The following is a 56,565-nucleotide window of genomic DNA, read 5'->3' on the forward strand; positions in this document are numbered from 1 at the left end:
CCGGCGGCGGTGCCAGCGGCGGCGCCCGCGCGGCCTGCGGCACGCCCGGATATACCGACGACGAGATCCGGCTGGGCTTCGTCTACCCCGACAGCGGCGCGGTCGCCGCCCCGCTCGCCGCGTCCATGAGCGGCTTCATCGCGCGGATCGGGCAGGCGAACGCAGCCGGCGGGATACACGGCCGCAAGCTGGTCTATTCCTGGCGCGACGACGCGAGCGAGAGCGGCCAGAACCTGGAGGCCGCGCGCGATCTCGTCGAGAGGCAGAAGGTCTTCGGGCTCGTCGAGGCGTCCGTGAGCGCCTCCGGCGGGGCGGACTACCTACGCGAGCACGGCATCCCGGTGGCGGGGATAGCCGCCGAGTCCTTCTGGGCGGACCCTCGCTACCGCAACATGTTCGCCTACACGTACCTGTTCACCAACGGCCCGTCCGTCTCCACCTTCGGCGACTACGCGAAGACCCAGGGCGGTACCCGGGCGGCCGTGATCCAGAGCGACGTCACCTCGACCGGAGGTGACATCGGGTCGCGGATGAGCGTCAGCCTGGCGGCCGCGGGCATCCCGACCGTGCCCGGCCGCTTCGTCTACAACCCCAGCGTCACCAACCTCGCGCAACTGGGCCAGCAGCTGAAGCAGGCCGGGGCCGACGTGGTGATCGCCGTCCTGGCCGGCAGCAACCTGGCCGATGTCATGCGCGGCATCCGGGAGGCCGGCGCGCCGGTGAAGGTCGTCCTCGCGCCCAGCGGCTACGACAAGGCGCTGATCGACCAGTACGGCCAGACGCTCAGCGGCCTGACCGCGGCGGTCACCTACGCCCCCGCCGAGGTCGGTGGCCAGGCCCACCAGGTCTACCTGGACGCGATGGCCGAGTACGCCCCCGAGTTGCGGCCTCCGGACCAGGAGCTCGCCTTCGTCACCTACATCATCACCGACCTGTTCCTCACCGGGCTGGAGAAGGCCGGCGACTGCCCGACCCGCGCCCAGTTCATCGACGCCCTGCGCGCCACCAAGTACGACGCCGATGGCCTGCTGCCCGGTCCCGTCGACATGACCAAGGACTTCGGCCAGATGGCCCTCTGCTACACCTTCATGCGGGTCAACGCGACTGGCACCGGCTACGACCCTGTCCCCGACCCGAACGCCGACCCCGCCACCCCCAACCGGTGGTGCGGCCACCGACTGGAGCAGTAGCCCCCGATGTGGGGTCTACACGCGACGTGTCCGAGCGCCTACTTTACGTTTGGACGTCGCTGACACACAGTCGCTCCATGCGCCGTACCAGATGCTCACGCGCCGCGACCGGAATGATCATCGGACTCGTCCCGCTGGCGCTCGCCGCCTGCGGCTCCTCGACGAGCCCGCCGGCCGCCGCCGCGCAGACCTCGATGTCCCCCACGGCCTCCGCCTCGGGCGCGACGGCCTCCCCGTCGTCGCTGCCCGCCCTGTCCGCCCCGCCCACCGTGGTGCTCGCCGAGTTCACGAAGTACAGCCCGGACACCAGGGCCATCACCTACGATCCAGCGCGCGTCCCGGTCGGCTCGGACGTCGCCGTCGTGTCGGTGCAGGCCAACGGCCAGACCCTGACCCTGCTCGCGGTCCGCGGGCTGCCCCCGAACCAGCACTTCGGCGCGCACGTGCACATGAACGCGTGCGGTGAGAACCCGGAGGCGGCCGGCTCGCACTACCAGAACCGGGTCGACCCCACGCAGCCGTCGGTGAACCCCGATTACGCCAACCCACAGAACGAGATCTGGCTGGACTTCACCACGGACGCGGCCGGGTCGGCCCACGTGGAGTCGAACGTCGGCTGGACGTTCGGCGCCCGGCCGCACAAGTCGATCGTGATCCACGCGGAGCACACGTCCACCGAACCGGGCCACGCGGGCACGGCCGGCGCCCGCCTGGCCTGCGTGAACGTCTGACCGGAGCTGCCGGGCCGGGTCACGTCGTCGGTTGACGTTGTCGGTTGACGTTGTCCGGACCGCGGTCGCGTCGGCGACTGCCGGCGCGACCGCGGTCCGTCAAACTGCCCGTATGACCAACTTGATCAGCAACCTGATGCGGCTGTGGTCCCAGCCCTTGCCAACCGACGACGACGCGGCGGAAGCAGCCTTCCGCCAGCTGTACACCGACCCGGTGACGATCAACGGGGCGAAGACCACGGCCGTCGATCTCGTCGTCCGGGCCCGGGCCCTGCAGGGCGCCTTCGAAGGCCTGGCCCACGAGCTCGTCGACCGGGTCGAGGCACCCGGAAAGATCGTCATCGGTTTCTACCTGCGTGGACGGCACACCGGCCCCTACCCCACACCGCTGGGCATCGTGGCGCCGACCGGCCTGCCGATCGAGGTCCGAACGACCGACATCCTCACCGTCACCGACGGTCTCGTCAGCGATGTCTGGGTGGTGAGCGAGGAGCTCGGGCTGCTGACCCAGCTCGGCGCCGTCGCCCTGGCGAGTGCCGTCGGCTGACGTCCACCCCGGCGCCAGGATGTCACCCTCGGAGTCCCCAGGCCGCGGCGGCGTCACGGACGCGGACCTTCTCCGCACAGCCCCGCCTCGACCAGGCTGCACGCACGGACGGGTGAGGTAGGCCCGTCGGGCCCCGCCCCACCCCTGCGCAGGCATCACCGACCCGCGCCCGTGACCAGCCTCTGGCGCAGCCCGCTCCTAGGAGCAGACCGTGCCAGGCCTGGGCGGGACGAGGTCGAGAAGGTAGTGGTCGACGGCGGTATAGATGCAGCTGCTCGGTCCGGTGTACGCGCCGTGGGTGTAGGAGCGCCAGGTCAGCAGGACGGCGCTGGCCATCTGGCTGGCGAGGGACCGTGCCTCCGAGTACGGGGTCGCCGGGTCACCGATCGTGCCGACGAGCAGGATGGGTGGGGCGCCCTGGGCACGAAACGGCCCGGTGTAACGAGAGGCCGAGTGAACCGGCCAGCGGGCACAGGCCATCTCGCCATACGCCATTGTCGGGCCGAGGCGCGGGGCCTCACGGCGGAGCCGGTCGGCGAAACGCTGGTAGGCCGCGAGGTCGGTCGGGTAGGTCCCGTCGGCGCAGCGAATGGCGATGTAGGCGTCATTGGAGTTGTCGGAGCTCTCGCCAGGGCGCCGGCCCGAGCTCAGGTCGTCGCCCAGGTAGACGCTCAGGTCGTCGCCCTCACTGGCCAGTGACAGCAGCATCGCGCCGTTGTTGTCCTCGTCGGCCTGCTGCAACGCCTGCGCCAGTATTTTCCAGTTCTGCTGGCTGTACAGCGCCTCGATGACGCCCCAACGAGCAATGTCCGCGGTGATCGGCTGCGACTTGTCGACGTCCTTTCCTTCGGCTCGGATCGGGCGGCGCTCGAGCCGTGCCATCAGGCGATCGTAGGCGCCAGCCGGGTCGCCGCCGCCGAAATGGCACGCGGGGTCGTGCGCGCAGTCGGCGAGGAAGGCGTCGAGCGCCGCCTCGAATCCCTCGGTGTGCACCCGCAGCCTTTCCAGCGGTTGGTTGATCGACAGTGCCGCGTCGACGACCGCGTCGAGGACCAGTGCGCGGATGTGAGTGGGGAACAGGGCGGCGTAGGTGGCGCCGAGCTGGGTGCCGTACGAGCTGCCAAAGGCGGTCAGCTTCTTGTCGCCCAGCGCGGCGCGCAGCAGGTCGACGTCCCGGGCAGCCGCCTCGGTGGACAGGTAGGGCAGCAGCGTCGGGGTGTACTCCTTGCACTGCTGCGCGGTCTCGCTGGCGAGCTTGGCCGCGTATCGGAAATCGGCCAGCGGGTCGGTGGAGTCCAAGGACGAGTGGCCTTCCCCGTCCGCCCGGGAACCAGAGACGGACGGGCGCACCGGTGCCCCCTTGGCGTCAGAGGACTGGGTGGTGGCGTTCTCCTGGTCGGACGAGCAGCTGACGGCCGGCCTGCTACCACCGACGCCTCGCTGGTCGAAGCCGACGATGTCGAACCGATCGCGCACAGGGGGGTCAAACCATTCCGAAGACGATTTCATGACGTCCACTCCGGACTGCCCCGGCCCGCCCGCCAGAAAAACGAGCGAGCCGATGCGCCGAGCGGTGTCTCGCGCCGGGCGGCGGGTCACCGCCAGAGTGATCGTTCCGGCGGCGGGCCGCGCATAGTCCAGTGGGACAGGCAGCGTCGCGCACTGCGCCCCATCGCCACACGCGGTCCACGGCGAGAGCCGGCCCACTCCGACCAACGTCGGTGACACCGCGACCGCCGGCTGCGCCGGGGCGGCAAGGCCGGCCACCGACAGCGAAAGCAACGCCAAGGTGCCGGTAAGGCGGCCCCGGACTGGACCGGTTCGCGCCGTTCGGCGGGCCGCCCTGCCCGGATCGCCGCGCTCGAGCCGCCAAGACTGGTTCATGAAACCTCGCCTTCGGCCGGATGGTGCCGGATCTGGAATGAAAATCCGCACGCCCATCGCCAGCACGGTCACTCTCCGTAACCGTCATCGGCTCAGTCCCCACCCGGCGGGAAGCGGTAACCGTCGGGAACCAGCGACGGCGGGAGCCACCCACGCCAGGCGACCCACACCCAGACCGCGGCCTTTTAGTCAGATACTTCTGCCGTTCCTCGGCATGCCGGGAAACCCGATTGCGAGACTCGTGCTCGCCGTCTGGCCACAGGGCCAGTTCGGCGGGTGCATGCCCCACCGGCGGCGGTCCCATTGCGTCCGGGGGGCCGTCCGCACATGCTTGGGGCACATGGACTACCGCGTACTCGGCCGCACCGGCGTGCGGGTCTCCCCGCTCTGCCTGGGTGCGATGATGTTCGGAGCCTGGGGCAACCCGGACCACGACGACTCAATAAAGATCATTCACCGGGCGCTGGACGCCGGCGTCAACTTCATCGACACGGCGGACGTCTACTCCGCCGGTGAGTCCGAGGAAATCGTCGGCAGGGCGCTCGCCGGCCGCCGCGACGACATCGTGCTCGCCACCAAGCTGTACATGCCGATGGGGCCCGGCCCCAACCAGCGTGGGCTGTCCCGCCGCTGGATCGTGGCCGAGGTGGAGAACAGCCTGCGCCGCCTCGGTACCGACTGGATCGACCTCTACCAGGTGCACCGGCCCGACCCGTCGGCCGACATCGACGAGACGCTCGGCGCGCTCACCGACCTCGTCCGGGCCGGCAAGATCCGCTACTTCGGCAGCTCGACGTTCCCGGCGCACGAGGTGGTCGAGGCACAGTGGGCGGCCGAGCGCCGCGGCCGCGAGCGGTTCGTCACCGAGCAGCCGCCGTACTCGCTGCTCGTCCGGGGCATCGAGGCCGACCTGCTGCCGGTGGCCCAGAAGTACGGCCTCGGGGTGCTGCCGTGGAGCCCACTCGCCGGCGGCTACCTGTCCGGGCGCCACACCCGCGACGGCGGCGAGGTCACCAGCACCCGGATGGCCCGCATACCCCACCGGTTCGACCTGTCCGTGCCGGAGAACCAGCGCAAGGTCGACGCGGCGATCGCGTTCGGGGACCTCGCCGCCGAGGCGGGCATCACGCTGATCGAGCTGGCCCTGGCGTTCGTGCTGCGTCACCCGGCGGTGACGTCGGCGATCATCGGCCCGCGCACCATGGAACACTTGGAAAGCCAGCTCACCGGTGCCGACGTCACCCTGGACGAGGCGACCCTGGACCGGATCGACGAGATCGTCCCGCCGGGTGTCAACCTCAACCCGCAGGACGCCGGGTGGATCCCGCTGTCGCTCACCAAGCCGGCGCTGCGCCGCCGCTGACGCCACGCCCGGTCGCGGCATATCGCGGGATGTCCCGGTATCTCGAAGTCGATGTCGACATCGAAGGTTCCGTCCGTCTATCGTGAGCACGTCCGGCCGGCGACGCCGTCGGCGGGACGTGCCGGCAGGACCCTGAGCCTGGCCGCGGCGGGTTCACGGCCGTGACCGCGGGCGCCGAGCGGTCGGAGCGCCGGTGCTGGCGTCGCCTTCGGAGGAAGAAGACCACGTGGACCTCGCTGTCACCCAGGAGCAGACCGAGCTGCGCCGGACCGTGCGTGACTTCCTCGACAAGACCTCGCCGGAGTCCGAGGTCCGTCGGCTCATGGAGACGGCTGACGGCTATGACCCCGACAGCTGGCGGCAGCTGGCCGGAGAGCTCGGCATCGCCGGCCTGACGCTGCCGGAGGAGTACGGCGGCGCCGGATGCGGGCTCGTCGAGCTCGGGATCGTGCTCGAGGAGGCCGGGCGTTCGCTGCTGTGCGCACCCCTGCTCTCGACCGTCGTGCTGGCCGCCTCGACGCTGCTCGCCCTGGACGACGAGCAGGCCCGCGCCGACTACCTCCCCGGCATCGCCGCCGGGACGACGGTCGCCACGCTCGCCCTGTCCGAGGCCGCCGACGCCGGCGGCGACCCCGACACCATCACCACCACGGCCGCCCGCGACGCGCACGGCTGGACGGTCACCGGGACGAAGACGCACGTGCTCGACGGGCACACCGCGGCGCTGCTTCTCGTCGCCGCCCGCACCGGCACCGGTGCCGGTGCCGGTGCCGGTGCCGGGATCAGCGTGTTCGCCGTCGACGGCGACGACCCGGGCGTGCGCCGGCAGCCTCGGGCCACGCTCGACCAGACCCGCCGGCAGGCCGACGTCACCTTCACCGCCGCGCGGGCCCGGCTGCTCGGCGGCGAGGGCGCGGCCTGGCCGGTGCTTGCGCACGTGCTCGACCTGGCCGCGGTCGCCGTCGCCGCCGAGCAGGTCGGCGGCGCGGCGCGGGTGCTCGACATGGCCGTCGGCTACGCGAAGACCAGGGTGCAGTTCGGCCGGCCGATCGGCTCGTTCCAGGCCGTCAAGCACAAGCTCGCGAACCTGCACCTCGACGTGGAGTCGGCGCGTTCGGCCGCCTGCTACGCCCTGTGGGCGGCGGCCGAGAGCCCGTCCGACCTGCCGCTGGCGGCGAGCCTGGCGAAGGCGTGCTGCGGGGACGCGTTCGTCACGGCGGCCACCGAGAACATCCAGGTGCACGGCGGCATCGGGTTCACCTGGGAGCACCCGGCGCACCTCTACCTGAAGCGGGCGCACAGCTCGCGCCAGCTCTTCGGCAACGCCGCCGACCACCGGCAGCGCCTCGCTCGGCACGTCCTCGCCGAACGGGCCGAGTGACGCCAGGTGACGCCGAACAGCCCGAATGGCCCGGGTGACCCGGGCATCCCCGCCAAGAACGCGCGTGGAGGCGAACACCTGATGCCGACCCCATCCGCACCGGCTCCCGAGGGCGCGGCTGAAGCGCCCGCCGAGGCGCCTGCCGAAACGCTCGCCGAGTTCCAGGGCCGGGTCCGCGCCTGGTTCACCGCCAACGCGCCGCGCAAGGGATCACGGGAGGACTTCTCCGCCGTCCACGTCGTCAGCGCGCGCACGGCCGAGGAATACCGCGAGCAGGAGCAGCACGCGATCGACGTGACCCGTGGCTGGCAGCTCAGGCTGTTCGACGCGGGACTGGCCGGCCGGTCCTGGCCGGCCGAGTGCGGCGGCCACGGCGCACCGGCCTGGCAGGACGAGGCCGTCGCCGAGGAGCAGGCCCGGTGGGGCGTGTCGACGAAGATGTTCGCCGTCGGGCTCGAGATGGTCCCCGCGGTGCTGTTCGCCCACGGAACCCACGAGCAGCGCGTCACCTACCTCCCGCCGATCCTGCGCGGCGAGCACAGCTGGTGCCAGCTGCTGTCCGAGCCGGGCGCCGGCTCCGACCTCGCCAGCGTCCAGACGAGGGCGACGCCCCGGGACGGCGGCGGCTGGACCGTCACCGGCCAGAAGGTGTGGACCTCCAATGCCGGCTGCAGCGAGTACGCCCTGCTCGTCGCCCGCACGGGCAGCAGGGAGGAGGGCCGCGCCGGCCTGTCCTGCTTCGCGCTCGACATGACCCAGCCCGGCGTCGACATCCGCCCGCTGCGCCAGATGTCCGGCGCCTACCACTTCAACGAGGTCTTCCTCGACGACGCGGTCGTCCCCGAGGGGGGACTCATCGGCGGCCTGGGCGACGGGTGGGCCGTGCTGCGCACGATGCTCGCCAGCGAGCGGGCCGCGATCGGCGGCGGCACCAGCGCCCGCTCCGCCACCCAGCTCGTCGCGCTAGCCAGGCACCTCGGCCACGCCGACGACCCCGGCGTGCGGGACCTGCTGGCCCAGGCGGTCATCCGGGAGCGGACCCTGGACCTGCTGCGGGCCAGGATCGCGGCCGGCCATCCCGTCCCCGCCGCCGGGCCGACGACGAAGCTGCTCTACTCCGAGCACGCCCGGCTCAGCGCCGACGCGGCCACCACCATCCTCGGGATGGCGGCGACGGTCGTCGACGACCCGGTCTCCGCGCCCTGGATCGAGCGGCTGCTGTTCGCCCCCGGCCTGCGCCTCGGCGGCGGCACGGACGAGATCCAGCGCAACGCGATCGCCGAACGCGGGCTCGGCCTCCCCCGCTGAGCCTGCCGGCTGACCCGACCGGCTCACCGCTCATCACTCTCCGGTCGAAGGTTCGAGCCCCACCCGGCCCACCAACCGAGCCTTGGGTGGGTGTCGCACACCGCCTGACCTGGATATTGGCGGTTTTCACGCCAGAATTGCCGATCTTCGTACCGGTGACGTTACGTTCGCGAGGCGCTGACCAGCGCTGATTCAAGATCGATGGCGGGCGCTCTCGTCGTCGATGGACCGGTGGTTGGCTGTTGACAGCGACACGGTTCCGTCGCGGCGCGCGGCTTGGATCGGTATGCAGGCGCGGACATCCGGTCGACGCAACACGCCGCCGCCAGCGGGCGGGCGAGCAGCCCGCGCAAGCCCATCGCGACGGGCTGCGTCATTGTTGCAGCGATGGCGCGCGGCGAGACGCCGCCCTCGGCCAGCAGGGATCGAGCGATGATGGCGGCAGCGCTCGGCGAAAACCGTAGATCGCCGATTACGGGTGGTCACCGATTCGCTTCGACGACGCCGCCGCCATTAAAGCGGGTCTGACAATAGGCCGACGTTGATCACTGGCTACGGCCTACCGCCCCGGAGTACCCCTCGTCCCTGCCCCTCGGTTTCGAGGGGCGAAGCACATTCCGCCTGTAGGGGCCGGACGGCGTTTGGCCGACACGGACGGTGTTCTTCTCCGTGTCGGCCAAACCTGTCCTCATGTGCGCGAAGACGCGCTCCGCCGTTCGGCTACATGCTGTTCTCTGGCTGGTGGTAGACGTGTCCGTCGACGATGGTGATCATCGTTCCGGTAGCCTGGAAGTCGTTGACCATCAGGTCGATGGTGAGGTGGAAGCCGTCCGGGCTGGTCTTCTTCGTGCTTAGGGTGATTCCGGTCTGGGTGAGATCGGAATACCAGTCGAGTTTGGAGACGGTGATGCTCGGCGCCGCGGCGGTGACCTTCTCGGTGCCGTTGAGGGTGCGCAGGCCGTCGTCGGAGAAGTTGGTGTAGCGGACGGCGACGGTGTCGATGGCGGTCTTGGCCGCATTCTCGGTGATCGTGATCGCGGCCGATCCGGTCTTCGCCCCGGCGAGCGTGTACGAGCCTGCGGGCGGGTAGGGCCGTGTCGGGATCGGGCTGCCGGGCACGTATGGGGTGCCCCAGGGGACGGTGTCGGAGATCGGGGCGACGGTACGCGCTGGTTGCGGCTTGCGGCTGGTGAACCTGGCGATCATCATCCGCGCGGTACGGCCACCAAGTTCGGTGGAGGTCTCGCACTTCAGCGGGTTCGCGCCGCCGCAGGCAGGTGCGACCGCGAGTGCCTGCCAGTAGACGACGGCGGTGCCGTCCGGTGACCAGCGCGGGTCGGCCATCCCGTTCCAGTTCGGGTCGTTGATCGCGCCAGGACTGCCGTCGCCGGCGGCGTTGATCTGCTGCCCCTGGTAGGTGCCACGGTCTCCGTACCGGTCGATCAGGATCGGCTGGAAGAACCGTCGCGGCCCGTTGTTGCGGATTGAGGAGATTGCGCCGGGAGTGACCAGGTCTGTGATCGGTGGGACGCCGCGCATGCCGGCGACGAACTCCTGGCGGTCGGAGCCTCTTGTGTCCATGGCGACTGTCCAGTTGCCGTCCGGCGACAGGTCCATCGGGTCGGTGTACTCAGGGTTGGCGGTCAGTCGGCGCACCTTGCCGGTGGTCAGGTCGGCCGCGAAGACGTCGATGTTGGATGACTCTTCCGGGTAGCCGATGTAGGCGACCTCTTTGCCGTCCTTGCTGAAGCCGCGCAGCTCACCGACGGAGACGGCCTTCGGGTTGATCTTCAGCTGGTCGAGGTGGGCTGGGTCGACGTAGACGTTCTGCCTGTCCGCCGCGGTGTCGAACAGCCGGGTGACCGACGTGATGTCGTAGCGGGGCGCCAGCGGGGTGCCGGTCGTGGGATTCGGGTTGAATGTCAGCCGGCCGAGGTAACCAAACTGTCCGATCGCGTCGTTGGAGAAGGTGAAGCTGTTGAAACCGAGATGGACATCGTCCGGGTTCAGCCGCAGCTCACGAATGTTCCCGCCCTTGCCGGACCCGTCGGCCGTGTCGTTGAACCGGATCGGATACATGTGAACCTGGTCTGGCGTGCAACCAGGTTCGGCGATCTTGGCGGACCCGCAGTCGATGATGTTTGTGCCGGCCAGGATTCGTTTGCCGTCGTTGAACGGCTGCGGATAGTCGAGGGCTTCGTTGCGGCCGATCTGGTTTCCGACCGGGAGACCGCAGGTCACGCATTTCCACGCGTCACCGTTGGGGAAGGTGCTGCCGTCGGTCTTCACGATGATGATCTGCGAGCCCGAGTAGATGCTCGTAGGGTCGGGGGCCGCTGGCGCCCCGGCGAAGCTGACCGTCGCGGAGACGGTGCGCCCGTCCGGCAGGTAGCCACCCGACTGCAGACCGACTGACTGGCCGATGCAGCCCGTGCCACGCGGGTTGATCGCCGTGGTGCAGCCGCCCGGCGCGATGTTCGCTGTGACCGGGGGCAACGGCAGTTCGCTGACCGAGATCGGCTCCGGCTTGGGAGCAGGCGGATTGTCCTTCACCTCGGGAAGCGCGTTGACCCCGGTCGCCGGCGCGGGAGACGTCTCGGCACCGCCGGGCGAGCCCGCCGACGAGCACGCCACCACCGCGACCACCAGCGCCACGACCAATCCGACGACCGACCATCGCCTCCGGGCAGCCTCCCGCGGCAGTCGGAGCCTGGCCGGGACCCCTTTACGGAAGGTGTGCGCTACCCGTGGGGCGCCACGAGAACTCGTCGAGCGTAAAGGCATTCTGTCCTCTTCTTCCTGTGGAGCGATGGTCATAGCCGCGCTCACCTCGTAGGAAATCTCGCCACATTCAGGGCGCCGGAATTCCGAGGCATCGTCAGCACCAGAGGCCCTCGGCCAACATGGGACCTGTGGTCGACCGAACGGGACCGGTTCCGCATCGTCCCTTAACGACGATGGAGCTTTCTAGAAATCCCCCGTGGCATCGAAGTTCGGCATCCACGCGGGTCGCCGCTCGGGGCGATTGATCATCCAATGCCAACGGTGGCGCGTCGCGCGAGACATGACAAAGTCCTACTGGCCGCGAGAAGGGCCAGTCGTTTACGACCAGCTTTGGCCTCCGCGGGTCAGCTCCAGCCGCCGGCTCCAGTACGGAAGGCGGTGATGCTGGCCGCCGCCGGAACGGCGTCGATCGGTGTGGCGAGCTGTTCGGCGCTGGGAGCGCTGATGTCGCTCGCGATGGCCTGGAGGGCGGTGCGGTCGAGGCCGTAGACGCCGATCGCGTTCTCACCGACCATCCGGCGGGTGTCCGCCGGCGCTACGGCGTTGAAGGTGTTGCGCAGCGCGAGGCGGGTGACCGACGGCGTGTCCTGGCCGTCGGGATAGACGAAGGTGCCTTCGAGGTGGGGGTAGTCGGATCCCCACAGCAGCTGCGACTGCAGCCCGTGACTGACCACCTGCTCGACCTCGTAGGGGGACGCGAAGCTCGCGCCGACGAATACGTTGGTGGCTAGGTACTCGCTGGGCCGTCGGGGCACCTGTTCGAGCAGTGCCTGGTTGAGCGGCTCGTTGCGCTTCGAGTCGTAGAAGGCGTGCAGCGCGTCAAGTTCGATCGCCTTCGCGGGAAGCCAGCTACCAGGTGTCTCGGTAATCACGAGCTTGAGGCCCGGGTGGCGCTCGAACACACCGGCGAAGATCAGCCACCAGACCGCCCGCTGGGAGAGAAATCCGGCCGACTCCAGCTGGATCAGCGCGACGGATTCGAGTCCGGTGTAGCGGGCGGTCATGCCGCCGCCGACGTGGGTGACCAGCGGCATCCCGAGTTCTTCGCAGACCGACCACAGTGGTTCCCAGAGACGTCGGTTGTACTCCGGCAGTTCGCCGTCGCGCATCGCCGGGAAGTTCACCCCCCGCAGACCGGCGTCCCGAGCCCAGGCCACCTCCGTGACGGCGGCGTCGATGTCCCACATCGGCAGGTAGGCGAGGCCGATGTGGCGATGCGGCGCGCGCGAGACGAAGTCGGCGAGCCATCGATTGTAGATCCGCTGCCCGACGCCGATGAGCTCCCGGTCTCCGTCGGGCCTGGGCTTGCCCAGCGGCGAGGAGATGAACGGGATCGGTTCCAGGTTCATGGAACCGTGGAAGATCACCCCGGCAGCGATGCCGTCGTGGTCGTAGTCGGCGAGACGCGCGGCCGAGTCGTGGTGCCCGGCAGTACGGAAGTTCGGGTGATCGAGATAGCCGCTGCCGGCGAGCATCGCCGCCGCGGCCTCCTTGTTCTGGCGCTCGCTCGCGGCGAAGCGGTCGAAGTCGTCGAGATATCTGGCCGGGCAGTAGGCGCGCAGGTCGTCGATCAGCCGCGGCCCGATGTGGGTGTCGTTCGAGACCACGATGACTGGGTCGGTCGGTAAGGCCATGAGGTCACCTCTTGTTGATCGGGCCGGCGCCAACGCGGACCACGATGCCGGTCATTCAAACGGGACTCGCTACTCGGGTGGTTTGGCAAGATCGCCGGCAAGGACCCGCGACCAGGCGGCGCTCCCGGGCATCGCGATCAACCGAGCTGCAAGATCTCTACCTGGTTTCCCCATGGGTCGAGAAGGTCGATGGATCGCCCGGTCTGGTTGTTCGGGGTTCCGGTGAACTCGCCCTGCACCGTGGCGCCGTTCGCGACCGCCCGCGCCTGTGCCGCGGTCAGGTTCGGAACCTGGATTACGAAGGCTCCTGCCTTCTTGTCGTCGGACTGTCCTGGGAGCAGGATCAATCCGGGGCCACCGTTGGGAAACGTCACGACGCCCACGTTGCCCTGGACCTTGAGAGCGAGTTTCGCGCCGAAGACCGCGCCGTAGAACTTCTCGCCGGCGTCGAGACTGCCGACGTGTAGTTTGATCATGAGTATGGTCCCGTTCGGCGCGGCCGGATCCTTCGAAGCCGAGGCCGTCGCCGACGGAATACTCTCGATGGAGAAGGTGGTCGCAGCGGCGGCCGGCGTCGAGCTAGTTTCGAGTCGGGCGCTGGGAGCAGCGGCGGAATGGCTGCCGGTCGAACCGCACCCGGCCGCCAGCACCAGAGGCGCAACAAGCAGGAGCGCGCGTCGGCGCATGAAAAGGTCTCTCAATTCTCTCGGACACCAGATCATCTGGCGCATCTCTCTGCCATGGAGCCACGAATGGCCCGGCTATCCCCGCGCGACTCGGCCTGGCTATCTATCGCCCAGCCCGTTCCGAGGCGGCTCGCTGCTCGGCTGTCTCCGCCGTGGACCCGCCTGGCTCGCCGAGGCGGCCCGTGACGGAAGGCCGCGCGCACCACGGTCATCACCGGCCCGAACGTTGACCGTTCAGCCTGCCCCTCCTCGGACCAGGCAGCTGACTCCGACCGCGACAGTGAGAGGAAACCAGAATTCTCGACATCTGTCGAGTGAAGAGGTGTCGCCGCTACTCGGACCTCGGCGTCGTCGATCAAGCGGCGAAGATGATCGTGCGCTCCGGGCGCCTGCCCGGCCGGCGAGGGTGACGCCGCTCCGTCGCTCCGGTGGCGGCCCGACGGACCGGAGCGCTGTCTCAGCCCGTTGGCAAGGCGCCGAGCCGCACTCCGCTCCGGTCCGCGATCCCACGCAGCGCACAGTCGAGGTCGTACTCGAACTGCGCGTCCGGTGAGGTCTTGGCAGCCGCCGCAACCACCTCACGAAGCGTCATGAGATCGTCGACCTCGACCGCCTCAAGCTCGGTCATGAGCGCCCGGTGCATCCCCGTCACCGGCGCGTCACCGGACCCGATGCTCGCCAGGACGACCTGGAAGAGGAACGCATAGGCACGGGTCGCGTCATCGATCGAGAAGCCGCAGGCGCGAAGCCGCCCGACCAGACCGTCCATGGCACGCAACTGCACCCGCCCAAGCACGAGCCGAGGCGTCGCGAACCGGATCCACCCCCCGGCCGCCATGAGCCCAGCACGCGTCGCGCGGGCGTAGGACTCCATCACCGCGTTCCAGCTGCCATCTGGCTGCGGAGACCACCGCGCCGATTCGCCCTCATCGATGATCGCGCCGAGGACGAGCTCGCCGATGTCGCCGCGGTCGCGGACATGCCAGTAGATGCTTGTCCGGGCAACACCCAGCTCGGCCGCGAGCGCGGCCGGGTTCACGGCATCGGGACCGAGCCGCCGGGCCGCCACGATCAGCTCCTCGCGGCTGAAGGTCGGCACACGCCCGCGACCACGACGCTCCACCACCCGACGGTACCCACCCGCCGGGACCGGAACTGCAGGGCAGCCACGCTCCCAGCGCCGACGATGGATGCCGCCACGCGTCGCTGGCGCCGCATGCCCTGCCGCCGCGGCCGAGCAAGGATCGACCCCCGGTAGGGCGACAGCCACCAGGCCGCGCCTACCCTGGCGCCGTCTGCACGGCTGGTGAGCAGCATCTGTGTCGGGCGCCGTCTCAATATTTGAGCAGATGTTCAAACTTTCGGGCTGCCGATCCTGGCGTCAGAGGCGGCGGGCCCGTTGCTGTTCAAGGCGCGTGACCAGGCGGCTCATCGCGGCGCGGGCCTGCTTGTGCGCGGTCTCGTAGCCGGCAACCTCGTCGGCGACGAGGCCGAGGGCCAGACCCTGCACGGTCGCGGCGATCAGGGCAGGCGGGTAGTCAAGCGGGTCGAGATCGTACTCGGGGAGAATCTTGTCGAGGACCGCCATCTGCAGGCGCCGTACCTCGCGTGCGACCTCGCCCATCGATGCCTTCAGCGCCGGCCGGTGGTTCGCCGCGGCGAGGAACTCGATGAACAGTGCGGTGCCACGGGGGTCGGAGGCGAGGTCCCACCAGGCTTGCAGGGGTCGCGGTGAGGCCAGCGCCGCCTCCATGCGTTCGACAACGCGCTCGGAACGCCTGCGCAGCAGCGCGACGAACAAGTCGTCCATCGTCGCAAAGTAGTAGTGCAGCAGCGGTGCCTTCAGGCCTATCCGCTCGGCGACGTTGCGTGAGGTGACGGCGGCGTAGCCCTCCAGGAGCATGATCTCCTCCGCCGCGTTGAGCACGCGGTTCACCTTCTCTTCGGTCGCCGCGCGCCGGCGACGGGGCTCGGCCATCCAACTCCTCCCAGCTCCTCCTTCGATCAAGTCGTCCCATCCTGCCGGACAGTCGAGCGTCTTGACAGCGTGTCCCCGCGAAGTTTGAATGACCGCTCAAAGTAGACGTGGTGGAGAGTCGAGCCCGGAGGTGTCGGAGTGAGCAACACGAGGCCGGTGTACTGGGACCCGTTCGACGGTGAGTTAGCGCGCGATCCGTACCCGATCTACCGGCGGCTGCGGACCGAGGCTCCGCTCTGGTACAACGGGCGCCACGATTTCTGGGTCCTCAGCCGTTGGGACGACATCAACAGCGGGCTGGTCGACTGGGCAACCTACTCCTCGTCGAGGGGTCCGATCCTTGAGCTCATCAAGGCGAACATCGAGATCCCACCGGGCACGCTGCTCATGGAGGACCCGCCGATCCACGACATCCACCGGCGCCTGCTCGCGCGGGTGTTCACCCCCCGTCGGGTGCTGTCGCTGGAGGCCGCGATCCGGGAGTACTGCGTCCGCTGCCTCGACCGCCTCGATGGGGTCGACCGGTTCGATCTCATGGCCGCGTTCGCCAACGAGGTCCCGATGCGCGTCATCGGGATGCTGCTCGGCATCCCCGAGGACGACCAGCTCACGGTCCGGGAACGGGCCGACGCGAAGCTGCGGACCGAACCCGGCCAGCAGATGAAGGTCTCCAGCAGCGCCCTCATGGACACCGATCTGTTCGCGAACTACATCGACTGGCGCGCCGAGCATCCCTCCGACGACCTGATGACCGAACTCATGAACGCCGAGTTCGAGGACGAGCGGGGCATCACGCGCACACTCACCCGCGAGGAGATCCTCACCTACGTGACCGTGTTGGCAGGCGCGGGCAATGAGACTACCGCACGCCTGATCGGCTGGCTCGTCGCGCTGCTCGCCCGCTACCCCGACCAGCGTGCCGATCTTCTCGCGCACCGTGAGTTGATCCCGAACACCGTCGAGGAGACGCTGCGCTTCGAGCCAACAGGTCATGCCATCGCGCGCTACGTCACCCGAGACGTCGAACTGCACGGCCAAACGGTCCCGGCCGGCAGCGCGATGATGCTGCTCGTCGCCTCGGCGAACCGCGACGAGAAGCGATGGGACGACGGCGAGACCTACGACATCCGCCGCAAGATCGACCAGCACATCACCTTCGGAATCGGGACCCACTACTGCCTGGGCGCCGCGCTGGCCAGGATCGAAGGTCGGATCGCGCTCGACGAGTTCCTCACCCGGTTTCCGACCTGGGACATCGACTGGGACAACACCGCACTGTCGTCGACCTCGACCATGCGCGGCTGGGAAACCCTTCCCCTCAGCGTCGCCTGAGGTCGGCTCGCTCCCTCACCGACTGATGGCTCGCGCGTCGTCGACGATGCCGTACGCGCCCGCCATCGCCACTCAGATTGGCGTTCGCCGTCGGTGAGCTGGCCATTTGCATCGATGCGCTCGCCGCCGGGTAGGCCTCACCGCGTTCCGTTCCGGTGCCGACGCTGGCGGCTGGACCTTGACCGCTCCGCGCGAGCGTGTCTCCGCTCCGGTCGTTAGCACTGGCCGTCGGGCTCGTCGCCACTGCGGGTGGGCGTCACCGCCCGCGGTTCGACGGCGGCACCAGCCAGCGTGCGTGGGTCCCGCCGTCGAACCGCGGAAGAAACCATGGGCGGGATCAGCGCTTCGGTGGCTGGCTGGGGGTCATCTCGGCGGAGAGGCGTGCTGCGCCGTCGAGCCGAATGACCTCCCCGTTGAGGTAGGGATTGCGGATGATTGCCTCCGCGAGCAGGGCGTATTCCTCAGGCCTGCCCAGCCGTTTCGGGAACAGGACGTCGCGTACGAGCAGCTCCTGGACCACGGGGTTCGACAGTCGTGGTGTGGCGAACGCGCCGGGCGCGATAGCGCATACCCGGACGCCGATCGCGGCGAGGTCGCGCGCCATGGGCAGCAGCATCGCGACGATCGCCCCCTTGGCCGCGGCGTAGGGAACCATGGTCGCCTGGGCGTCGAACGCACTGATCGACGCCGTCTGCACGACGACTCCACGCTGCCCGTCCTCGTCCGGCGCGTTGGCGCTGAACGCCGATGCCGCGAGCCGGGTGAGGTTGAACGGGCCACACACGTGCAGGTCGAGATTCGCGCGCAGCACCTCTGTTGACATGACCGACCCGTCACTTGCGACGAGTCGTGGGCTGGGGATGACGACACCCGTCGCGCTGACGGCGATGGAGAAGACGCCGAGAGCCTGCGCCGCCGAGATCGCGGCGGCCACGGCCTCGTCGTCGTTGCTGTCGCCGGTCACCGCCATGACCGTGGGACCTAGTTCGGCGCCGAGTGCCGCCGCGCGGTCTGCATCGGGATCGAGCACGACGACACCGACTCCCAGCGCGGCCAGGCGCCGCACCGTCGCTCCTCCGAGACCACCCGCGCCTCCGGCGACCACTGCGGCCTTACCCACGAGCTCCATGGACTTCCTTCCCACGAGTGCGATCGCCGAGCTCATCGCGCATCTCCTGCGGCCGGTGCGCGAGCGCGCGGCAGGGTCGCGAGCTGACCACCATTTCTTCTGCCTGTCGCCTAGCCCCGCGGCCGCCGGAAGATCGGATACGCGGGAGGGAAATCAGAGGAGACGCCACGAGGTGGGCCGACAGCCTCCGCTGGCCGTCGGCACGGTTACCCGTCGACGACGGTGATCGCTCTCTTTGGGCAGGCCGCCGCAGCTGCCTGCACATCGGCCCGCAGATCCTCTTCTGGGCGCTCGTCGAGCACGGCGAGTGTGTCGTCCTCGTCAAGCTCGAATACCGAGGGCGCGAGGCCCACACACAGGGCGTTGCTCTCGCAGAGCACGGGGTCGATGACCACCCGCATAGCGACCTCCATCGATACGACTCGCGACATCAGGCCGACGCCCTTCGCCGTCGCGGCGACCAACGACATGAAAGCGTCAAGATCATGAAGAAGATCCGCACCCCGGAAAGGCGTCCGGGGTGACCCAGCGACATTCGTGCGGGTATCGCCAACACCCCGCGCGTTACCGCCCCACGTCAGATGTACATGCCGCCGTTGACGCCGATGATCTGGCCGGTGATGTAGGCCGCGTCGTCGGAGACGAGGAACGACACGGCGTTGCCGATGTCGGCGGGCGTGCCGGCCCGGCCGAGCGGCACCATCGCGCTGACCGCTTCGAGGAACTGCTCCGCGCCGCCGGCCTGGCCTGCCTCGTGGTGGGCCATCGGGGTGTCGACGACCGTCGGCGGGATCGTGTTGACGGTGATGCGGTGCTCGGCGAGCTCGCGGGCCAGCGCCTTGGTCAGGCCGATGACGCCGCCCTTGCTGGAGACGTAGTGCGCCATCGCCGGCGCGCCCGACTGCGCGCTGGACGACGAGATGGTGACGATCCGGCCGTATGTGGCCTCGATCATGTCTCCGACGGCGGCCTGGATCGTGTGGAAGACGCCGGTGAGGTTCACCGCGATCATCCGGTCCCAGGTCTCCTGGTCGAGCTGCACGAACGGGACCATGTTCGAGATGCCGGCGTTCGCGACGACGATGTGGATCGGCCCGAACGTCTCGCGCACCGTCGCGTAGGCGGTCTCGATCGAGGCGCGGTCGGAGACGTCGACGGTGAGCGGCAGAACGGTGCCACCGGCGGCGGCGAGCTCGGCGGCGAGCTTCTCGACCTTGTCTCCCTGCCAGTCGAGCATCGCGACCTGGTGGCCGTCGTTCGCCAGCCGCGTGGCGATCCCGGAACCGATGCCCTCGGCAGCACCCGTGACGACTGCGACGCGACCCATGCATTGCTCCCTACTAGACACGAAGTTTTGACGGGTGTAAAAGTACTGCCATGGGTGGGCCAGAGCAAGAGGTTCGTTCGCGGGGTTCCCGAGCGCCCGAGACGCGCGCGAGGATCGTCGACGCGACGATCCAGCTCCTGGCCCGAGAGGGCTATGGCAACATCACGACGCGGCGTATCGGAGAGGTCGCCGGTGTGAAGTACCAGCTCGTCCACTACTACTTCGCCTCGATGGAGGACCTCTTCATCGAGGCCTTCCGGCGCGGCGCCGAGGAGAACCTCGCGCGTCTCGCCGAGATCGCGAAGGGTGAGGCCTCGCTCCGCAGGTTCTGGAAGATCCACTCTGACGCCGGCGCCAGCAAACTCATGGTCGAGTTCGCGGCTCTCGCCCAGCGTCACCCCGCGCTGCGGCTGGAGATCGCGGCCTACGCGCGACGTTTCCGCACTGCGCAGCTCGACTTCGCGCGGGCGGCCCTCGACCGCGAGTCGATCGCATCCGACCACATACCACCGATGGTCGTTCTCCTGCTCACCACCGGCCTGGCGCAGCTAGAAGCGAACGATCGCCTGCTCGGTTTCACCGACGGACACGACGAAACCCGCACCTGGATCGAGAACTGGCTCGCCGCCAACACCACCCCAGTAAAGGAATGAGAGACGACGCATGACCGCCACCGACCTCTACTGGGACCCGTTCCGCCACGACATCTGGGTGGACCCGTACCCCATCTACAAGCGCATGCGCGCCGAGGCCCCGGTCTACTACAACGAAGAGCACGACTTCTACGCCTTCGCCCGGTGGGACGACGTGGACCGCGGCCTCCCGGACATCGAGCACTTCAGCAACGCCCGCGGCAACATCTACGAGTTCATCAAGTCCGGCATCGAGATGCCGCCGGGCAGCGTGATCTTCGAGGACCCGCCGAGCCACGACATCCACCGCCGCCTGGTCTCCCGCCTGTTCTCCCCGGGCGGCATCAGGGCGCTGGAGCCGAAGATCCGCGACTACGTCGCCCGCCAGCTCGACCCGGTGCGCGACGGCGAGAGCTTCGATGTCATCGACATCCTCTCCGACAAGGTGCCGATGCGCGTCATCGGGATGCTCGTCGGCATCCCCGAACAGATGCAGCAGTCGGTCCGGGACCGGACCGTCGCCAACCTCAAGACCGAGGAGGGCGGCAAGATAGACGCCGAGGCCTCACAGATCGCCACCGACATCTTCGAGAGCTACATCGACTGGCGCATCGCCAACCCCTCCGACGACATCATGACCAAGCTGCTCAACGTCGAGTTCGAGGACCACGACGGCACCACCCGCAAACTCACCCGCGAGGAGATCCTGGTCTACTGCGCTGTCATCGCGGGAGCGGGAAACGAGACCACTGGCCAGCTCATGGGGTGGATCGGGAAGATCTTCGGCGAGGAGAACAACCAGGCGCAGTACCAGGAGGTCGTCGCCGACCCGTCGCTGTCGGCCAGGGCGGTGGAGGAGATCCTGCGCCTGGAGCCCGTCGGCCAGGCGGTGGGGCGGTACGTCACGAAGGACGTGGAGTTCCACGGCCAGACCATCCCCGAAGGAAGCACCGCGCTGTTCATCGTCGGCTCCGCCGGCCGTGACGAGTCCAAGTTCGCCAACCCCGACGACCTCGACATCCACCGCGACATCACGGCGCAACGCAGCTTCGGCTACGGCCTGCACTACTGCCTCGGCGCGAACCTCGCCCGCATGGAGGGACGCATCGTCCTCGAAGAACTGGCGAAGCGCTTCCCGAAGGGATGGGACGTCGAATGGAACGACGCCAAGCTTGCGAGTACCTCGACAGTACGTGGCTGGGAGAAGCTTCCCATCGTCCTGCGGAAGTAGATCCGCCTCGCCACGGGTGAAGGACAGTTAGCGGACGTCGCCGCTGGCGTTGGCGGACTCGGCATCGCCAGCGCGCGACAGCACCATGTGTCTCGACGTGGTCGCCGCATCGCTGTGACGTCGGCGGCATCGGTGGGGGAAATGACCTCCTGCTGTTCTGGCCCCGAACCCTGGCCGGCCTGTGCGCCGTCGATGCCCCGTCCGCTGGTTGAGCGATCGCTCACATAGTGGAGGGTTTTGTCGCGACCTGTGCGACGCGACGTTGGAAGACGCGTGTCGCCGCCCGGTGCCAGTGGAAAGCGTCGAGCTGAAATCAGAGTGCTGGCAGTGACATGGCCGGGGGTGTCTGGTCGGTGGTGGTGAGGAATCGTCGAGTCTCCTGCGACACCGGAGCCGCGAGGTGGCCGGTGAAACCGTCGATCAAGGTGCTGACGAACAGGCCGAAGGGGACGATCTGTTCGCCGGCCGCGATCGCTCGCTCCCGCCGGGCCGCGGCGTGCACGCTGAGCTCCTGGACCTCACGGATGCGCATCGTGCGTACCGGCTCCTCGACGTGGGGCACCAGGCGGCGCATGTCGTGGAGGAACTCGCCCTGGGAGCGCTGGATCTCTTCCGACTGGACGAGGGTGCCGGTGGCTTCGGCGCTGCGTTGGAGCTGCTCGACGAACGACACGTAGAAGTTGTCCGGTGACTCCGCCAGTTCCAGCACCGGCAGCAGGTGCGCCTCGAATCGCGCTCGCAGGTCGCCCGGGTCGATGCGGGCGAGCAGGAGCGCGCGCCGCTGCACCAGTTGCGGCATCCGGTGAGCGAAGATCGCTTCGATCAGCTGTCGTTTCGAGCCGAAGTAGTAGTGCACAGCCGAGTTGTTGCCCGACCCGGCCTGGGTGGCGATCTGCCGCAGGGACACCCCGTCGATGCCGTGCTCGGCGAAGAGCCGCTCGGCGGTCAGCAGGAGTTGCAGTGCCATCGCACCGGACGGGGTGCCCTGCGGCTGGCTCACGGCTGGCCCGCTCGCCAGTGGCGCGCGGCCTCGTGCAGCGCCTCGCCCTTCGCGAATCCGTAGTAGGCGCTGAAGTGCAGGATGATCTCCTGCATCTCCTCGTAGGTCACGTCGCCTGACTCTAGTGCCGACCCGACGTGCGAGAAGATCGGTCCGACCGCGTCCGAGGCCCCGACGCAGGGAATCGTGACGAGCCGTCGCTCGCGGCGGCTGAGCCCTTCCCGGCGCCAGACGTGGCCGAAGACGAAGTTGAGGATGCCGGCGTAGAAGTAGGGCGAGTCGGACGGCGGAGCGGGGATGACGTTGACGGTCCTGAACTCCTCCTGCCCGCCGTGGATCCGCTCCTCACGGTCCGCCGGCCCGAGGTTCTCGACGGTGAGCGTCGGCCAGGCCGGCGCCTCCTGTCCCTGTTCGGCATGGAGTCGGTGCCATTGCTTGCGGACGGCCTGCTCCAGTGCTGAGGCTTTCGGCCAGCCGCAGTAGACGGCGAAGTGCAAGGTGACCTCGTTCATCTGCTCGATCGTGAGGTCGCCGCTGTGAAGCGCCGCGTAGACGTGGTCGTCGATCGGTGTCGCTGCGTCCGCGGCGGCCACACACGCGAGCGACACGAGGCGGCGGTCGCGGATGCCCAGACCGGGCCTGCTCCAGATCTCTCCGAACAGGTACTGGCGTGTGGCCGCGTCGAAGGGCGTCTGTGGCGTCGGCGGGTCGACGGTCATCACGGCGCGGTAGACGTCGTCCGCGGTGGTCGGCGAGGTCATGGGTGGTCCTCTCGTGCGGTGCGGGCGAGGCCCATGGCGGCCAGCGCCGTGTCGGCCATGTCGATCAGCGGTGAGCTCGCGGGTGCGAGCAGGTCGGCGAGGATCCCGACGTCCTTGGCGAGCAGTGGCCCGGCGCCGCCCGCGAGCGGGGCCAGGTGGTAGCCGTTCCTGGCGACGACGTCGGCTGCGAAGCTGTGGCCGCTGCCGCCGTGCAGCACGGTCGCCATGGCCGCGGGGTCGAGCCCGCGGCGTTGCGCGGCCGCGTGGAGCTCGGCGGCGAGGGCGAGTTGCGCGGTGAACAGGGCGTTGTTGAACACCTTCGCTTCTTGGGCGCTGCCCAGGGGCCCTAGGTGCACGATCGGGTCCGCGAAGGCGGTCAGGATCGGCCGGCAGCGTTCCAGGATCTCCGCCTCGCCGCCGACCATGACCAGCAGCCTGCGTTCGGCCGCGGCTGCCCCGCCACCGCTGACGGGCGCGTCCAGGACGTGCAGGTGCGGATGGTCCTCCTGCAGGCGGCGACAGGTGTCCGGACGGGTGGTGCTGTGCACCACGACGATCCCGCCCGGCGCCATGCCGGCGAGCGCCCCGTCCGGTCCGCGTAGCACCTCGTCCACGTCGGCGTCGCCCACGACGCACACACCGAGCACGTCGCTGGCCGCGCCGAGCTCGACCCTGCCCGCGGCGAACCGAGCGGGCGTGTCGGCGAAGAGCTGCTGGGCCTCGGGGCGGCGCGCCCACAGCGTTGTCGGGAAGCCGGCGTCGATGATCCTTCGGGCCATCGGGGCGCCCTGGGAGCCGAGCCCGACGAAACCGACCCGTACGCAGCCGTCCCCGCGGGCCCCGCTCACGGCGCCTGCTCGGTGATCCGGGCCTGCAGGTACGCCTCCAGGTCGCCGGCCCGGACCGCCAGCTCGTCATGGATCGCGGGGGCCGTCAGGACGAGGAACCGTCCCTGTGCCACGGCGTCGGCCGCCAGCTCGCCCACTGTGTCCGCGGGCACCACGGGATGATCGGGAGCGCGCGGCGAGGAGGCGACCTCGCCGTAGACGGTCACCTGCTCAAGAATGTTCGTGATCACTCCGGACGGGCACAGGCAGGTGACTCCGACGCCGCGGGGACCCAGGTACAGCGCGAGCGCCTCCGACAGTCCGACGACCGCGTGTTTGCTCGCGACGTAGGGCAGCCGGTCGAAGCCGTACGCGAGCAGCCCCGACGCGGACGCGGTGTTCACCACGTGGCCCCGGCCCTGGGCGAGCAGCAGGGGCAGAAACACCCGGTTACTGCGCGCGATGCTCATCAGGTTGAGGTCGAACACCCGCAGCCAGGCCTCGTCCGGCAGCGATTCGGGCGCACCCAGGGCCAGGACGCCGACGTTGTTCATGACGAGGTCGACCTGGCCGAACCGGTCGAGAGCGGCGTCACGCCAGGCGGCGAAGTCGGCCTCGCGGGTGACATCAACCCGGGTGGCGAACGCCTCGCCGCCGCCCGCGGCGATCTCGGCGGCGACGGCGAGCGCCCGGTCGAGATCGAGGTCGCTCACGGCGACCCGGGCACCCCGGCGGGCAAACGCGAGCGCGGCGGCCCGGCCGATCCCGCTGCCGCCGCCCGTGACGGCGGCGACAGCACCGGTAAGCATCAGTGGCCGGGTCATGCGATCGCCACGGCCTTCGTGCGGACGAACTCCAGCAGGCCCTCCTGGCCGCCTTCCCGGCCGTATCCCGAGATGCCCACACCCCCGAAGGGCAGCTCATAGCCGACCACCGGCGGAGCGCCGTTGACGTAGACCCCTCCGGCGCGCAGCTGGGCCGTCAACCGGTTGACCCGGCCGATGTCGCGGGTGTTCACGTAGGAAGCCAGGCCGTAGGACGTGCTGTTCGCGATCGCGACCGCCTCCTCCTCGGAGGAGAACCGCAGGAGCGACAGGACCGGGCCGAACACCTCCACCTGGGCGATCTCGCTGTCCGGCGCGACGTCACCGAAGACCGTCGGCTCGACGTAGTAGCCGCCCGCCGGCGGCCCGTCAGGCACGCCGCCGCCGGCAAGCAGGGTGCCCGCGCCCTGCGACCGCGCCGTGTCGATCATCCCGAGGATCCGGTCACGTGCCGCACGCGTGACCACCGGGCTGACATTGGTCGACGGGTCGAACGGATCCCCGAACCGCAGTGAGCGCACCCGCGCGACGACCTTCTCGGCGACCTCGTCGTAGACCGACTCGTGCACGAGCAGCCGCGACGGGATCGCACAGCCCTGGCCCGCCAGCGTCTCGAACACCGACGAGGTGTTGATCAGGGTGACACGGTCAAGGTCGGCGTCCGGGAAGACGAGGTTGGCTGACTTGCCTCCAAGCTCAAGCACCGCGGGCTTGAGCGACTCCGCGCACGACGCGAGGATCTTGCGGGCCGTCGTTGGGCCGCCTGTGAAGCTGACCTTCTGCACGAGCGGATGGCGCACGAGCGCCTCACCCGCGTCCGGGCCGCCGAGCACCAGGTTGACCACGCCATCCGGGATCCCCGCCGCACGGACGAGACGCATCAGGTGCTCGGTGGCGTAGGGCGTCAGCTCGGACGGCTTGACGACAACGGTATTGCCCGCCGCGAGCGCCGGGATGACCTTCATCCCGACCGAGACCAGCGGGCCGTTCCAGGTCAGGATGATCCCGACGACGCCGTAGGGCTCGGGGACCGTGTACGCGAGTTCCCGGCGCTGTGCCGGCACCGTGGTGACCCGGCCCTCGATCTTGTCCGCCCAGCCCGCGTAGTACTCGGTGTAGCCGGCCATCGAGCTCGCCAGATGCAGACCGATGCGGTGCGTCATCCCGTTGTCCAGCACCGACAGCCGGCCCAACTCCGCAACGTCAGCCTTGATCATCTCCGCGAGCCGCACGAGTACGCCGCGGCGCTCCGCCGGGGTCCAGGCTCGCCAGGCCGGAAACGCGGCATGTGCCGCCTCGACAGCCTCCGCGACGTCGGCCGGCCCGGCGAGCGGGACCAGGCCCTGGACCTCTCCCGTCACGGGGAACACGTGCGCGACCGTGCCGCCGGTGCCCTCCACCCGCGCCTGGCCGCCGATGTGCAGATGTACGGCGGGGACCGTGCGATCGATACCCATGCAGGCCCTCCTCTCGATAAGTCGCCTGCTTTAAGGCAGAAGCTACTTGACTTGGACAGTATGCGCATGTCTTAGTGGCCGCATGGCACCCACGGAGCTGTTCGACCTCGCGGGCAAGGTCGCCGTCCTCACCGGCGGAGCCGGAGGCATCGGCGTGGTCTACGCGGAGGCGCTCTGCCAGGCCGGCGCCTCCGTCGTCGTCGCCGACCTGGACGGCGCCGCGGCTGAGCGCACGGCCGAGAAGTTGACCAGACAGGGACTGCCGGCCACGGCGGTGCAGGTAGACGTCTCGTCCGTCGAGTCGACCGCGGCGATGGCCGCGGCCGCCGTCACCGCGTTCGGCGGGATCGACATCCTGGTCAACAATGCGGCGATCATGACGAACCTGCCGCCCTACGGACTGTCGAACATGCCCGTCCCCGACTACGACCGCGTCATGAACGTCAACCTGCGCGGGCCGCTGCTGTGCACACAGGCCGTCGTCGAGTCGATGACCGAACGCGGCGGCGGCCGGATCGTCAACGGCCTGTCGGCCGGAGCCTTCATGACCGGCGGCGTCTACGGCGTCAGCAAGTTCGCACTCCACGGCCTGACGATCAACCTCGCGGCCGAGCTCGGCCCCTGCGGCATCAACGTCAACGCGATCGCGCCCGGCCTCGTCGCCAACGACAGCGGCTACGTCTCCCTGCCCAAAGACTCGCCGTTCCGCGCCGCGATCGAGGCACGCATCCCGGGCAAGAAATCCGGACCGCCCGAGGACCTGGTCGGCGCACTGCTCCTGCTGTGCTCCAAAGCCGGCGAATGGATCACCGGCCAGACGATCCTCGTCGACGGCGGATGGATCACCCGCCTCTAGATGCCGCCGGCAGCTCCGCTCACCACAACCCGGACGCTCCGACGAAAGGAAGACACCGATGAGTACCGAGCCGGCCGGCAACAGCACCGGCCACGCCACACCGCTGCGCGAGCAGCGGCGCGGGCGGCGAATAGCGATGACGCCACAGGAGCGCGACGGGTTCCTCGCCGACGAGCGGACCTGCCGGGTCTCGACCCTAGGCGCGGACGGCACCCCGCACACCTCGGCGCTGTGGTTCGTCTGGGACGGCACCGCGCTGTGGCTCAACAGCATCGTCAAAAGCCAGCGCTGGACCGACCTGACCCGTGACCCACGAGTGTCGGTCATCATCGACACCGGCCACGACTTCGGCGAGCTACGCGGCGTCGAACTGATCGGCCAGGTCGAGACCGTCGGCGAGGTACCGCGAACGGGCGCGACCGAGGCGGCGGCGCTGCTCACCGAGCCCGAGCGCCTGTTCGGCGAAAAGTACGGCGCCGGCAAGTTTCACTACGACGGCCGCCACGCCTGGCTAAAACTCACTCCAAACAAGATCGTGAGCTGGGACTTCCGCAAAGCCGGCCTTTAGTACGGCGCCTCGATCGGCATCGGGTGCAGGAAGGGCGGCCTGCCGTACAACGGTGGCCGCAGCGCACGTCGCCCGGACAGTACCCACGCGGATAGAAGGCCGTCCGTGGCGTTGGCCGACCGAAACCTGTTAGCGCCCAGCAGGGCCTGGCCCCCTACAACCAGGCCCCGCAGCCCGCCCCACCGCCGACGCCTCCCGGCAACTCGATAACACCGGTCATACAGGGTCGAGCAGCCCCGGCAGCGTGGTCGACCGGGTCATCAACGCCGGCCCGGTGTCACGCCGACTGGAGCGGGCTATGTCGAGGCCGCTCCAGGATGCTGGTTGTCGAATGTTAGCCGAATACCCCATCAAATCGGCCCGGGAAGGACTTGCAGGTGACGCCGACTGGCAGAATCATCACCGAAAATTTGACAACTGCAGTTTCAGCCTTCCACACCAGACGGATCCGGTTGGCGCCAGTGCCTGTATGACTCCCACCCGTGAGCAAAACTCTCAAGGTGGAACGGTAAGTACATTCTACCAGGATTGGCACATGATGAACGACGACCCCTTCTGGGTGGACCTCCTTCCGTAAACCCCGGCGATCAATGATCGGCTAGAAGTGGTGGCACGCTGACCGGCGATCAGCGCGCCACCACTTCTCGAACATAAACAGCCAAAAATCGGCGATCCTGCTACATTCTAGCTATGCCAATTTTCCCGAAACTGCACGGCTCGCTACTGATACGCACGGATTTTTCTGACGATGATGCCTGGGAAGCGGTCTGCACGGCGAGCGTCGCGACCTCGCCCGAGGGTTTCGAGGCGCACCTGCTCTTCATCAGTGACCCGGAGTTCGCAGATCTGACCGTCGAGCAGGTGATGGCAGTCCCGGGCGCACGACACTACAACGCCCTATTTATCGTCGATCACGTCACGATTTCTGATCAAGAGAAGCCGATCCTGGTAGTTGATCTGAATCTCGAACCTGGGCGCACCCTTCGAGTGATACCGGCCAAGATGCAGAGTATAGAGAACAACCTCGAAGCCGATCACATGAATTTCTCTCAATTTGCCGGCGCGGCTGACCCGGATGGAGTCTTTCGTGGCTTCGCTGACGTCCGTTGACGACCGCGCCGAGAACCGTCAGGAACCCCTGCAATTGATCGAGAGGATCAGACCCCGTCAGCCGATCACGCAGTAGCGACAGCTCCTCGTTACGGCCTGTGAACAGCGCATTGCGCGGCCAGGCCAGGTCCCACACCACTCCGCCGGCCGAGCCTCCCGAGCGCGCGGCCCCCGCTGCAAACACCGGATGGGCCGGAAACGCCGCGAGTGCCGCCGCAAACAACTCCGCTAGACCACCAGGCAGTACGCCGTGTTCCAGCAGTTCTGACACCGCGCGTCAGAAGCCCTGAGCGTCGGTTGCCGTCCAGGATGGATGGCGCCGAGTTGGCAGGCCCGCCGCAGTCAGCACCCAGCCGGCAGCACGTCGTTCAGGGAACGCGTCGGCGAAAGCTTCGACCTCGTCGGCCGACAGCCAGCCATCGGCAGCCCACCCGTAGCCAGACCTGCAACCAAGGCCAGCGTTACCATGCTCGCGAAGATGAGTAGCCTCCGCGCCGAGCGCAGCACCTCGATAGGGCCGCCGTTGACAGCGAGTGCCGGCTGGCTCCGCAGCAGTCGATTCCTGTAGGTAGTCGTTCAACGGCATGGCGGTCCGAATGAAGCTGCGGATGGAAGGATCCCGTGAGTGGCGAGTCCGCGCGGCTGGGACTGGCCGGCGTGCAGGTCGCTCGCGGCATTCTGGGGCGAGATCCGGCAGGTGGGTGGCTGGGCTCCTGTTTACCGGCGGTCCGCACCTTCGTCGGCCGCTGCGGTGGAGCGCACCCAGTACCGATCAGCTCCGCCAGCGCCTCGACCGCGCTTCGCCGTTGCCGCATGGCCGTGGTCTCGGTCCGCTCGACGAAGCCGCGCCGTTCCCGCCAGGCAGGTGGAGGCGACGGCGGGGCGGCCAGGGACGGGCGCGGGACCGAGATGGCCCACCCCCCGATTGATGTCCGGTGCGAGGATCACTTGGCTCTGGTCGTGAGTTGCGAACGCGACTGGTCATCGTGACGGCGCGCACATGTCGGCGCGGCCCGGCCGATATTCGATCTTGGGACCGGGCGGCTTCACCGCTCTGCCGAGTGCCGTCACACCGAGTTTGGCCCGCGGTTCGTTGGTCGTTTCACGAGCGACAGGAGCTGGGCTCGGAGCGTGTCATCGTCGAGTCCGATGAGTAGTGGGTGCACGGCTGCCCCGCTGATCGCGGCAACGATCATCGCCGTGTGGGTGATCGTGTCCGGGCCGGTTGCTGGCGATCCGGAGGCGGCAGCACGGATGCCGTCGCGGTAGATCGCGCCGCGCCTGCCGTCGGGTGTTGGCAGACTCGCGTCATGACCGTTAGCTTCACATGCCGCACCGAGTCCACCCTGCCCCTGGAACGGCTTTTCGACCTCGCCCGCAGCATTGACGCCCACATGGACTCCCAGAAGGGTGCCAGGGAGCGGGCTGTCGGTGGCGTGACGTCGGGCCTGATCGGTGAAGGCGAAGAGGTCACCTGGCGGGCACGGCACTTCGGTCTGCCGATCACGATGACCAGCCGCGTCACCGCGCTGGAGTTTCCCGTGAGGTTCGTGGACGAGCAGGTCAAGGGTCCGTTCAAGTCGTTCCGTCACGTCCACGAGTTCGAGGCGACGTCAGGGGGCACTGTCATGACGGACCGGGTGAGGTTCACGGCGCCGTTGGGACCTTTGGGCCGCCTGGTGGAACGGCTGGTGCTGGGCCGCTACCTGGAAAGGCTCATCGTGGACCGCGGCCACTTCCTGGCTGTGCGCTAGCGACGCCGGACCCAGCTGGACCAGATTGGCCGTGCCCGTCTCTTCGGAGACTCGCGAATTAGGTTCTCGAACGGTAGCGCGTGCATCGATCGTCTTTCTTTGCGGCCTCGACCCTTCTTCGTTGGTGACGAACCATCCAACATCATCGTAGTGCACTCATGTAGGTTCCATTTCGGTCCAATGGCGTCAGGCCGTTCTGTTACACGCCGGCTCTGGTGCCGAGGCATGGAGCGTGGCCTTGGCGTCGCCGCGGAGCTGGGCGACCAGGTTTCGTGCGGTACCTGCGCCGACGCGGAGGCGTTTGCGGAGCTTTTCGGAGGAGATCGGGCGGTGGTGCAGGTGCCAGTGGAAAACGTCTTCGGCGCGTGCGCGGTGGAGCAGGTCCTGCTCCCGTGCGCCTGACGCGTCTCGGCGAGGTGCCGCCTTGGCCGATGGCCCCTCCACGCTGGATGGATCACGACCCTGAGGCACCGATGGTCGGTCAGCCGCGATCGACTCGGGCGAGTCGCCCACAGCCTACTCGGCCAGCGCAGACGTGCACGCCGAAGCGGCCTGCATCGCCTGGAGCACTCTCGGCCCCACTTCCGCCCATCCGATGAGAAGAGTGGTCCGACAGCGTCGAAGGCCGCTTTGCCGCGGTGGCCGGCGATGAGGGGTTCCGCGATGTTCAACGCGAGCGTCACTGCGAGAAGATGAGCAGACGCCGCGCCGAACGAATGCCGGGGTCCCAGTCGCGTTTGGCTGTCCGTCTGTCCGGGCCTACCGCGACGAGTGCATGAGGTAGCGGAGATGGCTCATGGATGCGCGGCGGCGGTAAACCGGTGCGCGACGTCGAGGAGTTCGTGGCCTGGGGCGTCGCCGAGTAGTTCGCTCATCAGGTGGACGTCTTTGACGAGCGGAGGGCCGGCGGGTGAGGCGGCGACGCCGGCGGTGGAACCGGCGCGTAGTCGCAGTCCGGAGGCGACGCAGGCCGAGCTGCTGGTCATGAGAACCGTGGCGAGGCCGGCGGGGTCGACACCGAGGGACGCGCCGGCTTTCATCGCGTCGTCCGCGAGGGTGATCTGGGCGGCGAACAGGGTGTTGTTGATGAGCTTGGCGTGGGAGCCCGCGCCGATCGCACCGAGGTGGATGACGTGGTCGGAAAGGGCTGACAGGAGGTCGGTGACGTCGGTGAGGGCGCCGGCGTCTCCGCCGATCATGATGGTCAGTTCGCCGGTCTGGGCTCGTGGGGCCCCGCCGCTGACGGGCGCGTCGAGGACGCGTAGGTCGTGTGCCGCGGCACGTTCGGCGATGGCGCGGATCTGGGTAGGCGACACGGTGCTGTGCACGAGCACGACGGCGCCTGGGCGCAGTGTCTCGACCAGGCCGGCCGGCCCGAACATGACTTCTTCGACGCCGTCGGCGTCGAAGACACAGATGCCGACGGCGTCGACCGCTGCGCCCAAAGCGGCTGGGGTCGCCGCGACGGTCGCGTTCGAGCCTTGAAACGGTTCGGTCGAGGCGGCGCGGCGGGCGTAGACCGTGAGGTCGTGCCCCGCGGCCTGGAGCCGTTGCGCCATGGGCAGTCCCATGCTGCCGAGTCCGATGAACCCGACTTTCACGATGTCCTCCTGGTCCAGGTACCCGCTTGCCGTTCGCCGTGGTCCCACTCGTCTGTGGCCCGTTCGGGCCGGCTGGCGTCTTCGGATGTGGTTGGTCTGGAGGTCCTGTTGCCCGCGATGACTGGTCGCTGCTGGAGGTGGCGGACGCCCACCGTGGTCTACGTGGGCACCGCGGCCGGGGGCGCTGGCGCTTCGGCTAGCCGAGCTGTCCGGTCTGGATGGCGGCGACGGTGCCGCCGTCGACGAGCAGGTCGGTGCCGGACAGGAAGCTCGCGGCGGGGCTGAGGAGGAACTCGGTGGCGGCGGCGATGTCTGCGGGGGTCCCGAGCCGCTTCGCGTTGGACACGTCGATCATCATCTGCATGTGGCCGCCGTGATCGGTCGCGAGCTCCGCGGTGCTCATCGGGGTGGCGATGACGCCGGGGCTGATGGAGTTGATCCGGGCACCGTGGGCGCCCCAGGTGGTGCTGGCGGCCTGTACGCGGATCTGGTTCGCGCGCTTGGCGAAGGTGTATGCGTGGCCGCTGTCGGGAAACTGGTCCGGGCTCGCGGCCGGAAGTGCCAGCAGCTCGCTGGCCGGTGTCGTGGCAAGGGCGCGAGCCACCTCCGGTGCCAGCGGCGTGCCGAGGTGGCCGGCCATGCTGGCGATGACGACGCCCGCCCCGCCCGGGGCGACGACGTGGGCGAACTCCTCCAGGACCAGGGCGACGCCGAGCAGGTCGACGGCCAGGACCGCCGGTACCGGAGCCTGAGCGGGAGACAGCCCGGCGGTGTGGACCACGGACCGGACCGGCCCCAGCGAGGCTGCGTGTTTGGCGAGGGCCACCACCGACTCGCGGGAGGTGACATCGACGACGGCGGTGGCCACCGCGTAGCCCTCGATCTCCAGCTTCCCGGCGAGCGTCTGCAGGATCTCCTCGTTGACGTCGGCGATCAGAACGTGGGTGCCGGGACCGATACGTCGAGCGATTGCCTGTCCCATCGCTCCGATACCGATCACCACTGTGACGTCAGGTTTCATCGTCTGCCTTGAAGGACGTCTGGCGGCGGTCAGCGGCGGTCGCGGGCAGCGTTTGGACCCACCGTGCGAGGCGGTTCCAGAGGTCGTGGCGGGTGCCGGCGGTGTTGTGGCAGTGCGCGGACCTTGGGAGCCGGAACAGGGTGATGTCGTCGGAGGAGCTGTAGGCGCGGGCCTCGTCGTGGTGATCCGGGGTGGAGTCGCGTTCTCCGAGGCCGATGAAGACCGGGCAGCGGATCCGGCCGGCGTGGTCGGAGGCGATGTACGGGACGATCGACAGCGGGCCGGTCACGCCGGGAAGGTGGGCGCTGGTGAGGTCGTCCGCGGCGATGACGTCGGTGGGGACGTCGTCCCAGTAGAAGTGGTGGCGGATCGCGGGGTCGGTGCGGTCGGACAGGAACGGTTCGTCGAAGGCGCCGGCCCTGGCCGGGACCATGATGGACTCCAGGCTGGGGATCTTGGTGCGGTCGTTTCCGACGAGGTGCGCGGCGAAGGGGCCCACTGTGCCGTAGCCGAGTGGGGCGATGGCGTCGAAGCTGCCGTGCAGCGATTGCTGGAAGATGGCGAGCATGCCGCCCATGGAGTGACCGACCGCGACGATCGGGCCGATGTCGATCGGCCCGAGGCCAGGCAGGAGCGTGCCTTTCGTCGCGTGTTCGAGCAGGTCGGTCAGCGCCGCGTTGTTCGCCGCGGCGACGACGTCAGGGGTGAGTTCCACGGCTCGTGGGTGGCGGGAGCTCTCGCCGGTGGCGAGATGGTCGACAGCGATGACGAGCATTCCCTGGGCCGCGAGGTGCTCGCCGAAGCTGTAGCCCACGCGGCCGGGGACGTCGAGATGCCAGTAGGCCTTCGTGTAGCCACCGCCGGGAAGGCAGAACAGCAGCGGCACCGGGCCGTCCGTCGGCGCCGGGGGCGGGAAGATCCACGTCGCGATGTGGTGGTCGCCGTCGATCGACACCCGGCCGGTCACGTCGACGACGACGGTCGGCGGGGCGGACGCGGCCGGCGCGCTCATCGGGCGCCCGATCGCGTCAGCGACGTCACACCCGGGGCCCGGACCGGCACGGCCGTAGATGGCACGATGGCCTGGAGACCGTGCGCCCAGGTGGTGAGCTCGTGGGCATCCCCGACGGTCCGCGATAATAGCCCGTCGCGCTGCATTCCGACTCTCACGTATTCGTTTCCTGCCATCGGACAACCTCCTCAAATGCTGCTGTGTGCTTCCACGGGTATAACTTGCGGAAAGGTGGGAGTGGTTACCGACCGCACCCTTCACCCACGCGGCGCGCTCGGTTCGCTCCGGCCGAGCTGACGGTCCGGACCAGACGACGGGTATTACATCAGGGGACGATGCGCCCGTCGGGCTGACGCCACGGATTGACACCGCGGCCGATCATTTGCACAATCGGGCCGGGAACGGATCGATAGACGCCAGGCCCCACATTTGGAGCAGAGCGCGCACGTCAGGCGCGGCCAGAAATAATCTTATCCAGATCGCGAGCCGCTTCCAGGTCGGCGAGGCTGGTGACGTCGCACCGGATGGCGACGGCCTGTGTGCCGATCTCGACGGCCACCGAGTCCGCACGGTCGGCGTCGATGTCGGCGACCACCACGCGGGCCCCACGGCGGGCGAGGGCATGCGCGGTGGCACGTCCAATGCCGCTGCCACCGCCGGTGATCACAGCCACGGCGCTGCTCAGGTCAGTACTCACGAGCACTCATCGCGCAGGGTCACCTGTCCTTATCAGAGGAACGGCGGCCAGGTCAGACTGGCCGGATCGGTGTCGTCGAGGGCAGCGAGGGTCGCCGGAGACACCGGGGCCGAGAGGAAACCGACCAGGCCGTCGAGCAGGTCGGTGACCGCGACGGCAAGAGGGACCACCGGCCGGCCGGCGGCGCGTGCCAACTCCCGGTCCGCGGCGGCCCGAACCATGAACGTCATCGCCCAGGAGATGCGATGGGGCCGCAACGGCTCCGCGATGTGCGGGAGAAATCCCGACAGGCGCTCCTGGAAACGCACCGCCGACTGGCGGATCTCGTCCGGCAACTGCTCGAACACGTCCCGCCGCCCGTACTGGTGGAGCATCCCGACAAAGCCCAGGTAGTGACTGCCCGGTCGTTCGCTCTGCTCCATCACCACCCGTAGCTGGCACTCCAACCACGAGCGCAGATCGTCGGGACGGCGTTCCGCGATCAGCAACATCCGGCGTTCATGCAGCCACTCCAGCCGGTATTCGAAGATCGCCTGTATCAGCTCGTCCTTCGAGCCGAAGTGGTACTGCACCGCCGAGTTGTTGCCACTCCCGGCCGCCGTCCCGATCTGGCGCAGCGACACCCCCTCGATCCCGTGCAGAGCAAACAACTGCTCCGCCACGCGGACGATCTGCTCCTTCGTCGACGGAGCTACCACCGGCATGGCGCCATCGAAGCATCTGGACACCAGGCAGTCAACCGTCTTAGAGTCCAGCCGCCCGACTTAGCCAGCGCTGATGCGGAGGTCCATCCATGAGCGACTCAGTCACCGACCGGACCTACCGGGAGGTCATGACCGTCGACCCACCGCCGGTGAGCACACCTTTCGAGCAGGCGACCCGTGATTTCGTCTTCGGCCAGGTGTGGTCGCGCCCCGGGCTGAGCCGCCGCGACCGGCGCCTGGTCACGCTGACCTGTGTCGCGGCAGCGGACGCCCCCCAGCCGATCGACGACCACGTCTACGCCGCGCTGGGCAGCGGTGACCTCACGCTGCCGGAGTTGCTGGAGTTCGTCCTGCACTTCGCCGTGTACTGCGGCTGGCCCAAGGCGTCCCACGTCGAGGGGGTGATCCGCCGGCAGTGGGCCCGCCTCCAGACCGAACGTGACGAACCGGTGACGCCCTGGCCCGCGCTGGACAACGCCACTCTCGGCCCGAACGACTGGGACGCCCGGCTCGAACGCGGCGTCAAGGAGTTCATCGACGTCAACCTGCTCCCCGCCCCGCCGCCCGACACGCCGTACACCCATGCCGGCATCCTCAGCTACGTCTTCGGGCACCTCTGGCAGCGCCCGGGCCTGACCCGCCGCGATCGCCGGGTCATCACCGTCGCCTGCGTTGCCATCGACGACTCCCCCATGCCCCTGCAGACACACGTCGGCTCCGCACTCGGATCAGGCGATATCACCAAACCGGAGATGGACGAGATCGCCCTGCACTTCTCCGTCTACTACGGCTTCGCCAAGGGCGAGGCCCTCCAGGCCAGCGCCGATGCCGGCTGGGCCCGGCTACAAAGCTGAACCCACCCGGCACACCTCCACCGCGGGCCACCGCAAGTCAGAAGTCGCTGATTGCTCTGGCGGCAGAGCAGCCACGTGGCCCGGTGACCGGAGTCGCCCTGATGGCCGATCCCCTGCCGACGCCGTCGGGCACCGTTTCGTCGCGCACCGCAAGAGATCGGAGGTGGGTCGGTGAGAGTCGGTGCCGCGGAGGTGGACCGAGTGGAAGAGCAGACCTTCCGCGCCTCGCTCAGCGCGATCACCCAGGACGAGGCGCTCCTCGACCGACGGGTAGGCCCACTGCCTCCCGGGTTCTGGGACCGCGCCTCGGGCGTGTTCCAGTTCTCGTGCCACAGCTGGCTCCTGCGGGTAGACGGCCTGGTCGTCGTCGTGGACCCGTGCACCGGGAATGGGCGCCGGCTGGGGCAGGCACCCGTCTTCGACGACCTTGACACGCCCTTCCTTGAACGGCTGGCGGCAGCGGGGGCACCGGCCGAGAAGGTCGACCTGGTGTTCTCCACCCATCTGCACCACGACCACTGCGGCTGGAACGTGCGGCTGGACGAAGAACGCTGGGTCCCGACCTTCCCGAACGCGGTCTACCTCTTCGCCGAGCAGGAGTACCGGCGCTGGGACCCGGCGAACCCGTCCCGGCACCCAAACGCGTTCAACCCGAACGTCTTCGACCAGTGCGTGCGGCCAGTGGTGGCAGCCGGGCAGGCCGAGCTCGTGGCGCTGCCGTACCGGGTATCACCCAGTTTGACGATCGAGCCGGCCGCGGGACACACCACCGGGCACGCCATGATGGGCCTGGTGTCCGAGGGCATACGCGCCTACTTCACCGGCGACGCCTTCCACCACCCAGTCCAGTTCACCCGGCCGGAACTGCACCTTCCAGGCTGCGACGACCTGGCCACGGCAATCGAAACCCGCAGATCCGTGGTGCGACGCCTCCAGGAAGAAGCAGCGTTCGTCCTGCCAGCCCATTTCCCGTCACCACACTACGGCCGGCTAGGTCTCGACGACAACGAGGTCTGCTTCATACCCGGTGGAGCAGCGTGAAACATCGCCAGTCGCCGTAGGCCTTCCCACTCCTCTTCAGATCACCTCAAATCCCCCATACCGTCCGGCGACCATCTTGCTCACGACCATCAACAGCGAATCAGCCGGTGTCGGCAAATCCGAAAAAGCGAGTCCGTGAGCCGCCAGCCGCTCTCCCCCTAGATACTCGCTGGCAACAGGTCTTCGCGGAGAGTTTTGCTTCGACTCCAGTTCCGGCCGGTGCGTCCCTTCTCGTCGCTGCGCTGGTCGACGTAGGCGTACTCCCATACCGAACCGGCGGGCCAGAGGCGGCCCGCCGGCCGGCAGCCCTCGTGCCCGGCGAGCGCCCTCAGCGCTACGACCCAGGCGATCAGGAACAACCCTGCGCGCATTCCTCACGGCCGACCATTGCGCAAGTCGCCGCGAGCGAACTGAAACCCAAACAGGCGTCACCCCAACGAGCCGCCGGCCCACGCGGGCGAACACCACGGCGATCTTCACAGTTGCTCGCCATCCGACGAAAGGACAAAGACATGTCGCACACTCGCCACCTGACCAGCCGACGGGCAGGCACCCGGCCACCCTCGGCCGTCGCATCCATGCGAGCATCCACCCACCCGATCCGGTTACGGCTCGCCGGCGTCGCCGTCCTGGCCGCGAGCCTGGCCTTCGTCTCGGCCTGCGGCGGCTCCGACGACAACGGCCCCACCCCCACGGCAAGCGGCTCCGCGGGTCCCGTGGACATCCTTGGCCCGATCGACAAGGCGACCGGCGCGCCGGTCAAGATCGGCGTGATCACGGAAGGCTCCAGCCCGACCGCCGATCACACCAACGACAAGCGGGTCATTCCGGCCGTCGTCAAGTACCTCAACGAGCACAAGGGCGGGATCGGCGGCCGGCCCATCGAGGTGACGGTCTGCGAGACCCTCAGCGATCTGTCCAAGGCCGCCGACTGCGGCAGCCAGATGGTCGACGACGGCGTCGCCGCGGTCCTCATCGGCACCTCCGCCGTCGTCGAGGCCGCCTGGAAGCCGCTGAACGATGCCAAGATCCCCGTCATGCTCTACAGCTCGGGCGACCCGACCCTGCTGGCCAGTCCGACGACCTTCGTGCTGGCCAACCCGACCTTCGGCTTCGTCGACCTCGCGATCCAGGTCGCCAAGGACGCGGGCAACAAGAAGGTCTCCGCGATCGTCGTCGACGTCCCCGCAGCCCTGCACTCCGCGCAGGAGGTTGCCCCGCCCCTGTTCCAGAAGGCCGGCATCGGCTACGAACTCGTCCGCGTCGCACCCGGCACTGCGGACATGACGCCCCAGATGCAGCAGATCGCCGACAACGGCTCCGACCAGGTCTTCATCATCGGAAACGACGCGTTCTGCATCAGCGCCATGAACGGCCTGGGGGCCGTCGGCTTCACCGGCACCATCAGTGGCATCTCCCAGTGCATCACCGACGCCACCCGCAAGTCAGTCGCCAGCACCACCCTCAAAGGGATGGTCATCAGCGCCAGCGCGCCGATCGGCCCAGACAGCCCCTCCATGCGGCTCTTCACGAAGGTCGCCGAGACCTACGGCAAGGACATCGACCTCAGCAACCAGGACGGCATGATCATGTTCATGCTCATCGCCGGCCTCCAGACAGCGACACAGGGCATCACCGGCGACATCACCCCGGCGACCATCACCACGACCATCAAATCGATGAAGGAGACCGAGCTTCCCGGCGGCGGCGGCATCAATTTCCGCTGCAACGGCAAAGCCGTCACCGATTCTCAAGCCGTCTGCGTCCGCGGCGGACTGTCAACTACCCTCGACGACAAGGGCCAGCCCGCCGCATACAAGGTCCTCGCCAACACCCCCATTCCCGACTAACGTCCCACCCAGGCCGGAGGGCGGGCACCGCTTCACCACCCGCCCTCCGCTCGCCATCACCACATCACCCGCGACAAGCCGCCACTGGCGACGGCGCGGCCCCAGGCTGTTCCATCACCGGCTGACCTCTTGTGTCGAGGTGTCGAACATGAATTCGGTGCCGCTGCGCCGCTACGTAGCCAGGTTGGCCTAGCCAACCTGCTCGGAACCCAACCACGCGTCGGCTACGAGGTCGGAGCGTGGCGCTCTCGGGGCGCATCCGCTCGCTGGTCATCGAGGATGAGCTTTATGAGTTCCACCATCGACAGATAAAGCCAGAAGATCCAGTCGAGATAGAAATCATCATAGTCACGTTTCTGTCTCGCGTCCTGGTGGCGGATGTGAAAGTTGTTCGCGATGTCGAACAAGGCGCCGCGGTCCGACTTGGCCAAAGGCGTCTGCCAGTATGCCGTGGCGGCGCTCTTCGATCACCAGGGCCAGGGCCGCAACCGCGGAGCGCTTCTGGTGCCGTCCAGCCTCGCGGCCTCGGAACAGCGAGATCGCGTGGCGGACTTGCTCGTCCTGCTCGCTTGTGTCACGGGTCAGCAGTGACCGAACAAGCTGCGCACGGGCATCGTCGGTCACCCCGACCAGTCGGCCGACATCGGCGCCTTCATCTGCCAGGCGATAGGGAACGTCCGCGCCGCGTAGGAGACTGTTCACGCGCCAGCGATACACCGCACGACCTGAACCAAGATCCCATTCGCAATGGGGCCAGTCGCACTCGTTGTACGAATGGAGATCCCGTGGCCGTGGCCGTGGCCGTGGCCGTGCGACGAAATCGTGCAGGACCTCGATCATTTGGAAGAGGTTCTCCCGGTCGGCGGCCAGCATCTCGGGGTCGATCGGCCACATGGTCGGCCCGCCGAACGGTCCTTCGACCAAGGTGGCGGGCGACGGGCCGTACGGGTTGTCGATACAGTCCTTGCCGAATCGCCGCTCGAAGTAACCCGAGACTTCGAACTCACGGACAGGATCCACGTGGCGGCGCGCCAATGCATCGACGCTCGGGTGAGCAGGTCGGTGCGGCCAACGGGTCCGTTCGCGCCAATAGGGAGTTTGCGGGGTGGATCTTCGTGCAGCTCGCTGGCGCTCCCCATGAGGTGGCGCAGAAAAGCCTGCTTCGTCGTCAAGCCCTGCGCCCGACGCGGCGCGGACGACCCGTATCCGTAACCAGGTTCACTGAGTTCTCGGAAGTCCACACCGCCGCTTCCCGTCCATCGCGGCGCCGTGCCCTCTCGAAAAGGATCGCGATCGACTCCCCAGTTGATCAGTCAGGAGCTCGCGGGGTGGGGCCTGACGAGGGAAGATCATGTTCTTCTGAGGGCATCGAGGTGGTCGTGCGCCCAGGTCCTGAAGCTGGTGGCCGGACGTTTCAGGAGCCGGGTCACGTCGTCGGTGAGGATGGCGTTGTGTCCTGCCCGCGCCCACCTGGAGCCGGTGATGACGACGTCGACGACGGAGCTGTCGATTCCGGACGCGAGCATCTGGTCCCGCGCGATGTCGAGAGGCACGTCTACGGCCGTGACGGGGTGGCCGAGCAGCTCTTGGAGCTGGGAGGCCTGGTCGGGCACGGTGAGCAGGTCCGGGCCGGTCAGGGTGTAGGTCCGACCCGCATGCGCAGAGGAGAGCAGGGTCTCGACGGCGACCGCGGCCACGTCGCGGGGGTCGACGACGCCCTGCTTGCCGTCGCCCGTCAGGTTGGGGGCGGGGTTTCCGGATTCGATCGGCTGGGCCCAGTGCAGGACGTTCGAGGCGAAGGTGGACGGCCGTAGCACCGTCCAGGCCATGCCACTGTCGCGCACCGCCCACTCCGCCCGCTGGTGCCAGGCTCCCACTGTTCTGTTGTGGTCGTCGATTTCACCGGTCCCGATGGCGGACAACTTCACGATCCGACCCACACCGGCCGCCGCCGCGGCGTCAAGCAGGGCCATGTCATGGTGGGGCGAGGGTGACGCGGGCGCGGTCAGCAGGAAGACGCTGTCGGCTCCGGCGACCGCCGGAGGAAGGGACGCGGGGTCGTCGAAGTCGGCCTGCGCGATGTCCACGCCAAGCGAGGTGGGAATCCTCGCGGGGTCCCGTGTCATCGCGCGGACCGCCTCGCCCCTGGCGGCCAGGAGCCGGAGAACCTCGCGGCCCACGGTGCCGGTGGCACCGGTAACAAGGATCATGTGGACCACGGTGGCAGTGTGGACACCGCCGCCGCTAGGACGTTTCGGCACTCCCCGTCCGCGTGGGCACCGCGGCTGTTCGCGCCGCGCAGGCTTCTACCGTAGGGACGGTGAACGACGACTCAGAACATGTTGTCCCACTGTCGGCCGCCCTACGACCGTGGATTTCCCAGATGAGCACCGCCGCCGGCGGCGACCCCGCTCGCCCGGTCCGGACCGACGTACCGGACGCCGCCACGGCGCTGGTCGTCCGGGAGGGTGGCGCCGGTGTCGAACTCATGGTCATGGGGCCCCGCACCCAGGCCGCGTACTTCGCGGTGAAGCGGGTACCTTTCTGCGTCAAGCTTCGGATGCGGCCCGGCTGGGCTTGGGCGCTGCTGGGTGTCCCGCCGCGCGGGCTTGTCGACCGGGCCGTCCCGTTGAGCGACCTTTGGGGTGCGGCAGGCGACCGGCTCGCCCGCGACCTGTCCGACGTCGGGCCGGATCCCACCGCGGTCGCCGTGCGGCTGGAGGAGGCGCTGAGGCTCCAGGTGTCCACCCGACCGCGCCACGACCTGGCCCGCGGCGAGCTCGTAAACAGCGCGGCCACCGCCCTGACCTCCCCGGCGCTCCCAGCATCGCGGCAGGTACGGACGACTGCCGAGCGCCTCAACATCAGCGAGCGGCACCTGCGCAACCTGTTCACCGACGCCGTCGGCATCCCGCCCAAACACGTCGCTCGGATCGAGCGGCTACGACGTGTGCTGACGGGCGCCAGCCAGCGGTCCTGGACCCACCTCGCCGCCGAAGCCGGCTACTACGACCAGTCCCACATGACCGCCGAGTTCCGCCGCATGATGGGAGTACCTCCCGGAGCGTTCATCACCGGACAACTACCCGCAGCTACACCCTGTCACGAGTAGGCCGTTAGCTGCCCCATCACCACCCTCACGACTTTCGCCTTCGGCGCGACTCCTACCAGGCCTACGGAACACCTATTCGACTCGGTAGATGACGTTGAGCTGCGGCGCGGCCTTTCCGGCGTCAGCGAGAAGATGCTCATCCAGCACCTGCGCGAGATGGAGGAGGACAGCCTGGTCCACCATGAGGTGTATCGCGAGGTCCCACCCGGGTCGAGTACTCCCTCACCGAGCACAGCACGTCACTCAACGAGGCCCTCCGCCCGCTGGGTGAGTGGGGGAAACGACGTCGCGAGCGCCTCGCCACCGAGGACGCGCTCGCATCCGCGTAACCAGCCGCGCCTCGCTGCCCGCGATCCCCACGATAGGTATCTCATGCCACCCGTGTCGGCTCTACCGCGCCGAGACCGGCCGCCTGGTCGAGATCCCGTCGCCGGCCCAGCTCCGCGCGATGCTTGACCTGCCGGCCGGACCGTAAGCCCGTCGCGTAGTTGAGCCGCGGCCGAGCGGTGCCGCGCGTCCTCACGGGCCCACGGCGCTCTCGTCCTGGACCGCCCTTCAGGCGGCCAGCCAGGAGTGCTCGCCGCTGCGGGCGGTGGATGATCCCCGTTCGGGACGACCCACCACTTGATCAGGTCGTCGGCAGCCTGGGCGCCCTCGGTACCGCTCGAGACATACAGCAGCCTGGGCGGACCGAGGTTCAGAGCTTGGCGAGCAGGCCGTTCATGTCGCCGATCTCAGCGGTCTGGCTGGTCCTGATGCTGGCGGCGAGTTGCTTGGCCGGGCCGTAGCGGCCGTCGCGATCCTCGGTGGTTGCCATGGTCACCGCACCCTTGTGGTGAGTGATCATCATGGTCAGGAACATCCGGTCGAAGTCCCGTCCGGACGCGGCGGCCAGTTTCGCCAGGTCCTCGTCGCCCATCATCCCGGGCATCCCCGGGCCGCTCGACGGGCTTGCGGTCGCCATCGGCATGCCGCTCATGGACATGCCCCCGTTCATCGACATCCCGCTGTGCATGGGCATCCCGCTGTGCATGGGCATGGTGGACGCGCCGCCCATGGTCATTCCGCCCGTCCTGGTGGGAGCGGTGGGGGCAGCGGTTGGCTCGCGCCAGCTGTGGAGCCAACCGGCCACGGTGGTGATCTCCGGGTTCTGCGCCTTCGCGATCCGGACGGCGAGCTTCTTGACCTGGGGTGAGGAGGCCCGGGTCGCGGCGAGGTCGGCCATCTCGATCGCCTGCCGATGATGGGCGATCATGTTCTGGGCGAAGGTGACGTCCGCCGCGTTGTGGTCGGAACCGGCGGCGGAGGAATGGCTGGCAGCCGCGGCGCCGGCCTGTGTTCCGCCGCTACAGGCGGTCACCGTCGTGGCGGCCAGCAGGGCAGCAGAGATCGCGAAGAGTCGCTTCATGGGTCTTCTTCCTCAGAAGGAGGTCTGTAGGCCACGTGGGCGGGACACGTCGCGGTCCCGCGCGGCGCGAAACCGCGGCGCGGGGCAGGGACGGGTTGGTTACAGACGAAGCGCGCAGAGCGAGGACAACGTGCGGGCGCGTGGCGGACGCCGCCATCTGGGTGGCCCTCGCCGCCGGATCGACGACAGTACGGCGCCCGCAGGACTCTGACGGGTGACGCAGGTTAGGCCTGCCAGCAGTCGCCGCCCTGCCAACAGCGGCCCGGTATAGCGGAGTCCGCCATGGACATCAGACCGCCGTGGCCGCTGCAGCCATCGGCGTCACACCGGAGCCAGGACCTGTGCGGCACGGCTCGCCATGCGTCGCTGATCGTTAAGACGTCCGAGAGTGGTGGCGCGGTCCGGGCCATGGAGGTGGTCAGGCCGGTCGCGACCCGGGCGAACGCAGGAATGGCCGTGGCCGCGCTGGAAGCGGGTGTGGGCCGCGGATTGGTCGACGGCCGGCCGTGCATCAGAGGGAGTCCGAGCAGTACCGCGCCGACCAGCAGCAAGGTCCGCGCCTGCGCGAGACCCGCGCTGCCGGCGTGGCCGGGCGTGCTCTCCACGCCCGCCATTCTCACCAACAGCTGCCCTGGGCGCCCGACGGAATCCACCCGCACGCGTCGCGTCTTGGGCCCGTCCGCGGTCCGGTCCTCGGCGCAGGACGGGAGCGTCTCGGGATCATCGGGAGACTACGGCCGGTACTACTATTGGTGCCGATGGAGCAGGAGTCGAGGGCGATGTCCACGGCGCCCGCCGCCGTCCCGTCCGGCTCATGCCAGGCGGGCTGGCCTCTTCCGGCGCTGACGTCGAGCCAGAACCGCTGGGCGCCGTGGTTCGGCGCGCTGGCGAGCGGGCTCGCGGTCGCCGCGCTGCTCCTGGGTCTGGTCGTGATGCACGCCGGCCTGGCTCCAGCGATGCCCGACGAGCCGGGCATGACAGCCGGTGCCGGCGCGAGCGCGATGTCGATGCGCGGCGCGGCCCCTGACGACTCGGCGGCATCGATGGCCGACGGGGCGACCGTGCGGCCCGTCGGAGAGCATCCGGTCGAGGCAACAGCGGGGTCCGTGCTCGCCGCGGCGGCGGTTCCCGGGAGCGCGGGCGCCGGGGGGATGCTGGGGCACGCCGGCGGGATGATGTGCCTCGCGGTGCTGACGCTGTTCGCGCTGTCCCTCGTACTGTCCCTGCGCCGAGGTGGCCGGTGGGTCGCGGCGCAGCCCGCGGACCTCCCGGCGCCCGCCCGCAGCACGAGCTGGGCGGCGCAGCGACCACCACCCTCGTCCGCCGCGCTCGCGCGGCTGGGAGTCCTGCGGACGTGAGGGCGGATCACGGTATTCCGATGCCCTGATCCGATCAGTCCGGGCAGCTGGCTGGACCTGTCCGTCGTCCGGTCATGCCTGGATTTCCCTCGTCTGGAGAACCAGCATGTCTTCCCAAGCCCCGCCGTCGGCCCGGCCCGCTCGGGCCGCCTCCCGCGCGTCGCGCCGCCGCCGTCGCCGGACGCGGCCGCTCACCGTCGTCGGCGTTCTCGCCGCCGTCGCGCTCGCCGCGGCGACCGCAGCAGTCGTCACCCACCTCACCGGCAGCCCGACCAGCAGCGGCCAGCTGGTAGCGCCGTCCTCGGAGGCGGTGCTCACCGCCGAACGCGCCCGCGCGACAACCGGGCGCACCGTGAGCAGGACCATCACCGCCCGACCGGCGACGGTCGACCTCGGCGGGCGCGGCGTGAACACCTGGACGCTCGACGGCACGGTGCCCGGCCCCGAGCTGCGAGTCCAGCCCGGCGACCGGCTTCGCCTGACGTTGCGCAACCAGCTGCCGGTCGCGACCTCGCTGCACTGGCACGGCCTGGAACTGCGCAACGACATGGACGGCGCACCCGGAGCCGCGGGTTCCGAGATCCCGCCTGGTGGCTCGTTCACCTACGACTTCACGGTGCCCTCACAGCCAGGCACCTACTTCTTCCACAGCCACGTCGGCACCCAGCTCGACACCGGGCTGTACGCGCCGCTGATCGTCGAGGACCCGGCCGCGCCCCGCGACTACGCCACCGACGCGGTCCTCATGTTCGACGACTGGACCGACGGCCTGGGCCGCTCCCCCGACCAAATCCTCGCCGACCTGAAGGCCGCCGGGATGGCGGGCATGACCGGCATGAGCGGCCAGGGCGACATGCCGGGGATGGACATGGGCGGCATGGACATGGGCGGCGGGCAGGCGAGCCCGCTCGGCGCCGACGCCGGTGACGTGGCCTACCCCGCCTACCTGGTCAACGGCCGCGTGCCTGAGAACCCCTACGTGCTGTCCGCCCGGCCGGGGCAGCGGATCCGGCTCCGGCTGGTCAACGCCGGCTCGGACACGGTGTTCCGGTTCGGCGTCGGCGGCCATCGGCTCACGGTCGTCGCGGCGGACGGCCGGCCGGTCAAGCCGGTGGACGTCGACACCCTGCTGATCGCGATGGGCGAGCGCTACGACGTCGAGATCACCGCGGGCACCGGGGTCTTCCCGCTCATGGCCGCCCCCGAGGGCAAGGACGGCATGGCGATGGCCGTCCTGCGCACATCCCCCGGACCCATGCCCAACCCGGCCGCCCGGCCGGCGGAGCTCAATGGCCTGCTCCTGACCTACCGCGACCTCTACCCGACCCCCGAGGACGCTCTGCCGGCCCACGCACCCAACCAGGTGATCACGCTACGGCTGGGCGCGGACCCGACCGACTACCGCTGGACGATCAACGGCAGGTCGTTCGGCGACGCCGACGGCGACCCGTCGACCAACCATCCACCCGAGCTTCGGGTTCACCAGGGTGAACGCATCCGGATCCTCTTCCAGAACGCCACCATGATGTCTCATCCCATGCACATCCACGGCCACACCTTCGCCGTTGAGGCGCCGACCTCGAACGGCGTACGCAAGGACACCGTGCTCGTCCCCGCGATGGGCACGGTCACCGTCGACCTCGACGCCGACAACCCCGGCCAGTGGATGATCCACTGCCACAACGCCTACCACGCGGCGGCCGGCATGATGACCATCCTGTCCTATACCACCTGACCGCAACCCCATGTCGGCTCGCCGGAGCGCCAGCGGTCCGCTGAGCCGACAAAGGAGCAAGGATGCGCGCCAGCCGGCCGGCGCCGCTAGCCGGCTGGCGCGCCGATCGCGCCCACGTGATGGTGAGCCGGCCGCGACCGGTCAGCGCCTCGGTTGGCCGTCAGTGTTTGACAAGGCGGTCGGCCGTCTCACGGAGGGCGGCGAGGCGGGCGCGGTACTCCTTTTCGTCGATCTCGCCGCGGGCGAAGCGCTCGGCGAGGATCTGCTCAGGGGACGGGCCGGCAGGCCCACCGGTGGCCGCGGGCCCGGCGGGTGGCGGCGTCGGGGGACGACCGCGGTCGCCTGCCTGGGTCAGCGCCCGTACTACCAGTACCGCTCCGATGATGAGCACAGCCCAGAACAGCAGCATGCCCAGGGACATGGCGAACCAGCCCCAGCCACCCATGCCATGGCCGTCATGCCAGTACATCATCACTGTCACCTCCCGGAGCGAGTGGACGGACGGTCCGAATGGCGCCTTCGCCGCGCTCCCTCCTTCTTCCAGGATGCGGCGGTTCGCGCCGGAGTGCAGGTGCTGGACGGCCTGACGCCACCAGGTCAATCCGCTCACCGCCGCGCACCCAGCCGCCCGCCTGGTCAGCTCGACGACCGGGCGTCGCTGGCCGGCGCCAGGTGCAGTGGTAGCTGTGGTCACGGTCTTCGCGGTGACCTTGTGATCGTGAAGCCACCGCGCGGGGGCTCAGCCGTGGTGGGCCTGTACCGCCGCGTGGACGGCGGCGACCTGTTGGAAGACCAAGCCAGATTGATCGATAGATCGCCGATCCGACGGCGCCGGAGGCGATCTGGCGAAGGCGCGGGTCCCAGGCGAGGTCCGCCAGCCCCGCAGAGGAGACGGCGCGGGGTCGAGCCGCGGACCTGCCCGTCTCGGCCGCGGCGGCGCTGGCCGGAGCTGATGGCGGACGCGATCAGCGAGGTCCAGGTCGCCGCCCGGACCAGGACCCGGGGTCACCGGGCTCCCGGCCACCCGACTCCCGACCTGGCGACACGCCGACGGCGCCGCCCACGGTTCGTCTGCCTGCCGGGCTCCAGCCTCGGTCCGCGTCCGCCAAGCCCGATACGGCGGCGCCATGATGCAGGCAGGCGTCGAACGAGTAGGCGCCGGCACCGACGATCAGCAGAAACAGGCTGCCACACAACTGCGCGAGATCCACCCGGGCTTCGTGGAGGAAGTCCCCCCAGCCGGACTCGCCTTTGAACAGCGCCGAACCGCCCCACAGGATCGGAATCTTAGTAACGATCAGGGCACACGTCATGTTCACGACCATCGGTATCGCGGCGAGCCGGGTCAGCAGCCCGACCAGAAGCAGCGTCCCGCAAACGATCTCCAACACACCGGTGAACGGCGCGAAGAAGCCGGGCGCGGGGATACCGATCTTGTCGAAACGGCCGGTACCCAGCGTGTGAGGACGCACGAACTTCAGGATTCCCTCGGTAAGGAACACCACGCCCACGTAAAAGCGGATGAGAACCGTCGCGGCCGTCACGTCCGTCGCGACCAGCCAGGTCCACCAGCCAGGCCCCGGCGTCATCCGGAAATTCCTTCCAAGCGGAGTCATACCCGACCTCCTCACCGTCCTCCGGCACCGGCGCTGGCTCGAACCCGCGCCCATCCTGCGCCGTGGCGCCGTCCGCGACCGGTGCATCCGCCACGCACCCTGCCCGGTCGCCGTCATCCACCACCACCGCGCATGAACACGCAGAAGCTGTTCGGGCCATCGCCCAGTCGTCCCTCGGGACCCCGTCCGAACCGATCTCGGCAACCCCGGCCATCGAGCGTCGTCCCTGTTCAGAGCACGTTTGGCGACCGGCCGGATGGTGATCTGGCTTGACTCGAGGCGTTCGTTCTCGGGGCGGCGAGTCGTCAGGGCGCCGTGGTGCTGACTCGTCCGGTTCGGACCGCCTCGACCAGCGCGGCGTGGTCGGCCTCGTTCTGGTCGGCGTACGCCTCTGCGAAGCGAGCGACCGCCCGGTCGAACCCCGCGCCGGTGCCCAGGTAGGACGCGATCGCGATGCGGTCGCCCGACCGTGCGTGGGCCCGCGCGAGGGTGGCGGCGCACAGACGTCCGAACAGGGCCATCCCGTCGGGGTCCATGCTCTCCGTCTCTGCGATGCCCTTCCAGTCCTGCAGCTGCCGGACGTAGAAGTCGCGCTGCCGCCCGTCGAGGCCTTCCACTCGCTGCCAGCCGAGGAAGATGTCGCTGGCGGCCTGGATGAGGCGTTGCCCGACAACGACCCGTTCGCCCTGGTTGCCGTACTCGCTCCCGGGCAAGTGATCCGCGAGGACCGATGTCCCCGCTTCCTTGATCTGCAGCAGGAGCGGGTCGCCGTCGTCGCGGCCGAGCAGCAGCGCAGCCCAACAGCGGGTGCCCACGCTGCCGACACCGACGACCTTGCGAGCGAAGTCCACGAGACGGTACTGGGCGAGCAGTCTGCGTCGGTCGGCCGACAGCGTCGCGGAGTACCGGTCCACGATCGAGCTCAGCCATCCCATCAGCAGCTCCCGTTCTCTCGCCGCCTCCAGCTCGCCGATCGGGACGAGTAGCGGCGGGTCGGACGCGAAACGTCGTTCGCCGTCCACAAGCTTGGTCAGCTTGGTGAACGCCCGCAGCTGGTCGCGCGATCGGGCGCGCGACGTCGCCCGTGACAGGCGTTTGGAACTCCCCCGGCCCAGCACGTCCGCAAACCGTGTAACCAGGTCGTCGACATCGACATGCGCGTACCAGACGTCGAGGTTGGTCATCGCCGCGAACCGGTGCATCCACATCCGATAGGCCCTGACCGCCGCGGTCACGATGTCGCGCCGTTCGACCGGCCCGAAGCCGTTGGCACGGCCAGCGATGACCAGACTGGTGGCGAACCGCTTCACGTCCCACTCCCAGGGGCCGGGAAGGGTCTCGTCGAAGTCGTTGATATCGAATACCAGGCGTCGTTCAGGGGAGGCGAGCAGCCGGAAGTTCAGCATGTGCGCGTCGCCACAGAGCTGGACGGAGATACCCGACGTCGGAGTCCTGGCGAGATCCGCCGCCATGATCGCGGCGGCGCCTCGATAAAATCTGAACGGCGATTCAGCCATCCGCTGGTAGCGGATGGGAACGAGCTCGGGCAGGCGGTGCCGCGACTGCTGGTCCACCGCGTCGATCGGATCGGCCCGATCCGGCGCCGGTTCATACTCCGCGTGGGTCCGGCGCGGGGCTTGGGCCCGTGCGGTCCGTCCCCGAGCCGCGCGCTCCGCCGGACTCAGCGGAGCACCGTCAGGCATTCCTTCGGCTGACCGCGGCCGGGAGCGGCGCCCGGGAGCGTGTCTCACAGCAGCCGTCATATTCGACCTCTCGCGGGCCTCCACGGTGTGACTCATGGTCGCCTCCGTACAAAGTCCTACTGGGTTCCTGAATGGGCGGGTGTCGAGGAATCCTCCACCGCGGTCTCGGCAGTCGTATCGCCCAGAAGCGGACGCAGCCATTGGGCCGCGGGATCGGCGTCGATGAGCAGAGCCTTGGCCAGCAGGGTCATCGGAACCGCCAGCAGTGCTCCGAGCGGGCCGAGGACGAACGCCCAAAACACCAAGGACAGGAAGGTCAGGGTCGCGGACAGCCTCACCACGTTGCCGACGACCTTGGGCTGGATGAACGACTGCACGACCATGTTGATAGATGAGTAGACCGCCACGACCCAGAGCATGCGGCCCACACCGCCCTCGAGCAGGCCGAGCAGCGCGGGTGGGATCAGTCCCACCACGAACCCGATGTTGGGGATGTAGTTGGTGATAAACGACAGCAGCCCCCACAACAGTGGCAACGGGATCGCCAGCCATTGCAGAGCCAACGCGTCGAGCACGGCGACGATCAGCCCGAAAAGCGAAGACACGGCCAGATAGCGGCGCGTGTTGCGGGCGAATTCCCGCAATGCCCCCACGACGAGCGGCCGCGACTCGGCTACCACGTCGAGCCGGCGAGCAAACAGGTCGCAGTCGATTGCCAGGAAAAACACTATCGTGACCAGGAACACCAGGTTGGACCCCGCCGAGGTCAGCCCGGAAAGGATGTCGTGCAGCACGCCGGAGAGTTTGGTCAGGTCGAGCCGACCGACCGTGGCGCTGGCTTGTTCCGGCTGGACACCGAGGTCCTCAAGCCACTGGGCGGCCTGGTTCAACAGCTTGTCGAACTGGGTGCGGTAGTCCGGCAGCAGCGTGATCAGCCGGGCGGCCGACCCGACCAGGGCTACCACCAAGCCGACCAGAATCGTATATATCGTCGCCATCGCCGCGACCACGCCGACCCACCCGGGCACCCCACGCCGGCGCAGGCCTGTCTGCAATGGGTGCACCGTGACGACGAGAACCAGTGCCAGAAACGCTGGTCCGAGTGTGTCCCGGAAGGCTCGAAATCCGGCCGTGACGACGGTCAGTGACGCCAGTCCCAGCAAAATCACCACAGGGCGTGCCAGCGATCCTTTTAGGGCATCGCTCGACGACATCCGCACCGTGTCTTCAACCCTTCCGCGATTGATCGCGCGGCGTCGGTCGCGGTGACCGGCGCGGAATCCGGCAAACTATTCGGATGTGATTAGACCCACGATTCCGCTCGCGAGGAAACATAGCCCGCTCACCGTGGCGACCAGAAAAATGACATCCCATCCGTGTCGGCCCATCCACGTGTTGTAAGCGGCGAGAATCCGCCCGGTCTGCCGTGGCGCGAGCAGCCTGAGGACGATGGGAAACTCTACCATGATCAGCACCAGCGCGGCGCACACGAACAGCGAGAGAATAGTGAGACCCGGGCCGGAATCGGTCGCTGCGAGATTTTTCAACGCGGCGACATAGAACGCGGAAGGCAGATATGTCGTTACCCCGACGAAGAACATCGTTCGGGCTCCCACAGCCTTCCGGCTCTCACCAGCCTCTTTCGGCGTCAGGTCGCGGGCCGCATCCGGGCCGCCCACTTCTCGCGAGGTTGCCACGACACGTCGAGACGGTCGGCGAATCTCGGTCGGGCGGTGTCGAGAAACCCAGAACGCCACCAGTAGCAGTACCGCCCCAAGAAACGTCTGCATACCGGCGCTCAGGGTCCGCTCCTGACTTCCAGACAGGTCGGCGACGCGCAGGGCCACCACGATGGCGGCGCCAGCCCCGACGGTGACTGCCGCCGCCCCGCCGAGGTAGGCAAATGCGTGCCGCAGCGAAGGAGGATCGCCCAGATAACGAACCACGATCGCCAGGCCGAGCGGATAGATTCCGGCGGCGATGGCAAGCGGCAGCGAACTCGTCACTGCCGCTTCCCTCGAGGCGGCGCCGGTCGGGGTTGGGCGTGGCACTTCCTCATTGACGCACCGGAACTCTTCCAGGAGAGTTTCGTCGCTGGCCCTGAGGCCGGAGAGGTTGACGAGGTCCCCGCAACGGGTCCTGGAACCGGCGACCGCCTCTCTGCCTTAGGCGGTGCCCCGGCCCAGTTTCTTCCGCGTGCCGATTTTTCCGCCTCACCATGTGCTGGCCCCTGGCCACCAGATAGGCACAGACGCCTCGGAACGGGAGGGCGAGCGCGGAGAGAAGCAATCCAGCCTTCGCCCGTCCACTCAACTCTCGATCGCGGAGGATTTCTGCGATCATATGGGACCGAAGCACCATCCCAATAACCCTCAGGAAGATGCAGCGCAGGGTCCTGAAGGCGCCGAGAACCGGGTGGCCGTAGGTCGGATACTGGTGATCCATTTTTCACCTCCGCCTATCACGGTCAGACCTCTACAGTCCCACTCAAGGGGGGACCGGTCGATTCGATCAGCGATTGGGAGCCAGCTCGATTTCTGCGAAGCGGCTCATGTTGGACGAACCAGGCGGTCGCGGCTACCGGATCTGCTGGCGCGGCGGCGCGGCCCGGGGCGTCGCCGCCCAACGCACATGACAGGCCGGCGGTGCCTGGGCAGCCTCACGGATCGCACGGTTGCGCGCTACCGCCGAGGCGTACCAGCGGCCGTAGCTCCGAGCGCCCGAGGGCGCGGTGACGCCGTGTAGGACCACGCTCATCCCGACCGTCAGCATCACAACCGGGACGATCTGGTGCTGTTCGGGTAGCCCACTGGTGGCGACCAGGTCCGCGAACACTATCGACGCCAGCCCGCGCGGCCCGAACCAGCCGACATATGCGACGGTCTGGGGCGCCAGCCTCGATCCGCACAATGAGATGGCGACAGGAACCATCCGGATCACGGTCAGACTGAGCAGCCCGTAGGCCGCCGCCCTCCAGGTCACGGATTCGAGGGCTGGTGCCAGGAACAGGGCGCCGAACAACACGAAGCTCACGGACACGCCGAGGTTGGCGGCTTCCTCAGGCATCTGTTGCGCCGCAGCCAGGCTCTCGTGGGCCGTCAGGCCAGCCACCAGGCCGGCCACCCATGCAGCGATGAAACCACTGCCGTCGATCAGGTCCGCCAGCACGTACGCCAGCGTGGCCGTCGCCAGCAGCGCCACTGACCGCCAGCGCCGGTCCGACCAGCCCTTGTTCATCGACCACCGCAGGGCGAAGGCGCTGCCGGCGCCGAGCGCCATGCCGATCGCGCCGGAGGCCAGGAGCGCCCGCAGAAGGACGGATACGGCATATCCGTGCCCGACCGCGTGCTGTTCCTCCTGTGCCAGCGCCAGGAAGATGGTCACGAATGGCAGCGCCAGACCGTCGTTGAGGCCACCCTCGACGTTGAGCGCATGACGGATCAGTCGGGGGACCCGCTGGTCGGTGATGACGGGCAGCCCAAGCGCGGAGTCGGTGGGCGCCAGCACCGCCGCCAGCAGCGCCGCCCCCCACGCGCCGATGCCGGGGAATAGCGCCCACGCCAATAGCCATCCGGCGACCATCGTCAAGGGCAGCCCGAGTCCCAGCAACCGACCAGGCAGCGGCGCCTCCGTCGCCCACGCGCCCACGTTGGCCCCCATGGCGTCGCCAAACAGCACGACCGCGAGGGTCAGTTCCAGAAAGATGGTGGCACCGTGGCTGGCCACGGACGGGGTGATCAGCCCCGCGACCTGCTCGCTGGCCAGCAGGCCGGCCGCGGTGAACACCATCGCGCCGCTGATCGGCGTCTGCCCCAGCCGCCGCTCCACCAGCGCGTAGGCGAACATCGCCGCCGCCACCACCGCGACCGCGGGGTCCATGACGTGCTCCTGCCTGGGTGACCGGAGACCAGGCGGCCGGGCAACCTCACGGACCGGGCGCCGCCAGAGTCCTGCTGTCGTCGAGGCTCGAGCCTTCTTGACTGGTCCCCCGAATGGGAGGGGAATATCGCCACCCCGTCAATTTCTCGGTTCCGGGAGACTCCTCGGATCAGCACACACCCCACCGGCGGTGCGGTCCTCACCCTTCCGAGATGAGCCGCCCGGCGGGGCTGCCACGGCGGCGAAGTACATGAGCGTCGTAGGGACGACTCGACGCACTTGGCGGTAGTACGGCCACATCCGGCCCGAGTCCCTGTGCGGTTGGCCACGGAGACGGCGGTTGCTTCGGCGCGACGCGGGCACCCTCGTCGCGGCACCCAGGGAGGGCGGTATGTGCAGATGGATAGGATACAGGGGCGACCCGATCGCCCCACGCGTCCTGTTGTATGAGCCGGAACGGTCGCTGATCGCCCAAAGCGTCAAACATGCGCCGGAATTGCTCGAACCGAACGGCGACGGGACCGGTCTCGGCTGGTATGACAGACGAAAGACGCCGGCTGTCTTCCGCAGCGACTCACCCGCCTGGGGGGACGAGAACCTCCGGGAGCTGGCCGACGAGGTCTGTTCGCCGCTGTTCCTCGCACACGTCCGGGCGGGCACCGGAACGCCCGTTCAGAAGACGAACTGCCATCCCTTCCGCTACCGTGAGTGGTTATTCGTACACAACGGCTACGTCGCGGGCTTCGAGTCGATTCGGCGCGAGCTGCTGATGGCAGTCCGCCCCGACCTGTTCAGCAATATCAAGGGCTCCACCGATTCGGAGGTCATTTTCCACCTCGCGCTCACATTCGGGCTGGAGAAGGATCCCCTCGGCGGCCTGGAGCGAATGGCTGGTTTCGTCGAGAGCGTCGGTGCCGCCGCGGGTATCGCTGAGCCTCTACAGATGACAGTCGGCCTGACCGACGGCGAAACGCTGTTCGCGGCCAGATACGCCAGCGGGCCGGTTGTCAACACTCTGTACATGAGCGAGGATGTCGACGCGATCCGGATGCTCTACCCCGAACACGAACGCCTGCGGCGCGTACCAGACCACGCGCGGGCCGTCCTGTCGGAACCCCTGAGCGAGCTACCCGGGGTGTGGCACGAGATACCACCCTCGACGGCGCTTGTCGTCACCGACATGCCGCACGATATCACCTTCCATCCCCAGCCGCCGGGATGAATCGGCTCCGGGGCGTCGGACCAGACCAAGACCCGCGATCTGGACGACGTAAACAAACCCAGTTGGCAGGCGGATAGCCTGGGCGGAGGAGTCCAGATGGAGATCAGGCCTCAGGCGGTGGCCATCCCCAAGGAGACCGACCAGCTCGAACGGGGGAAATACGGCCCTGTCTACCCGAGGACACCGGCGTGCTACGGATTCACCATCATCGCCAAGGTCAAGCCGGGCCGAGCCGAGGCGATACGCGCACACGGCCGCACCCTTGCCGGCGCGCTGGAGGGGGATCCTTATCTCCTCGCGCCGCTGAAGCTGCACTACCTGCGCTGGGTGCTCTTCGATGACGACACCCGTTTTATGTACCAGGGGATCTTCGACACGGACTTCGACAAGTACACCGAGGACGCGGTCGCGCTTTTCAGTCGAGCAGGCGTGAGCACGGCCTTCGAGAATCTCGAAGGTTTCCCCGAGGACTGGCGGACGAACCCTGAGGCCTTCGTCCGTTTCGTACGCGCGCACCACTGCCCGAGCTTCCTTGAGTACGGCGAGTATCCGTACGTCACCTCCGACGAGATCAAGAAGGCCCTGCGAATCAAGAACGCCCTGTCGGAGATGCTCGACCAGATGCAGTGAGCATCTCCATCGTCACCGTGAGAACCGGATCGACCTCAATCGCCAGCCGGGACAGGGAGGCGCCGTGAGAAGGCCATCGTTCACACCCTCCGCGCCTTCGGTCGCGCAGCGGAGACCATGATGCCCGAGCCGCGGACGGCGCGCGTCTACAACCAGAACCATGTTCTGCGCACCTACACCCCGGGCCGGCGGCGGGTGAGCATCTACGTGTCGTGGAGCTATCCGGCCGAAGCTGGTAGGAATCCCGCCGAGCTTGACAACCGGTTCTCCACGATGACCGAGATCCGGCGGGTCGCCTGGCCCGCCTACGAGGAACCGCGGTGGTCCGACCCGTTCCAGTTCCAGCAGGGCATCGCGGGGGCGCTGGAGTTGTTCTTCTGGGCCTGGGTTCCTTTCCAGGTGTACGTGGAGCAGGTCACCGGACATCCGGTACCGGTGTATCAACGGATCGATCAGGCTGGGTTTCGGACCGTGCTGGACGGGCGGGTGCTGGCCGACACCGACACCCTGTTCGTGTTCGGACTTGATAACACGATCACCGGGCAGAAGGCTGATCTGGCCGAGATCGAGGCGCTAAGGCACTTCCTGCGCCGCGAGGACGCCTGCCTGATCCTCGGGCCGCATCACGACGTCGGAGCTTCCGACGACCTGGCCGTCCGGGACATCGAGTACCACCACCACGGAGATCTCCTGATCCCCCGCCAGCAGCGGCTTGCCGGATACGTCCGCGGCCTCATGCAAGGACTCGGGGTACCCGTCGAGAACCGCTATGGGCTGCGTCCCGCCGTCCAGGAGCACCATCAGCCCGCCCCGCTGTCCCTGGCCAGG

Annotated in this window: 50 protein-coding genes and 2 pseudogenes (1 of these 52 running past the window's edge); 23 read left to right on the forward strand and 29 right to left on the reverse strand. The window is 68.6% G+C overall.

Annotation, left to right across the window (positions count from 1 at the left end; translation table 11 throughout):
* From FRCN3DRAFT_RS45455 to FRCN3DRAFT_RS0220635, 3 genes are all read left to right on the forward strand, one after another.
* A partial coding sequence (locus tag FRCN3DRAFT_RS45455; RefSeq protein ID WP_007510374.1) for an ABC transporter substrate-binding protein occupies positions 1–1,190 on the forward strand: 1,190 nt, incomplete at its 5' end.
* Between the two features lie 77 nt (positions 1,191–1,267).
* On the forward strand, positions 1,268–1,921 hold the full coding sequence (locus tag FRCN3DRAFT_RS0220630; protein WP_106410244.1) for a superoxide dismutase family protein: 654 nt from the start codon (positions 1,268–1,270) through the stop codon (positions 1,919–1,921).
* A 112-nt stretch (positions 1,922–2,033) separates the two neighbouring features.
* Entirely contained in the window at positions 2,034–2,468 is a 435-nt protein-coding gene (locus tag FRCN3DRAFT_RS0220635; protein ID WP_007510372.1) for an ester cyclase, read from the forward strand.
* A 198-nt stretch (positions 2,469–2,666) separates the two neighbouring features.
* On the opposite strand, the gene FRCN3DRAFT_RS0220640 is transcribed toward FRCN3DRAFT_RS0220635, so the two are convergent.
* On the reverse strand, positions 2,667–4,409 hold the full coding sequence (locus tag FRCN3DRAFT_RS0220640) for an alpha/beta hydrolase (protein WP_342435340.1): 1,743 nt from the start codon (positions 4,407–4,409) through the stop codon (positions 2,667–2,669).
* A gap of 283 nt (positions 4,410–4,692) precedes the next feature.
* Between FRCN3DRAFT_RS0220640 and FRCN3DRAFT_RS0220645 the strand changes: the two genes are divergently transcribed.
* The 3 genes from FRCN3DRAFT_RS0220645 to FRCN3DRAFT_RS0220655 all read left to right on the forward strand — a co-directional run bounded on the left by FRCN3DRAFT_RS0220645 (position 4,693) and on the right by FRCN3DRAFT_RS0220655 (position 8,404).
* Positions 4,693–5,715 (forward strand): aldo/keto reductase, encoded by a 1,023-nt coding sequence (locus FRCN3DRAFT_RS0220645; RefSeq protein WP_027140783.1) that lies wholly within the window; start codon positions 4,693–4,695, stop codon positions 5,713–5,715.
* 226 nt (positions 5,716–5,941) lie between these two features.
* The gene (locus tag FRCN3DRAFT_RS0220650; RefSeq protein WP_035925000.1) at positions 5,942–7,096 is read left to right on the forward strand and encodes an acyl-CoA dehydrogenase family protein; all 1,155 of its coding nucleotides are present in this window, start codon (positions 5,942–5,944) and stop codon (positions 7,094–7,096) included.
* A gap of 81 nt (positions 7,097–7,177) precedes the next feature.
* Positions 7,178–8,404 carry an acyl-CoA dehydrogenase family protein gene (locus FRCN3DRAFT_RS0220655; RefSeq protein WP_007510365.1) on the forward strand — a complete coding sequence of 409 codons (1,227 nt, stop codon included), beginning with the start codon at positions 7,178–7,180 and terminating at the stop codon, positions 8,402–8,404.
* 720 nt (positions 8,405–9,124) lie between these two features.
* On the opposite strand, the gene FRCN3DRAFT_RS0220660 is transcribed toward FRCN3DRAFT_RS0220655, so the two are convergent.
* The 5 genes from FRCN3DRAFT_RS0220660 to FRCN3DRAFT_RS0220680 all read right to left on the reverse strand — a co-directional run bounded on the left by FRCN3DRAFT_RS0220660 (position 9,125) and on the right by FRCN3DRAFT_RS0220680 (position 15,486).
* On the reverse strand, positions 9,125–11,221 hold the full coding sequence (locus FRCN3DRAFT_RS0220660) for a TolB family protein (protein ID WP_232794093.1): 2,097 nt from the start codon (positions 11,219–11,221) through the stop codon (positions 9,125–9,127).
* Between the two features lie 311 nt (positions 11,222–11,532).
* Positions 11,533–12,822, reverse strand: a complete 1,290-nt coding sequence (locus tag FRCN3DRAFT_RS0220665; RefSeq protein WP_007510363.1) for an amidohydrolase family protein — start codon at positions 12,820–12,822, stop codon at positions 11,533–11,535.
* Between the two features lie 137 nt (positions 12,823–12,959).
* Positions 12,960–13,553, reverse strand: a complete 594-nt coding sequence (locus FRCN3DRAFT_RS56360; RefSeq protein WP_232794094.1) for a VOC family protein — start codon at positions 13,551–13,553, stop codon at positions 12,960–12,962.
* A gap of 412 nt (positions 13,554–13,965) precedes the next feature.
* A complete protein-coding gene (locus FRCN3DRAFT_RS0220675) occupies positions 13,966–14,577 on the reverse strand; it encodes a TetR/AcrR family transcriptional regulator C-terminal domain-containing protein (RefSeq protein ID WP_007510360.1) in 612 nt (203 codons plus the stop codon).
* 312 nt (positions 14,578–14,889) lie between these two features.
* A complete protein-coding gene (locus FRCN3DRAFT_RS0220680) occupies positions 14,890–15,486 on the reverse strand; it encodes a TetR/AcrR family transcriptional regulator (RefSeq protein ID WP_007510359.1) in 597 nt (198 codons plus the stop codon).
* A gap of 138 nt (positions 15,487–15,624) precedes the next feature.
* Between FRCN3DRAFT_RS0220680 and FRCN3DRAFT_RS0220685 the strand changes: the two genes are divergently transcribed.
* Positions 15,625–16,818 carry a cytochrome P450 gene (locus FRCN3DRAFT_RS0220685; RefSeq protein ID WP_007510358.1) on the forward strand — a complete coding sequence of 398 codons (1,194 nt, stop codon included), beginning with the start codon at positions 15,625–15,627 and terminating at the stop codon, positions 16,816–16,818.
* Between the two features lie 337 nt (positions 16,819–17,155).
* On the opposite strand, the gene FRCN3DRAFT_RS0220690 is transcribed toward FRCN3DRAFT_RS0220685, so the two are convergent.
* The 3 genes from FRCN3DRAFT_RS0220690 to FRCN3DRAFT_RS0220700 form a co-directional block, all read right to left on the reverse strand.
* A complete protein-coding gene (locus tag FRCN3DRAFT_RS0220690) occupies positions 17,156–17,947 on the reverse strand; it encodes an SDR family NAD(P)-dependent oxidoreductase (protein WP_027140785.1) in 792 nt (263 codons plus the stop codon).
* A 206-nt stretch (positions 17,948–18,153) separates the two neighbouring features.
* The gene (locus tag FRCN3DRAFT_RS0220695) at positions 18,154–18,417 is read right to left on the reverse strand and encodes a ferredoxin (RefSeq protein WP_335341726.1); all 264 of its coding nucleotides are present in this window, start codon (positions 18,415–18,417) and stop codon (positions 18,154–18,156) included.
* 107 nt (positions 18,418–18,524) lie between these two features.
* Positions 18,525–19,274: an SDR family NAD(P)-dependent oxidoreductase gene (locus FRCN3DRAFT_RS0220700; protein ID WP_007510355.1), complete on the reverse strand. Its 750-nt coding sequence runs from the start codon at positions 19,272–19,274 to the stop codon at positions 18,525–18,527.
* Between the two features lie 50 nt (positions 19,275–19,324).
* Between FRCN3DRAFT_RS0220700 and FRCN3DRAFT_RS0220705 the strand changes: the two genes are divergently transcribed.
* Positions 19,325–19,927 (forward strand): TetR/AcrR family transcriptional regulator, encoded by a 603-nt coding sequence (locus FRCN3DRAFT_RS0220705; RefSeq protein WP_007510354.1) that lies wholly within the window; start codon positions 19,325–19,327, stop codon positions 19,925–19,927.
* A 10-nt stretch (positions 19,928–19,937) separates the two neighbouring features.
* Positions 19,938–21,137, forward strand: a complete 1,200-nt coding sequence (locus FRCN3DRAFT_RS0220710) for a cytochrome P450 (protein ID WP_007510353.1) — start codon at positions 19,938–19,940, stop codon at positions 21,135–21,137.
* 313 nt (positions 21,138–21,450) lie between these two features.
* Here the strand turns inward: FRCN3DRAFT_RS0220710 and FRCN3DRAFT_RS0220715 are convergent, their stop codons facing one another.
* Genes FRCN3DRAFT_RS0220715 through FRCN3DRAFT_RS0220735 form a run of 5 tightly spaced genes read right to left on the reverse strand, consistent with a single transcriptional unit; the run spans position 21,451 to position 26,006 of the window.
* Positions 21,451–22,137 carry a TetR/AcrR family transcriptional regulator gene (locus FRCN3DRAFT_RS0220715; RefSeq protein WP_007510352.1) on the reverse strand — a complete coding sequence of 229 codons (687 nt, stop codon included), beginning with the start codon at positions 22,135–22,137 and terminating at the stop codon, positions 21,451–21,453.
* On the reverse strand, positions 22,134–22,898 hold the full coding sequence (locus FRCN3DRAFT_RS0220720; protein ID WP_007510351.1) for a carboxymuconolactone decarboxylase family protein: 765 nt from the start codon (positions 22,896–22,898) through the stop codon (positions 22,134–22,136). Before FRCN3DRAFT_RS0220720 ends, FRCN3DRAFT_RS0220715 begins: the two co-directional genes overlap by 4 nt.
* Positions 22,895–23,746: an NAD(P)-dependent oxidoreductase gene (locus tag FRCN3DRAFT_RS0220725; protein WP_007510348.1), complete on the reverse strand. Its 852-nt coding sequence runs from the start codon at positions 23,744–23,746 to the stop codon at positions 22,895–22,897. Before FRCN3DRAFT_RS0220725 ends, FRCN3DRAFT_RS0220720 begins: the two co-directional genes overlap by 4 nt.
* Positions 23,743–24,549, reverse strand: a complete 807-nt coding sequence (locus FRCN3DRAFT_RS0220730) for an SDR family oxidoreductase (RefSeq protein ID WP_007510346.1) — start codon at positions 24,547–24,549, stop codon at positions 23,743–23,745. Before FRCN3DRAFT_RS0220730 ends, FRCN3DRAFT_RS0220725 begins: the two co-directional genes overlap by 4 nt.
* Complete coding sequence (locus FRCN3DRAFT_RS0220735; RefSeq protein ID WP_007510344.1) at positions 24,546–26,006, reverse strand: aldehyde dehydrogenase family protein; 1,461 nt, start codon at positions 26,004–26,006, stop codon at positions 24,546–24,548. Before FRCN3DRAFT_RS0220735 ends, FRCN3DRAFT_RS0220730 begins: the two co-directional genes overlap by 4 nt.
* An 82-nt stretch (positions 26,007–26,088) precedes the next feature.
* On the opposite strand from FRCN3DRAFT_RS0220735, the gene FRCN3DRAFT_RS0220740 reads away from it, so the two are divergent.
* From FRCN3DRAFT_RS0220740 to FRCN3DRAFT_RS0220755, 4 genes are all read left to right on the forward strand, one after another.
* On the forward strand, positions 26,089–26,862 hold the full coding sequence (locus FRCN3DRAFT_RS0220740) for an SDR family oxidoreductase (protein WP_007510342.1): 774 nt from the start codon (positions 26,089–26,091) through the stop codon (positions 26,860–26,862).
* A 58-nt stretch (positions 26,863–26,920) separates the two neighbouring features.
* Positions 26,921–27,430 (forward strand): pyridoxamine 5'-phosphate oxidase family protein, encoded by a 510-nt coding sequence (locus FRCN3DRAFT_RS0220745; protein ID WP_007510340.1) that lies wholly within the window; start codon positions 26,921–26,923, stop codon positions 27,428–27,430.
* Between the two features lie 690 nt (positions 27,431–28,120).
* Positions 28,121–28,540 (forward strand): DUF6924 domain-containing protein, encoded by a 420-nt coding sequence (locus FRCN3DRAFT_RS0220750; RefSeq protein ID WP_007510338.1) that lies wholly within the window; start codon positions 28,121–28,123, stop codon positions 28,538–28,540.
* A gap of 1,310 nt (positions 28,541–29,850) precedes the next feature.
* Positions 29,851–30,294 carry an SRPBCC family protein gene (locus tag FRCN3DRAFT_RS0220755; protein ID WP_007510336.1) on the forward strand — a complete coding sequence of 148 codons (444 nt, stop codon included), beginning with the start codon at positions 29,851–29,853 and terminating at the stop codon, positions 30,292–30,294.
* A 186-nt stretch (positions 30,295–30,480) separates the two neighbouring features.
* Here the strand turns inward: FRCN3DRAFT_RS0220755 and FRCN3DRAFT_RS57790 are convergent.
* The 6 genes and pseudogenes from FRCN3DRAFT_RS57790 to FRCN3DRAFT_RS0220785 form a co-directional block, all read right to left on the reverse strand.
* A pseudogene (locus tag FRCN3DRAFT_RS57790) lies at positions 30,481–31,012 on the reverse strand (hypothetical protein); the annotation flags it as partial.
* A gap of 76 nt (positions 31,013–31,088) precedes the next feature.
* Positions 31,089–31,895, reverse strand: a complete 807-nt coding sequence (locus FRCN3DRAFT_RS0220765) for an NAD(P)-dependent oxidoreductase (RefSeq protein ID WP_007510332.1) — start codon at positions 31,893–31,895, stop codon at positions 31,089–31,091.
* 196 nt (positions 31,896–32,091) lie between these two features.
* Complete coding sequence (locus FRCN3DRAFT_RS0220770) at positions 32,092–32,916, reverse strand: SDR family oxidoreductase (protein WP_007510331.1); 825 nt, start codon at positions 32,914–32,916, stop codon at positions 32,092–32,094.
* On the reverse strand, positions 32,906–33,928 hold the full coding sequence (locus FRCN3DRAFT_RS0220775) for an alpha/beta hydrolase (protein WP_007510328.1): 1,023 nt from the start codon (positions 33,926–33,928) through the stop codon (positions 32,906–32,908). Before FRCN3DRAFT_RS0220775 ends, FRCN3DRAFT_RS0220770 begins: the two co-directional genes overlap by 11 nt.
* A gap of 448 nt (positions 33,929–34,376) precedes the next feature.
* A complete protein-coding gene (locus tag FRCN3DRAFT_RS0220780) occupies positions 34,377–34,625 on the reverse strand; it encodes an SDR family NAD(P)-dependent oxidoreductase (RefSeq protein WP_007510324.1) in 249 nt (82 codons plus the stop codon).
* 32 nt (positions 34,626–34,657) lie between these two features.
* The gene (locus tag FRCN3DRAFT_RS0220785) at positions 34,658–35,329 is read right to left on the reverse strand and encodes a TetR/AcrR family transcriptional regulator (RefSeq protein ID WP_027140788.1); all 672 of its coding nucleotides are present in this window, start codon (positions 35,327–35,329) and stop codon (positions 34,658–34,660) included.
* A gap of 89 nt (positions 35,330–35,418) precedes the next feature.
* On the opposite strand from FRCN3DRAFT_RS0220785, the gene FRCN3DRAFT_RS0220790 reads away from it, so the two are divergent.
* The 3 genes from FRCN3DRAFT_RS0220790 (at position 35,419) to FRCN3DRAFT_RS0220800 (ending at position 39,074) form a co-directional block, all read left to right on the forward strand.
* Positions 35,419–36,183, forward strand: a complete 765-nt coding sequence (locus tag FRCN3DRAFT_RS0220790) for a carboxymuconolactone decarboxylase family protein (protein ID WP_007510321.1) — start codon at positions 35,419–35,421, stop codon at positions 36,181–36,183.
* A 201-nt stretch (positions 36,184–36,384) separates the two neighbouring features.
* Entirely contained in the window at positions 36,385–37,224 is an 840-nt protein-coding gene (locus FRCN3DRAFT_RS45460) for an MBL fold metallo-hydrolase (protein ID WP_051466321.1), read from the forward strand.
* Between the two features lie 512 nt (positions 37,225–37,736).
* Positions 37,737–39,074, forward strand: coding sequence for an ABC transporter substrate-binding protein (locus FRCN3DRAFT_RS0220800; RefSeq protein WP_007510317.1), 1,338 nt, complete (start codon positions 37,737–37,739; stop codon positions 39,072–39,074).
* Positions 39,075–39,422: 348 nt separating this feature from the next.
* Here the strand turns inward: FRCN3DRAFT_RS0220800 and FRCN3DRAFT_RS54200 are convergent, their stop codons facing one another.
* Entirely contained in the window at positions 39,423–40,094 is a 672-nt protein-coding gene (locus FRCN3DRAFT_RS54200) for a hypothetical protein (RefSeq protein ID WP_131803594.1), read from the reverse strand.
* A gap of 329 nt (positions 40,095–40,423) precedes the next feature.
* Positions 40,424–41,284 carry an NAD(P)H-binding protein gene (locus FRCN3DRAFT_RS0220815; RefSeq protein WP_007510316.1) on the reverse strand — a complete coding sequence of 287 codons (861 nt, stop codon included), beginning with the start codon at positions 41,282–41,284 and terminating at the stop codon, positions 40,424–40,426.
* A 173-nt stretch (positions 41,285–41,457) separates the two neighbouring features.
* Between FRCN3DRAFT_RS0220815 and FRCN3DRAFT_RS0220820 the strand changes: the two genes are divergently transcribed.
* Positions 41,458–42,186: an AraC family transcriptional regulator gene (locus tag FRCN3DRAFT_RS0220820; RefSeq protein ID WP_007510314.1), complete on the forward strand. Its 729-nt coding sequence runs from the start codon at positions 41,458–41,460 to the stop codon at positions 42,184–42,186.
* Positions 42,187–42,285: 99 nt separating this feature from the next.
* Positions 42,286–42,515 (forward strand): annotated as a pseudogene (locus FRCN3DRAFT_RS51675) (winged helix-turn-helix transcriptional regulator).
* 368 nt (positions 42,516–42,883) lie between these two features.
* Here FRCN3DRAFT_RS51675 and FRCN3DRAFT_RS0220830 read toward each other — a convergent pair.
* The gene (locus FRCN3DRAFT_RS0220830; RefSeq protein WP_007510312.1) at positions 42,884–43,594 is read right to left on the reverse strand and encodes a DUF305 domain-containing protein; all 711 of its coding nucleotides are present in this window, start codon (positions 43,592–43,594) and stop codon (positions 42,884–42,886) included.
* Positions 43,595–44,352: 758 nt separating this feature from the next.
* Here FRCN3DRAFT_RS0220830 and FRCN3DRAFT_RS0220840 point away from each other — a divergent pair.
* Both FRCN3DRAFT_RS0220840 and FRCN3DRAFT_RS0220845 read left to right on the forward strand, forming a co-directional pair.
* Complete coding sequence (locus FRCN3DRAFT_RS0220840) at positions 44,353–44,952, forward strand: DUF6153 family protein (protein ID WP_027140792.1); 600 nt, start codon at positions 44,353–44,355, stop codon at positions 44,950–44,952.
* 106 nt (positions 44,953–45,058) lie between these two features.
* Entirely contained in the window at positions 45,059–46,687 is a 1,629-nt protein-coding gene (locus FRCN3DRAFT_RS0220845; protein ID WP_007510305.1) for a multicopper oxidase family protein, read from the forward strand.
* A 160-nt stretch (positions 46,688–46,847) separates the two neighbouring features.
* Here FRCN3DRAFT_RS0220845 and FRCN3DRAFT_RS0220850 read toward each other — a convergent pair whose 3' ends face one another.
* From FRCN3DRAFT_RS0220850 to FRCN3DRAFT_RS0220875, 6 genes are all read right to left on the reverse strand, one after another.
* On the reverse strand, positions 46,848–47,297 hold the full coding sequence (locus tag FRCN3DRAFT_RS0220850; protein WP_232794095.1) for an SHOCT domain-containing protein: 450 nt from the start codon (positions 47,295–47,297) through the stop codon (positions 46,848–46,850).
* 355 nt (positions 47,298–47,652) lie between these two features.
* On the reverse strand, positions 47,653–48,276 hold the full coding sequence (locus FRCN3DRAFT_RS0220855) for a DoxX family protein (RefSeq protein ID WP_051466323.1): 624 nt from the start codon (positions 48,274–48,276) through the stop codon (positions 47,653–47,655).
* 332 nt (positions 48,277–48,608) lie between these two features.
* Positions 48,609–50,066 (reverse strand): DUF2252 domain-containing protein, encoded by a 1,458-nt coding sequence (locus FRCN3DRAFT_RS0220860; protein ID WP_035925014.1) that lies wholly within the window; start codon positions 50,064–50,066, stop codon positions 48,609–48,611.
* A gap of 56 nt (positions 50,067–50,122) precedes the next feature.
* The gene (locus FRCN3DRAFT_RS0220865; protein ID WP_007510296.1) at positions 50,123–51,178 is read right to left on the reverse strand and encodes an AI-2E family transporter; all 1,056 of its coding nucleotides are present in this window, start codon (positions 51,176–51,178) and stop codon (positions 50,123–50,125) included.
* Between the two features lie 117 nt (positions 51,179–51,295).
* Positions 51,296–52,012, reverse strand: a complete 717-nt coding sequence (locus tag FRCN3DRAFT_RS0220870; protein WP_007510294.1) for a GAP family protein — start codon at positions 52,010–52,012, stop codon at positions 51,296–51,298.
* Between the two features lie 571 nt (positions 52,013–52,583).
* Positions 52,584–53,885 (reverse strand): cation:proton antiporter, encoded by a 1,302-nt coding sequence (locus FRCN3DRAFT_RS0220875; RefSeq protein WP_007510292.1) that lies wholly within the window; start codon positions 53,883–53,885, stop codon positions 52,584–52,586.
* Between the two features lie 340 nt (positions 53,886–54,225).
* Between FRCN3DRAFT_RS0220875 and FRCN3DRAFT_RS0220880 the strand changes: the two genes are divergently transcribed.
* The 3 genes from FRCN3DRAFT_RS0220880 to FRCN3DRAFT_RS0220890 all read left to right on the forward strand — a co-directional run.
* Positions 54,226–55,107 (forward strand): class II glutamine amidotransferase, encoded by an 882-nt coding sequence (locus FRCN3DRAFT_RS0220880; RefSeq protein ID WP_232794097.1) that lies wholly within the window; start codon positions 54,226–54,228, stop codon positions 55,105–55,107.
* Between the two features lie 96 nt (positions 55,108–55,203).
* Positions 55,204–55,737 carry a hypothetical protein gene (locus FRCN3DRAFT_RS0220885; protein ID WP_007510289.1) on the forward strand — a complete coding sequence of 178 codons (534 nt, stop codon included), beginning with the start codon at positions 55,204–55,206 and terminating at the stop codon, positions 55,735–55,737.
* 120 nt (positions 55,738–55,857) lie between these two features.
* Positions 55,858–56,565, forward strand: partial view of a hypothetical protein gene (locus FRCN3DRAFT_RS0220890; protein WP_007510287.1) — the 5' portion only. Its footprint extends 306 nt past the window's final position; the window shows 708 of its 1,014 coding nt (coding positions 1–708); its start codon is at positions 55,858–55,860; its stop codon lies off the right edge, out of view.

It is taken from the genome of Pseudofrankia saprophytica, assembly GCF_000235425.2.
Lineage (GTDB): Bacteria > Actinomycetota > Actinomycetes > Frankiales > Frankiaceae > Pseudofrankia > Pseudofrankia saprophytica.

Excerpts from the sequence above, each read along its gene's own strand:
- FRCN3DRAFT_RS0220630 (WP_106410244.1), top strand. The coding sequence starts at position 1,268 with ATGCGCCGTACCAGATGCTCACGCGCCGCGACCGGAATGATCATCGGA.
- FRCN3DRAFT_RS0220635 (WP_007510372.1), top strand. The coding sequence starts at position 2,034 with ATGACCAACTTGATCAGCAACCTGATGCGGCTGTGGTCCCAGCCCTTG.
- FRCN3DRAFT_RS0220640 (WP_342435340.1), bottom strand. The coding sequence starts at position 4,409 with ATGGGCGTGCGGATTTTCATTCCAGATCCGGCACCATCCGGCCGAAGG.
- FRCN3DRAFT_RS0220645 (WP_027140783.1), top strand. The coding sequence starts at position 4,693 with ATGGACTACCGCGTACTCGGCCGCACCGGCGTGCGGGTCTCCCCGCTC.
- FRCN3DRAFT_RS0220655 (WP_007510365.1), top strand. The coding sequence starts at position 7,178 with ATGCCGACCCCATCCGCACCGGCTCCCGAGGGCGCGGCTGAAGCGCCC.
- FRCN3DRAFT_RS0220660 (WP_232794093.1), bottom strand. The coding sequence starts at position 11,221 with ATGACCATCGCTCCACAGGAAGAAGAGGACAGAATGCCTTTACGCTCG.
- FRCN3DRAFT_RS0220665 (WP_007510363.1), bottom strand. The coding sequence starts at position 12,822 with ATGGCCTTACCGACCGACCCAGTCATCGTGGTCTCGAACGACACCCAC.
- FRCN3DRAFT_RS56360 (WP_232794094.1), bottom strand. The coding sequence starts at position 13,553 with ATGCGCCAGATGATCTGGTGTCCGAGAGAATTGAGAGACCTTTTCATG.
- FRCN3DRAFT_RS0220680 (WP_007510359.1), bottom strand. The coding sequence starts at position 15,486 with ATGGCCGAGCCCCGTCGCCGGCGCGCGGCGACCGAAGAGAAGGTGAAC.
- FRCN3DRAFT_RS0220690 (WP_027140785.1), bottom strand. The coding sequence starts at position 17,947 with ATGGAGCTCGTGGGTAAGGCCGCAGTGGTCGCCGGAGGCGCGGGTGGT.
- FRCN3DRAFT_RS0220695 (WP_335341726.1), bottom strand. The coding sequence starts at position 18,417 with ATGTCGTTGGTCGCCGCGACGGCGAAGGGCGTCGGCCTGATGTCGCGA.
- FRCN3DRAFT_RS0220700 (WP_007510355.1), bottom strand. The coding sequence starts at position 19,274 with ATGGGTCGCGTCGCAGTCGTCACGGGTGCTGCCGAGGGCATCGGTTCC.
- FRCN3DRAFT_RS0220705 (WP_007510354.1), top strand. The coding sequence starts at position 19,325 with ATGGGTGGGCCAGAGCAAGAGGTTCGTTCGCGGGGTTCCCGAGCGCCC.
- FRCN3DRAFT_RS0220710 (WP_007510353.1), top strand. The coding sequence starts at position 19,938 with ATGACCGCCACCGACCTCTACTGGGACCCGTTCCGCCACGACATCTGG.
- FRCN3DRAFT_RS0220720 (WP_007510351.1), bottom strand. The coding sequence starts at position 22,898 with ATGACCTCGCCGACCACCGCGGACGACGTCTACCGCGCCGTGATGACC.
- FRCN3DRAFT_RS0220730 (WP_007510346.1), bottom strand. The coding sequence starts at position 24,549 with ATGACCCGGCCACTGATGCTTACCGGTGCTGTCGCCGCCGTCACGGGC.
- FRCN3DRAFT_RS0220735 (WP_007510344.1), bottom strand. The coding sequence starts at position 26,006 with ATGGGTATCGATCGCACGGTCCCCGCCGTACATCTGCACATCGGCGGC.
- FRCN3DRAFT_RS0220740 (WP_007510342.1), top strand. The coding sequence starts at position 26,089 with ATGGCACCCACGGAGCTGTTCGACCTCGCGGGCAAGGTCGCCGTCCTC.
- FRCN3DRAFT_RS0220745 (WP_007510340.1), top strand. The coding sequence starts at position 26,921 with ATGAGTACCGAGCCGGCCGGCAACAGCACCGGCCACGCCACACCGCTG.
- FRCN3DRAFT_RS0220750 (WP_007510338.1), top strand. The coding sequence starts at position 28,121 with ATGCCAATTTTCCCGAAACTGCACGGCTCGCTACTGATACGCACGGAT.
- FRCN3DRAFT_RS0220755 (WP_007510336.1), top strand. The coding sequence starts at position 29,851 with ATGACCGTTAGCTTCACATGCCGCACCGAGTCCACCCTGCCCCTGGAA.
- FRCN3DRAFT_RS0220770 (WP_007510331.1), bottom strand. The coding sequence starts at position 32,916 with ATGAAACCTGACGTCACAGTGGTGATCGGTATCGGAGCGATGGGACAG.
- FRCN3DRAFT_RS0220775 (WP_007510328.1), bottom strand. The coding sequence starts at position 33,928 with ATGAGCGCGCCGGCCGCGTCCGCCCCGCCGACCGTCGTCGTCGACGTG.
- FRCN3DRAFT_RS0220785 (WP_027140788.1), bottom strand. The coding sequence starts at position 35,329 with ATGCCGGTGGTAGCTCCGTCGACGAAGGAGCAGATCGTCCGCGTGGCG.
- FRCN3DRAFT_RS0220790 (WP_007510321.1), top strand. The coding sequence starts at position 35,419 with ATGAGCGACTCAGTCACCGACCGGACCTACCGGGAGGTCATGACCGTC.
- FRCN3DRAFT_RS0220800 (WP_007510317.1), top strand. The coding sequence starts at position 37,737 with ATGTCGCACACTCGCCACCTGACCAGCCGACGGGCAGGCACCCGGCCA.
- FRCN3DRAFT_RS0220815 (WP_007510316.1), bottom strand. The coding sequence starts at position 41,284 with ATGATCCTTGTTACCGGTGCCACCGGCACCGTGGGCCGCGAGGTTCTC.
- FRCN3DRAFT_RS0220820 (WP_007510314.1), top strand. The coding sequence starts at position 41,458 with ATGAGCACCGCCGCCGGCGGCGACCCCGCTCGCCCGGTCCGGACCGAC.
- FRCN3DRAFT_RS0220830 (WP_007510312.1), bottom strand. The coding sequence starts at position 43,594 with ATGAAGCGACTCTTCGCGATCTCTGCTGCCCTGCTGGCCGCCACGACG.
- FRCN3DRAFT_RS0220840 (WP_027140792.1), top strand. The coding sequence starts at position 44,353 with ATGGAGCAGGAGTCGAGGGCGATGTCCACGGCGCCCGCCGCCGTCCCG.
- FRCN3DRAFT_RS0220845 (WP_007510305.1), top strand. The coding sequence starts at position 45,059 with ATGTCTTCCCAAGCCCCGCCGTCGGCCCGGCCCGCTCGGGCCGCCTCC.
- FRCN3DRAFT_RS0220855 (WP_051466323.1), bottom strand. The coding sequence starts at position 48,276 with ATGACGCCGGGGCCTGGCTGGTGGACCTGGCTGGTCGCGACGGACGTG.
- FRCN3DRAFT_RS0220860 (WP_035925014.1), bottom strand. The coding sequence starts at position 50,066 with ATGACGGCTGCTGTGAGACACGCTCCCGGGCGCCGCTCCCGGCCGCGG.
- FRCN3DRAFT_RS0220875 (WP_007510292.1), bottom strand. The coding sequence starts at position 53,885 with ATGGACCCCGCGGTCGCGGTGGTGGCGGCGGCGATGTTCGCCTACGCG.
- FRCN3DRAFT_RS0220885 (WP_007510289.1), top strand. The coding sequence starts at position 55,204 with ATGGAGATCAGGCCTCAGGCGGTGGCCATCCCCAAGGAGACCGACCAG.